Here is a 57671-nt window from a genome sequence, read left to right on the forward strand (position 1 = left end):
CTTCTCCATCCGTCAGGGCGGAGCCCTGGTGGCCGAGCTTGACCCCTCCAAGCGCATTTACACGGCGCGCCAGATGCCAACAACGGAAGCCGGTATCTATACGACAGGGTTTTCGCAGGTCTATCTCTCGCTCGGTGAAGGGCGCGGCGATGGCGCTGTCGACGTGCGGGTCTATTTCAAGCCGCTGATCACCCTGATCTGGATTGGCTGTGTGATCATGTCCCTCGGTGCGGTGTTCTCCATTGCCGACAGGCGGCTGCGCGTGGGGGCTCCGAAACCGGCCCGCAAACGTCAGCAAAGTGTGGCAGCGGCGGAGTGACCGGATGATACAGCGTCTATTCCTTGCCCTGCTGCTCTGTGTGAGCCTGCTTGCCGCACCGGCTCTTGCCGTTGCGCCCGACGAAGTTCTGGACGATCCGGTACTGGAAGGCCGTGCCCGGGCACTGTCAGCAGGACTGCGCTGCATGGTCTGTCAGAACCAGTCCATCGATGACAGCGACGCGCCGCTGGCCAAGGATCTGCGCGTCCTGGTACGCGAGCGACTGGTCGCCGGCGACAGTGACGAGCAGGTGATCGATTACCTTGTGTCCCGCTATGGCGAATTCGTGCTGCTGAAGCCCCGCTTCGCCTGGCACACAATCGTTCTGTGGGCCGCGGGCCCCGTTGCCCTCATTGCGGGGCTGATTGCCATTGTTGCAGCCCTGCGCAAGCGTGCTCGCAATCGCGCTGCTGCCAACGATGTCTCCGCTCCCAAGCTGACCGCGGAAGAGGAGCGTAGGCTGCAGGCGCTGCTGGACAAGGCCGACTGACACTTCCGGCCGTTCGTGTTCGGCCTCACCAGCTGCATACCGTTCAAGATCTGCGGTCACTGTGTTCACACCAATGCGTGACTTGCATGACGGGCAGGTGTGCTTACCTGTGGCCGAGTGAACGCATGGAGGCAGAAGAATGGGACAGCATCCGCTGAAACTGGAATTTGACGGCGCGCACGACGCAAGTCTGGCGGCCCGTCTGGATCTGCCGTCTGGCAAGATCAGGGCTTTCGCCCTGTTCGCGCACTGCTTTACCTGCTCCAAGGATATCGCTGCCGCCCGCCACGTTGCCAGTGCGCTCTCACAAGAGGGGATTGCCGTGCTCCGGTTCGATTTCACCGGCCTCGGCGGCAGCGGCGGCGATTTCGCCTCAACCGGATTTTCCTCCAACGTCGAAGACCTGAAGCGGGCTGCAGATTATCTGCGCCGCAACTATCAGGCTCCACAGCTCCTGATCGGCCATTCGCTCGGCGGGGCCGCGGTTCTGTCCGTCGCTGCCGACATTCCCGAAGTGCGGGCCGTCGTGACGATCGGCGCCCCCTCCGACGCGGATCATGTGATCCGGAGCTTCAAGGGGGTGGAAGAGACGATCCGCGAGCAGGGCGAAGGAGAGGTTTCTCTCGAAGGGCGCAACTTTACCATTCGCAAGGAGTTCCTGGACGATCTGGAAGCCCAGTCGGTTCGTGACAAGGTCGCTGGTCTCGGCAAGGCGCTTCTCGTGATGCATGCCCCACTCGACGAGGTTGTCGGTATCGACAACGCTACCAGCATTTTCGTTGCCGCAAAGCATCCCAAGAGCTTCGTGTCGCTCGATACGGCCGACCATCTTCTTTCAAAGAGCCAGGACGCGGCCTATGCGGCACGTGTGATTGCCGGTTGGGTCGGGCGTTATCTCGATCCGGTAGCGGAACAGGCCGGCGACGAAGCAAAGGATGGTGTTGAAGTGGTGGAGACCGGCCAGGGCAAGTTTCAGGTCATGGTCACGAGCGGCGTACACCGGATGATTGCCGACGAACCCAAGGATGTCGGTGGGTTCGACAGCGGCCCGTCGCCCTATGGATATCTGTCCGCCGCACTCGGGGCCTGCACGGTTATGACGTTGCGCATGTATGCTGAACGCAAGGGGCTGGATATCGAACGGATCGGCACTCGTGTTCTGCACGGCAAGGTGCACGCGGCCGATTGTGAAGAGTGTTCGGAAAGCGTGAAGTCGCGGAACGGCAAGATCGACCGGTTCGAGCGCTTGATCACGCTGGAAGGCAACCTTGACGAAGCAACGCGAACCCGGCTTCTGGAGATCGCCGACAAATGTCCTGTTCATCGCACCCTGGAAGCGGGCGCTGCGGTGGTGACTCGGGAAGTGTCGCCCGACAAAGCAGAGGCGTGATCTGACTGGAAGCGGGGAGGCGGCCTCAGGCCGCTTGGCCTTCCAGGGTCTGCAGACGGATCTTCATGAAGGACAGCAGACGGCGCGCGTCACGGTCTGACAGCGACTGGTAGTCGTTCGCCCAGTTTTCCGCGGTCGACTGCGGCTGCTTGTTGTGCATCGCCCGGGCCTTGCACAGCGCATTGTAGTCCGCGTTTTCCACTCCCATGGCACGGCAAAGAACCGCCACACCGGTGGAATCGTAACGCACCATGACATTGGTGACGTATTTCTGCTCCAGCCCGGCCATTTCCGCCAGCAGGAAGCAGATGTCGAACAGGTTGTTGGACAGCGACAGCTGCGTGATCGCTTTGCTGAGCGAACGTTGCCCGGCCCGAATTTCCTTCAAGGTGACCTTCGCATTGATACGGGTCGCCTTGCGTTCCAGCTTCGAACTGGCAACAACCTTGCTTGCCTTGTGGAAGAGATCCTGGATCAGGGTTTCGTTTTCCTTGCGCAGCTGGCGGATCTTCGCCTGCTGAGCCTCAGGCATCTGGTTGATCAGTTTGTCGTAGTCCGACTCGGTAATGTCCGCGCGCTCCATCATGGCGTCGCGGATTTTCTCGTCCTTTTCCGCCAGCTTGATCAGCAGGCGAGAGCCCCATTCGGAAAACTCCGCGCCGGAGTTGGCCGCAACAGATTGCTTGACCGGGTTCTCGCCGCGTTCCAGCAGGACATCGGTGACATTGGCCTCAAGATGCTGGCGTTTCGAGATCGCCAGCAGGTGCCCCTGACCCATGGTCTTGGCCAGCCGCAGGATATCCTCGGTCTTCAGAGCGTTTGAGGACGTCAGCATCGGCCTGGCGATGTCGATCTCTTCTCGGGCAAGCTCATAGGCGACCTTGTTGGACGTGTCGTCTATCGGCGCCAGCTGTTCGGATATCGCTTTCTTCTGTTCAGGCTCCATGGTGGGAAGCATGCTTTCCAGCACCGTGTTGAACAGGGCGATTTCTTCTGTCTGGTAGCTGTTCGCGCCACGCACAAAAAGCTCGGTAACGTGTTCCACCAGTTGGTGGCGTTTTTCCGGGGTGCTTTCCTGAGCGAGATTGAGAAGGTCGTTGAGCATCTTTTAGCTGTCCGTTTTTCTTGCAACAGGACTACCGCAGAGACAGTTTACAACTGTCTAAAGCGCAGGATAAAAAAAGGATAAATCTATCGCGCCATCCGTATTAATTACAGGGTAAGGCTGACATTTTGCGCGCTTATGTGTGCCTCAAGCGTGTTTACTTTATTTGATAAAGTCTCTGGGAGACCCTGCACGGATTTGCATTAGGTAACTACTGGTTGAAGCAAGTGTCATTTTCCCGGTTCAACTTCCAAAGGCCCGGTGTCCAGAACGACCTTGTCCATTGGCACATCCCAGGGCATTGGAAAGATGGAGTTGAGACTGCAGAACGCGAACCCGATCCCGATGGTCAGCGGTTTGGCCGGCAGCGATGCCAGCGTGCGGTCGTAGTAGCCGCCACCATTGCCGAGGCGATAAAAGTGGGCGTCGACACCAACCAGGGGGGCGATCACGACCTCGGGCACCTGCGATGGGCCTTCTTCGGGAACGGGAATGTTCCAGAGGCCTCGCACCATCTTGCAGCCTGGCTGCCACGGGCGAAAGACCAGCGGTGTCTGCTTTTCGAGAACGACGGGTAGAAGAACTGTCCTGCCCGAGTTGCAAAGCTCCTGCATCAGGGGGCGAAGGTCCGGTTCTCCACGGATTGGCCAGTAGAGCGAGATCCTCTGATAGTCGACTGCTTCAAGGACGGGGCGAAGCTGATCGATCAGCGCAGCGGTCTTTACCGCCCGCTCCGTGCAGGTCAGTCCCTTCCGCTTTTCATAGAGACGGCTGCGCTCAGATTTGCGGAACCGGCTGACATCGCGAAAGGTTTCCTGATCTACGACAAATCCGCCCACCAGCATGTCGGCGTAGCAGACAGGGTCTCCCGGCAGCTCGTCATCTTGGCTCATTCAGGAAAATTCCCTTCGCGTCCCTGTGCTTTTACCGCGTCAGGCGGCCTTTCTGTCCGTTGCGGGCCAGACCAGGGCCTCAAGCAGGAGTGAACGGGTCAGAAAACCTTCGAACACTCCCTCCTGGCATACCGGAACATGATCCAGATTATCGCGAACCATCACATGCAGGGCATCACCAAGCGGCAGAGTGCCGTCGAAAGACGTCACCGGAGCATGCAGGAGGTCGCGAGCGAGGGGAGGGGCGAAGTTCGATCCGTCACCGAAGCCTTTGCTCAGGACGCGTAGCAGGTCGCGCTGGTTGATGAGACCGGCAAGATGGCCGTCAGCATTCACGACTGCGACTTTGGATGTTTCGGACTGCTGCAGTTTGCTGAGGATTTCCTGTAGAGACGCGTCTGGAGCAACATGAAGGTGTTCCAGGGCGATCGCATCTGCACAGGCTACCCCTTCGAAGGGAGGCTGTATCAACTCTGCCTCGACAGCGGCCACAAGCCGGGCAAGATCGACAGCACCGAGGTTGGTCGACTGGTGAAATTTCGACAGCAGATCCGACAGATTTTCCTCGGTCAGGCCAAGCCGTCGCATTGGTGGCGGCCCGCTTTGCGAAAGGCTTGTCCGGAACGGATATTTTCGACCGGAGAAACGATGAAACACCAGGCCGGACGCCACCAGTACACTGGTCATCACGGCTGTATTAAAGACGATCATCAGCGCGCCTGTTTCTGTCAGAAGCTCAGGCGACAAGCCAATCAGCAAGGCGACAGCTCCGCCAGGCGGATGCAGAGCCCGGCCGAGCATCATTGCGGCAAACGCAAGCGCGACAGCCAGAACCGGCGCGGTTTCCAACGGCAGCAAGGCAAGCGCCACCACACCACACACCGCCGACAAGGTGTTTCCCAGAATTGCGGACCAAGGCTGTGCAAGCGGGCTGTTTGGTACGGCAAACACCAGTACGGCAGACGCACCAAGAGGCGCCATCAGAAACAGCGGCAGGCCGCCATATGCATGCATCAACCACACCATCAGGGCGCATGCGCCGATACCGACAGCGCCGCCCGCCATGGCCAGAAACGCTTCGGTTGGTTGCGGCCAAGGCAACGCCGGGGCGAACGCGGTTCTGAAGGTCGGTTTGGGATCGATGTGCATGAAGTCGCCTGAAAAATATGCAATTGCACAAGTTCTAGGCGAAAAATCTGGAATTGACTTGGATTTTGAAACTCAATTTTCGCCCTGTCGCGAAACGGATTTTCGCACTTGGGTCGGGGCGATCAGGCAGCCTTCTCGTGTTTGGCTGCTTTCAGCCTGATTTTCATGAGCGCCAGAAGTCGGCGGGCATCGGTGTCATCGAGCATGTGGTAGTTCGTCAGCCACTTGCTGCCGGTGCTTTCGGGAAACTTCAGATGCTTGCATCGTTCCTTGCAAACGGCCTGGAATTCCATCGCGCCGATACCGGTGGCCCGGCAGACGGTGGCGATGCCGGTGGAATCGAACCGGACCATGAGATTGTGGACATATTTCATGTCGAGGCCGGAGAAGAACGAGAGCAAGGCGACTGCATCGAGAAGATTGTGTTCCTGGGCCAGCTGGTAGACCGCCTTGTTCAGGGTCGTCTTGCCGAGACGGATGCCCATCAGCCACGCCTTCGGGCTGATCTTGGATTGCTTTTTCAACAGTTCCGCGCCGGCAGCGACTTCACCGTCGTCACGAAACAGATCTTCCAGCAGCTCCTCGTTCGACTTGCGCAAGTGCCTGATGCGATCACCAAGCTGCTTGGGCATGTCCTTCACCAGGCTTTCGAACACCGGCATGGTGATCTCGGCGCCGAGGTTGGCGGCCAGCGTGTGTTTGACATCCCTGCTGCCGCGCTTGATCAGAATATTGCTGATATCGTTGCTGACGTGGTCGCGCTTGGCGAGAGCCAGAAGATAACCCTGGTCCTTGGTTTCCGCGATCTTGCGCAGATCTTCTTCGCGAAGCGACTTGGAGCGTTCCAGCACTGCCTGGGCCACAGGCAGGTCGTCGCCGGCCATTGCCGCGGCAAGCTTGGAGGACATTGACGGCACATCTGCAAGACGTTCGGACATCTTGCGCTTGGCGTCGTGAGCAAGGGAATCGTAGACGCCCTCGAGCATGTTGTTCAGAAGATGCGTCTCTTCGGAGCCGGGGTCGTCTGCGCGGGCAACAAGCAGGCCTGTCACGTGCTCGGCAAGCTCGTGTTTTTTCTCTGAAGAACTGTCCCTGGCAAGCTTAAGAAGCGAGTCGCTCATGTCCGTACCCTATCGGCATAAGTTTCGCCAAATTTCCTTTATAACCTGTGAAAACCACCAAGTGCTTTGTTGCAATAAGGTGATTTCGGCACTGTTGACCTGCAGGCACCGATGGGTCATTCCACGCGCATGAACGCAACCTTGATGCCGATCCTCTATTCTTTCCGCCGCTGCCCCTATGCCATCAGGGCAAGGCTCTCGATTGCCACAAGTGGCGAGCAGGTCGAATTGCGGGAAATCGTCCTGAGGGACAAGGCACCCGAATTTCTGGAAACTTCTCCCTCGGCAACGGTACCCTGCCTGAAAACCGGTGAAACGGTGATCGATGAAAGCCTCGACATCATGCTCTGGGCGCTTGACCGGTCCGACCCGGAAAACTGGCTGGAGCCGGAAAAAGGCGATCTCGATGCCATGCTGGAATTGATCGGCGTTTGCGACGGCCCGTTCAAAAGCCATCTGGATCGCTACAAGTACGATACGAGATATCCGGACACTGACAGGGAAACAGAGCAAGCCGGTGCTGCGGAGTTCCTATGGCATCTGGACAGCCGTCTCGCCGCTACGCCCTGGCTTTTCGGCGGCAAGGCCTCGCTGGCCGACTTTGCGATCCTGCCGTTCGTTCGTCAGTTCGCCAACTCGGACCGCAGCTGGTTCGACAGCCAGGAGTGGACGTCGCTGAAAGCCTGGCTGGAAGCCTTCGAAGTGTCGCCCCGGTTCCAATCCGTGATGCCGAAATGGAACCGATGGCAGCCGGGTGATACACCGGTCGTCTTCCCCTGACAGGCGAATCGAACCCCTCATAACGCGAAGCAGAAAACACTCTGCCTGGGTCGCTGGCCGGCTGTTTCCTGCTTCCTGCACTCGGTTTTCAGTTCTGTGCATGTTCGGGACGGAAAAAACCGTAGCCACTTGTGCCCCGGTCGTGGCGGTTTTCCTCACGTTTTCTGTCATTTCTTCCAACCTTACAAAACCGTAATGCCGCCGACAGGCGCCTGTAAGACTGGTTCACCTACTTTCACTTTCGAACCTGGAGCGCTTTCCCCGCAAGCAGTCCAGGAAATGGTTTTCAAACCTTATCTCGAAAGAGGAAGACAACATGCAAAACAGTCGCTCAGTTTCTCCCCTGCGCTCCCGTCGCGCCAAACTGCTGGCAGGCGTCGTCGCGCTCGGCGCAGCCGGACTTCTGACGGCACAGACCATTGTTCCGAGCCAGTTGGCTCTGGCTGATGCTGTCCGTGTCGATACCGCGGCTCCGCTGGACTTCTCCCACGTCGTCACTGCCGTCAGCCCGGCGGTTGTCAGCGTTCAGGTCAAGCAGGCCGCAGAACCGCGCATGATGAACTTCGGTGGTGGCAACGACAATTTCGAAGACTTCTTCAAGGGCCTGCCTGATGGCCATCCGTTCCAGCGCTTCTTCCGCGAGTTCGGCGGCAAGGGTGGCGGTGACCAGCAACAAAATCAGCGTCGTGCCCCGCGCCAGTATGGCATTTCCCAGGGCTCCGGCTTCTTCATCTCTGATGACGGTTACCTCGTCACCAACCATCACGTGATCGAAAACGGGACCGAGTTCACCGTGATCGACCGCGACGGCAAGGAATATGATGCCAAGCTCATCGGCGCCGACAAACGGACGGATCTGGCCCTTCTGAAAGTCGAAAGCGACGAAACGTTCACCTATGTAGATTTCGCAAAGGAAGCACCGCAGGTCGGCGAATGGACTGTCGCTATCGGTAACCCGTTCGGTCTCGGCGGCTCCGTCACGGCTGGTATCGTCTCGGCACGTGGCCGCGACATCGGCGCCGGCCCTTATGACGACTTCATCCAGATCGATGCCCCGGTCAACCGCGGCAACTCCGGTGGTCCGGCCTTCAACATGCATGGCGAAGTCATCGGTGTGAATGCGGCGATCTTCTCGCCGTCCGGTGGCAACGTCGGTATCGCCTTCGCAATTCCGGCTTCGACCGCGCAGGATGTCATCATGGAGCTGAAGGACGACGGCACCGTCGTTCGCGGCTGGTTGGGCGTTCAGATTCAGAACGTCACGGATGACATCGCGGAGAGCCTTGGCCTCGAAGAGGCCCGCGGCGCCATCGTCGCGGAAGCGCAGGAAAACAGCCCGGCACAGAAGGCTGGCCTGCGCTCGGGCGACACCATCCTTGCCGTTGACGGTACTGAAGTGAAGGGCCCGCGCGAGCTGTCCAAGATCATTGCGGCATACGAGCCCGACAGCCAGGTGGACATCACGGTCTGGCGCGACGGCCAGAAAGAGGACGTTACCGTGACACTGGGCCGCCTGCAGGATCAGGAACAGGTTGCAGCCGTTCAGCCGGAGGCCGGTGAAAGCAAGACCAGCCTGGATGATCTCGGCCTGGTCCTGACGACGAAAGCCGAAGCTGGCCTGGAAGGTGACGGCGTGGTTATTGCCGAAATCGACCCGGAAAGCCCGGCAGCCGAAAAGCGCCTCAACACCGGTGACGTGATCCTGGAAGTGGCCGGCATGAAGGTCAACAGCCCGTCCGATGTGCTGAAGGCGCTGGACAAGGCGGAAAAGGATGGCCGCAAGGCAGTTCTCTTCCGGGTTGAAAGCAACAACACGACACGGTTCGTGGCCCTGCCCATGAACCTCGCCTGATCAGGGGCCGGTTCTGCCCCGAACCGGACCTGTGAGGCAAGACCGGCCTGCCCTCTGCCCCCAAACCCCGACGGGCCGGTCATTGCCAAGGGTTTATCTGCTAAACCCTGACTGACTGGCGGCGGCGACTCTCACATCCATCGCCGCCGTCAGCCATTTTCTTTAGGGCCAACTCAAGCTAAAAGGATGAGATGTTGAGGATTCTTGTCATTGAAGACGACCCGGAAGCTGCAAGCTACCTCGTCAAGGGTTTGAGTGAACTGGGCCACACCGCCGACCAGGCTGCCGATGGGCGGACCGGGCTGGATATGGCCCTCGACAGGGACTACGACATCCTCATCGTTGACCGCATGCTGCCAAAGATGGACGGCCTTTCGGTCATTCAGGACCTGCGCCGGGAAGGCAATCACACACCGGTGCTGATCCTCTCGGCGCTCGGTCAGGTCGATGACCGCGTCAAGGGCCTGAAGGCCGGTGGCGACGACTACCTGCCCAAGCCTTATGCCTTTACCGAACTTCAAGCCCGCATAGAGGCACTGGCACGACGCCCCAAGTCAGCCAGCCAGATTGAGACCACCTATACCGTCGGCGACCTGACGCTGGACCGGATGGCGCATTCGTGCCGCCGCGGCGAAACGGAAATCCCGCTGCAGCCGCGTGAATTCCGCCTTCTGGAATATCTCATGCAGAACGCCGGTCAGGTGGTGACCCGTACGATGCTGCTCGAAAACGTCTGGGAATATCACTTCGATCCGCAGACCAACGTGATCGACGTTCATATCTCCCGTCTGCGCGGCAAGATCGACAAGGGCTTCGAAACACCACTTCTGCACACCATCCGGGGTGCCGGATATACGATCCGTGACGCGGCTCACTAGGTTTACCAGAACCACAGCCTTCAAGCTGTCGCTGCTCTACATTGCCGTCTTCACGGTGATGTCCGGTGTGCTGCTGTTCTATATTGCGGACAACACGGACAACCTGATGTCCGAGCAGGTGGTTCAATCCGTCGATTCAGAACTGAAAACCCTTGCCGACGTCTATGTGCGCGGCGGTGTTCGCGATCTTGTCGAAACCATCGACAGGCGCTCCCGCCACCCAGATGCCAGCCTTTATCTCCTGGTCGATTTCGCCGGCAATGCGCTTGTCGGGAATATTGCCCGCCTGCCGACCACCGTTCTCGAAGAGGCAGATGGTGGATTGCGCCGGGTTCGTTACACGCGCCTTGGCCAGGATGCAGAGGACGTAGAGCGGCAGGCCATGGTGCGCACGTTTGAGCTTCGCGGCGGCTTCCGTCTGCTGGTTGGGCGTGACCTGGGCGACCAGCTCAGGTTCTCCAACCTTCTGGCCAACGCCTTGCGCCTGTGGCTGGTCGTCGTGGTGGTCATGGCCGCGATCACCTGGCTGTTTGTCAGCCGCAGGGTGATGAAGCGCATCGACGAGATTTCCGCCACCAGCCGCACGATCATGCAGGGTGAGCTCTCCGGCCGTCTGCCCGTTGCGGGCAATGACGACGAATTCGATCGTCTGGCGATCAATCTCAACACGATGCTCGACCGGATCGAACTGCTGATGCAGTCGATGAAGGATGTGACAGACAACATCGCCCATGACCTGAAGACACCTCTGACGCGCCTGCAGACCCGGATCGAAAATGCCTTGCGTGAAGCCAAGGGGGAGGAGGGCTACCGCGGCGCCCTGGAAGCGACACTGGAGGAATCCGACCAGCTCCTGAGGATATTCAACGCGCTGCTGCGTATTGCGCGTGTTGAATCCATGGCACCGGCCTCCGTCATGGAGCCGACCGATCTCAACAAGCTGGTTGCCGAAGTTGCCGAACTTTACGAGCCGTTGGTTGAAGATGAGGGCGGCAAGCTTGAAACCGATTTGCCCGAAGGGCTGAAGGCAGACTGTAATCGCGACCTCATCAGCCAGGTACTGGTGAATCTCATTGAGAATGCACTGAAATACGGTCGTCCTGAAACGGGCGACCTGCTTATTCGCCTTGGCGGGCGGGAGGAGGACGGTCGCATCGTCCTCAGCGTCACCGACAATGGTCCCGGCATTCCGGAAAAGGATCAGGACCGGGTGAAGGAACGTTTCGTTCGGTTGGAGGAAAGCCGTTCCGAACCTGGAACAGGCCTTGGATTGAGTCTTGTCAAGGCGGTTGCCCGCTTGCATGGCGGAGACTTGCGCTTCATGAATGAGGACCCGGGGCTGAGCGCCCGGATCGATCTCAAGCCGGTGAAACCGGACAGCAGCAGGAGCGGGCATGAACAAGGCGGCACAGCCGGGCAAACGGGAGAAGGGAACTGACCAGGACGGTGGCGCGGGCGTTCTGGCCGACCGGATCGCGGTGGTCCCAACGGCACCGGATCCCGATCATGCAGCTCTGTTCCTGAAAGATCTTCTGGCTCATGCCGAAGCCGGCGAGGCCCTCAATGCTCTTCTGGACGAAAAACCGGACCTGGAAGGTTTCCTGATCGGGGTCATTGGAAACTCGCCCTATTTGCGCGATCTGATGCTCGCCGATCCACCGCGTCTCCTTCGCTTGCTGCAGGAAGCGCCGGAAAGCCGTCTTGAAAACCTGCTGTCTGCCGCCCGTGAAGCGCGGGCGGAGGACGAGGCCGGTATCATGCGGACCTTGCGCCACTTCAAACACGATCTCGCCTTGACGCTCGGTCTCGCCGATATCTCCGGTGCGATCGGTCTGAACCGCGTTACCGGTGCCCTGGCCGGATTTGCCGACGCCGCGCTGACAGCGGCAATCAGGTTCTGCCTCGGCGATCTGGTCCGTCTGAACAAGTTCGCACCTCATGACCTGGAGAAGCCGGAAGTCGATAGCGGCCTCATCGTCCTTGCCATGGGCAAGCACGGTGCAAATGAACTGAACTATTCGTCCGATATCGATCTGATCGTTCTTTACGACCCGGCCAAGGCGCCCATGGCGGGAACCGCGGAAGCTCCGGTGGAATTCGTTCGGCTGACGCGGCGCCTGGTCAAGATCATGCAAGACCGGACCGCGGACGGTTACGTCTTCCGTACGGATCTTCGCCTGCGCCCCGATCCCGGTGCGACCCCGCTTGCCATGTCGGTGCCCGCTGCGCTGGTCTATTACGAATCCCTGGGGCAGAACTGGGAACGGGCAGCGCTGATCAAGGCGCGGCCTTGCGCGGGCGACATTCCCGCCGGCGAATCCTTCCTGCATGAAATCGTGCCGTTCATCTGGCGCAAGTACCTGGACTTTGCAGCAATTGCTGACGTTCAGTCGATCAAGCGCCAGATCCATATGCACAAGGGCCACGGGGCCATTGCGGTTGCCGGACATAACGTCAAGCTCGGCCGTGGCGGCATCCGGGAGGTGGAGTTCTTCGTCCAGACCCAGCAGCTGATCGCGGGTGGCCGCAACCCGGCCCTTCGCGGGCGTCGCACACTCGACATGCTGGACGCTCTGGTGGATGCAGACTGGATCAAGGGCAAGACACGCGACGAAATGGCCGCCGCCTACCGGTTCCTGCGCAATGTCGAGCATCGTATCCAGATGCTGAACGACGAGCAGACCCAGCTTCTGCCGAAGGATGAAGACGGCATGAAGCGGGTTTCCGCGCTGATGGGTTACGACACGCTTGCAGCCTTTGAAACGGCACTGCTCGACCACTTGCGAACGGTTCAGCACCATTATGCCGAACTGTTCGAAGATGAACCGGCACTGTCGTCCGAGCTGGGCAATCTAGTCTTTACCGGCGATGACCACGATCCCGGGACCCTGGAGACGCTTGCCGGTCTTGGTTTCAAGCAGCCTGCGGAAGCTGCCGCGATCGTCAAGGCCTGGCATTTCGGCCGCTATCCGTGCACCCGTTCGACCAAGGCGCGCGAGCGGTTGACCGAAATGCATCCTGCGCTTCTCAGTGCGCTGGCGGCCACGGACAATGCGGACGCTGCCCTGCGGGCGTTCGACAACTTTCTGGCCAAGCTGCCGGCGGGCGTGCAGCTGTTCTCGCTGCTGAGGTCCAATCCACAGCTCCTGACGTTGCTGGCAACCACCATGGGCGCTGCGCCACGCATGGCCGAAACGGTCTCCAAGCGGGTTCATGTGTTGGATGCAGTCCTCGATCCGGCGTTTTTTGGCGCCATGCCGAGCGTCGAGGAGTTCCGCGCCGGGCTCGACAGAACCCTGTCTCAGGCCCGCTTTTATGAGGAAGCACTGGACAGGGCGCGGATATTTACCCAGGAGCAGCAGTTTCTGATCGGTCTGCGGATGATTTCAGATACCTTGTCCGCCGACCGGGTAGGGTTTGCACTGGCACGGCTGGCCGAAGTTGTCGTCGACCGAATCCTGAAGCAAGTGATCGTGCATGTCGGCGAAAGCAACGGCACAGTGCCGGGGGGCAATATCGCGGTCCTGGCCATGGGCAAGCTTGGGGGGCGCGAAATGACGGCAGCCTCCGATCTGGACCTGATCCTGCTTTATGAAGCGCCGGAAGACGTCAAGCAGTCTGATGGCAAGCGGCCTCTTGCGATCACCCAGTATTACACCCGTCTGACCCAGCGGCTGGTCACGGCCCTCAGCGCACCGACGGCCGAAGGCTCGCTTTACGAGGTTGATTTCCGGCTTCGTCCGTCCGGCAATGCAGGTCCGCTCGCGACCAATCTCGACGGCTTCATAGCCTACCAGCAGAAAGAGGCCTGGACCTGGGAGCATATGGCTCTGACGCGTGGACGGGTGATTGCCTCCACGACGCCTGAGTTCAAGCAGAAGATTGTCGACAGCATCTGCGGCACGTTGGTGCAGACGCGTGATCTGACGAAGCTGGCCGACGATGTCCGCACCATGCGTGCCCGGATCGAGAAGGAAAAAGGCACCAAGGATGTCTGGGATCTGAAACAGGTGGCCGGCGGTCTGGTCGATATCGAGTTTCTTGCCCAGTTTCTGCAGCTTGCACACGCTCAGGAAAATCCGGAAATCCTGGCACAAAGCACGGAACAGGCTTTGGAACTGGCCCGCGACGCAGGCTTTCTGACCCTGGGCGATGCCGGGCTGTTGTTGGAAGCTCTCAGGCTTTACCACCGTCTGACCCAGGTGTTGCGGCTGGCTCTTTCCGGCAAGTTCGTGCCGGCAGAAGCACCCCGCGGGGTGCTGGATCTCCTGGTTCAGGCCTCCGGCAGTCCGACCTTCACTCGGTTGGAAGCAGAGCTCGCAGACCTTCAGGTGAAGGTGCGCGAGACGTTTGTGCGGCTGATTGGCGAGGTTGAAACGGTCAACACTTGACCCCGATTGCCAAGCTGTTTCCATTGGGATAGGGAAGGGCCGCGCCGGCGGCCGATTTCAAATCATTCGCGCTCTCTTGAGCGAACCCTTTCCCATACTCTGAGAAACCTCATGACTTATTCATTCGACGAAACGGTCCGTCGTCCGGACCGGAGCGACCGTATTGCGCTGGCCGGCAACCGTGTGTTTGCCTGGTCTGAATGGGGTCCGGTCACAGGCACTCCGGTTCTGTTTCTGACAGGCGCCGGCATGGCCGGCACACTTGGCTTTGGCCAGGAACATCTCGAAAAGCTAAACCTTCGATTGATTGCACCGGACAGGCCGGGCCTCGGCGCTTCATCGCCCGATCCTGACAAGTCACTGGCAAGTGTCGCGCGTGACGTTGGCGAACTTGTTGCGAAGCTTGGCCTTGTCGGCATCCCAGTGGTCGCCTTTTCGCAAGGAGCGCCTTTCGCTTTCGCCGCTGCAGCGTCGGGAACTGCAAGCTCCCTGGCGATCGTCTCCGGTCAGGATGAACTCTACCGTCCGGAATTCGCTGATGGTTTGCCGGATCAGGTGAGGGACATGACCCGGCATGCACAGGAAGATCCCGCAGGGTTTTCTGCCATGCTTGAAGGCTTCGCCGAGCCGGATGGCTTCTACGACCTGGTACTGTCGATGAGCTCACCGGAAGACAGGTCGGTATATGGCGTCGAACCTTTCGCCGCAGCCTACAGGCACGCCCTTCGGGAAGGCTTCAGGCAGGGACCGAAAGGATACGTCCTTGATACGCTCGCAGCGCTCAGGCCCTGGTGTATCGACCTTGGCATGATCGACTGCCCGGTCTCGCTCTGGTACGGCGGCAAGGATGGCAGCCCGGTTCATTCACCGGACTTCGGTCTTTCGCTCGCAGGCAGATTGCCCAATGCAAGCCGCCGGTTTTTTCCGGAGGAAGGCGGCGCATTGCTGTGGAGCCGTTCGCTCGACATCCTGAGCGAACTGGCAACAACAAGCGGCAACGACTGATCTGCTGTGCTTTAGGGCTACGGACAACCTGGCTCGCCTGGAGGGTAAAGCCCTTCAGGCGGCTTCCTTGTCGGCAAGCGGCAAGGTGAAGCTGACAGTGGTGCCTTTCTTGACTTCCGACTTGATTACCAGCGCTCCGCCATGAAGTTCAACCAGCGAGCGGGCGATGGCTAGTCCGAGGCCGGAGCCCTGGTGGGTCTTGGTGAACTGGTTTTCCACCTGCACGAAGGGTTGGGCGAGACGTTCTATATCGCGCTCTGAAATTCCGATGCCTGTGTCGATCACTTCGAAATGCAGCTTGTCTCCGCGTGGCCGCGCCCTGAGCGTGACGGTGCCATTGTCCGGCGTGAACTTCACCGCATTGGCCAGCAGGTTAAGCAGGATCTGTTTGAGCGCCCGCTTGTCTGCGTGCACCGAGACGTTTTCAACGACATCGGTGGTGACGGTGATGTTCTTCTCGGTCGCAGCTCCCGTGACGATCCGGCTGGCATCTTCGGCCGATTCCGACGCATTGACCGTTTCGGTCTCGATACTCATGCGACCGGCTTCGATCTTGGACATGTCGAGGATGTCGTTGATCACGTTCAGCAGGTATGTGCCGGAAGAATAGATATCCTTGCAGTAGTCGGAATACCTGTCGGTGCCGACGGGGCCGAACATTTCCTGCGTCATGATGTCGGAGAAGCCGATGATGGCGTTGAGCGGCGTTCTCAGTTCATGAGAAATATTGGCCAGGAATTCGGACTTGGCCTTGTTGGCGGCTTCCGCCCGGGTTTTCTCTTCCTGGTACTTTTCTGCCATTTCCACCAGCTGCCGGGCCTGAACCTCAAGGGTCTGGCGGGACTTCTGGAGATCGGAAACGGTTGCCCTCAACCGCTTTTCGGAGTCGATCAGTTTTTCTTCGTGTTTCTTGAGCGGCGTAATGTCGGTCCCGACAGACACGAAGCCGCCGTCCTTGGTGCGCCGCTCGGAAATCTGCAGCCAGCGACCGTCTTCCAGTTGCGCTTCGTAGGAGCCATCAGGAGCGCCGCCACGCTGGCGAAGAGTGACCGGTTGCGGTGCTACTTCGGCATTGGAGGCAGCTGCCATCACGTCCTTGTAGGGCGTGCCCGGCTTGATCACGGCGTTCGGCAGGCTGTGCAGCGACTGATAGTTGGAATTGCAGATCACAAGCTCGTTTCGGGCATTCCACAGAACGAAAGCTTCCGAGATTGTCTCGATCGCATCACGCAGGCGAAGATCTGCCATACGGCTCTGTTCGGCAAGCTCGTGCTGCTCGGTAATGTCGATGCAGATACCGATGAGGTGCGGCTCGGCACGGCCGGGTTCCGACTGGATTTCACCGCGGGCGCGAAGCCAGATCCAGCTTCCGTCGGCGTGGCGCATGCGGAAGGTCTCATCGACCAGGGTTTCACCGCTTTCCAGCAGGTGCTCGGCAAGGCCCAGAAGGTCGATGTCATCGGGATGGGTGATGTCGGCGACATCGGCAAAGCTGAGAATATCGTCCTTGGGTTCGCGTCCGAGCAGCTCGTACAGCGAAGAGGACCAGAACATTCTGCCGCGCGACAGATCCCAGTCGAACAGTCCGCAACGACCGTGGGTGAGGGCAGTGTCGATGCGGGCACGGGTTGCCGCATACATGTCGTCGGCCGCTTCCGCGCGGGTTGCCTGGCTGAAGAAGCCGTAGATGACCGCAAGCAGCACCAGCGAAGTTCCGACGAAGAGCGTCACATTGGCCGAAAGGTCATCCCGCCACTGGCTGAAGATCTCGTTTTCCGGCTGCAGCACCGCCACCATTCCGAGGCGGCCGTCGAGGTGATGAACCGTTGCGAGAACCTGTTCTTGGCCCCGGCCTGTACCAAGGTTGGTGGCAACCGGCATCACGCCGGCACGGGCGCCAAACACCATGAGTGGCTGTGATGGGCCAAGGAGGTCGCTGATCGGCCGGCTTTCAAGCGATGGCTGGAGCGGTGCCGAGGCAACGATGGTGCCGGATTGGTCCGCAACGAGATAAATGCGGCCCTTGCTGGTCGCCCCTGTGGGCAGACTGTCGGCAAGGATGCGTTTCAACGTCGTCCGGTAGCCCGTTTCAGGCAGATCGTTTTCCGACGACATCAGGCCGCTGGCGACGACAGTTGCCATCAGGCTGAGCGTAACCTGGGCGTTTTCCTGGGTCCGGGTGTAATCGCTGACAAGGTCGCCGGTGCGGAACAGGGCGAGTATGACGATGAAGATGATGGCGAGGCCGGGAATGAGGCGTCGCATCAGGCTATCGGAGCGGGCCAGGCTTTCGGCCAGAGCGCCGAGGAGGGTGCGCAGAGGCAGGCGTTTTGTGCCTGCGTCTGTCTCCCACTCAGACTCCTTCTCGCCGCGCCGCGCAGATGCGTCGCCAGCTAATGCTCTCGCCATAGGAAGTGTGCCTCAAAAACCGCCGCGTCGGGGGTGCCCCGAATCACTTCCATTTGAATCAAATCGTCTGTTTTTGTCCAGACCCGTCAAAGAATAAAATGGTTAACGCAAATCCGGATTTTCCGTTCTTTCGTTAACCTTTTTCAGTATTGCAGACTACTGCAAGGTTCTGTCGACGATGTCACGGCTGTCTCTCGACAGATTTTCGCATGCTGAAATCCTCAAGAGGGCAGATTCAGCAAGGGCACTTCTTTGTGGGTCAAGTGCGCGCCACGAGCGGAAGCTCGTCAGAAGTCTCGATGCCACTTGTGGATTTCGCTTGTCGATCTCCAGAACTGATTCGGCGATCAGTTCGAATCCGGCACCATCCATCCGGGCAAATTGTGTCGGGTTGCCGGTGGCAAAGGATTGCAGCAGCGAGCGGACACGGTTCGGGTTGCCGGCATCGTAGGATGGGTCCGACATCAATGCCTTGACCCGGTCCAGCGTTTCGTTGCCGGGCGCGGTGGCCTGGGTCATGAACCACTTGTCCATGGCCAGAGAGCTGTCCGTGTGCCGCTCGCGGTAAGCTGCAAGCGCTTCCTCTTCACGTGGCATATGGTCGTGTACCAGAAGGGTGAGGGCCGCGAGGCGGTCAGTCATGTTGTCGGCAGAGGCAAACCGCGACCAGACAAGGTCAGTCGCATCGGCTGCGCCGGAGACTGCGTAATAATGCAGGCAACGGTTTGCGAGCGCTCGTTTTCCGGCTGCCTGCGCATCCGGCGAAAAGGTCCCACCTGCGGACTGGACGGTAATGAACGGGACGAGGGAAGATGCGATGCGGGCGGCAACTGCGCGCCGCAGCATCTGACGGGCCGTATGAATGGCGTCCGGGTTGACGTCCTTGCCGATTTCCTGTGCGACGTCCGCTTCGCTGGGCAACGTGAGTGCCTGCGCACGCAGGGCTTCATCCAGCTGGGTTTCACTCAGAACAGACGCGAACACACCGATGACGTCTTCGGACGGCGTGCCTTCCGAGCCGTCACGGACCAGACCGGCAAGCCTCACAAGGTCCTGCATCGCCAGCGTCTGCACCGCCTGCCATCGATTGAACGGGTCCCGATCCTGTGCTGCCTGAAACAGGAGTTCCTCGGAATGCAGGGGCTGGTTCAGACGAACGGGTGCGGAGAAACCGCGCAGGAGAGACAGAACGGGAGCGGCGGCGACATTGTGGAAGACGACGTCCTGGTGAGCCTTGTCGAGCACAAGCACATCGCCGGCGACGTTGGCACCCTCCACGGAGCCTGTTTCCATGTCCTCGCCATTGGGGCCGATCAACCCGAAACGAAGCGGGATGACTGCCGGTTTGCTGGACTTCTGGCCGGCAATGGGCGGGATTTCCTGGGACAATGAAACGGTGAAGGACTTGCGGTCGGGATCATATTCCGTTTCCACCGACACGACTGGCGTTCCTGCCTGCTCGTACCAGAGCGAAAACTGTTCAAGATCGGTGGACGATGCTTCCTCGAAGCAGGACAGGAATGCCTCGATTGTGGTTGCTTCGCCGTCATGGCGGTCGAAATAGAGGTCCAGTCCGGCCCGGAACTTCTGTTCGCCCAGAAGCGTCTGCAGCATGCGAACAACCTCGGCGCCTTTTTCATAGACAGTCGCCGTATAGAAGTTATTGATTTCATGATAGGTTCGCGGACGCACAGGGTGTGCGAGCGGGCCTGCATCCTCCGGAAACTGATGCGACTTCAGCAAGCGTACATCGGCAATGCGCTTGACCGCGCGCGAGCGCATGTCGGACGAAAACTCCTGGTCGCGGAACACCGTCAGGCCTTCCTTCAGGCACAGCTGGAACCAGTCCCGGCAGGTGATGCGGTTTCCGGTCCAGTTGTGGAAGTATTCGTGTGCGATCACGGCTTCAATATTGGCATAATCCTGGTCGGTTGCCGTTTCCGGGTCGGCCAGAACGTACTTGTCGTTGAAGATATTGAGGCCCTTGTTTTCCATCGCGCCCATGTTGAAGTCCGACACGGCGACGATGTTGAACACCTCCAGATCGTATTCTCGGCCAAACACTTCCTCGTCCCAGCGCATGGACCTCTTCAGCGAATCCATGGCCCAGTCACACAGGCTCTCCTTGCCATGCTCGACGTAGATGTTGAGTGCGACCTCCTTGCCGGACATGGTGGTGAACGTGTCCGGAACTTCGGCGAGATCGCCTGCAACCAGTGCGAACAGATAGGCCGGTTTCGGGTGCGGGTCGTGCCACACGGCATAATGCCTGCCGGTGCCGTCGATATCTCCTGTCTCCGTCAGATTGCCGTTGGCCAGGAGAACGGGGCAGTCTTTCTTCGAGGCCTCCAGACGTGTCGTGTAAACGGCAAGGACATCCGGTCGGTCCAGAAAATAGGTAATCCTGCGAAAGCCCTCGGCCTCGCATTGGGTGCAATAGGTTGCCGAAGAGCGGTAGAGCCCCATCAGCTTCGTGTTCGCGTCCGGATCGAGTTCGGTCACGAGTGTCAGCTCGAACGGATCGGCAGGCGGTGAGGCAAGTTCGAGACGATCGGCTGTCGCTGCATAGGCAGTCTCGGCAAGCGCTTCGCCGTTCAGCTTGATGCCCGCAAGTGACAATTCGTCACCATCCAGCACAAGCGGGGCGCCGGCCTCTGTTCCCGGTTGCCTGCTGACCTCAAGAGTCGCGGTAACGCGGGTTGCGCCGGGGGCGAGTTCAACGTTCAGGGCGACCTTGTCGATGCGATAAAGTGGCGGTTGATAGTCTTCCAGCCGTATGGCCGGCGCCGTTTCTGAACGCATCGAATTCTCCTGCTGATGTTAGGCGCAATTGCCTGCCTGTGCCTGGCCGAAAGGCCCTTTTTGGAGGCCGCAACCGCACCCTCATGAAAATGTGAGGATGACCTAAGGCGTTAGCATGATCGCAGATTACGGCAAAGTCCTGTTTGACCTTCCGCAAGGGCTGGTATTCCGTCAGCCTTTGATAACACCTAAATACGGACGGGAGGTTTTGACGGCAGCCGGGGCATTGTCTATGTCAGGAGCGTCGTAAGTTGCAGGGAATTTTTTAATGAGCCGTTTGGACAGTTTTATTCGTCGAATGACATCCCAGAAAACATTGCTTGAATTTCTGGTCGACAAGGTCAACGAAGTCGACGGACCTATCCTGGAACTCGGGTTGGGCAATGGCAGAACCTATGACCACTTGCGCGAGATTTATCCGAACAAGGAAATTTTCGTATTCGATTTCGCCATGGACTGCCACCCGAGCTGCGCTCCGGACGCGCATCACATGATCCTCGGCAACATTCGCGACACGCTTGTTTTCTGCGGGCCGCGGATCGGGGCGAAGGCGTCGTTCGCCCATATCGACATCGGTTCGGCTGATCCTACAAATGACCTTGCGACAGCTTCCTGGCTGGCTCCTTCAATAGATGCCCACATGGCCGTTGGCGGAATTATCCTGTGCGCGCTCGAACTCAACCTGCCGAATTACGAGACCCTGAAAAAGCCGGATGGCATTCACCGGGGTCGCTATCATATCTATCGCAAGACATCAGAAGCCTGACCGTCGGCACTATTCAGGAAGAGACACATGACCGCGCCGCTCAAAGGCATCAAGGTTGTCGAACTGGCCCGCATTCTGGCCGGGCCCTGGACGGGCCAGACCCTCGCGGACCTCGGGGCAGACGTCATCAAGGTGGAAAGCCCGCAAGGCGATGATACCCGGGGCTGGGGACCGCCATTCGTCAAGGACGAGGCGGGCGCGGACCGGGATGCCGCCTATTTTCATGCCTGTAACCGCGGCAAGCGTTCCATTGCGGTCGACTTTCGCACACAGGAAGGTCAGGACCTTGTCCGCCGCCTGGTGGCGGACGCCGACATTCTGGTCGAGAACTTCAAGGTCGGTGGGCTCGCCAAATACGGCCTCGACTACGACAGCCTTTCCAAGGTCAATCCGAAGCTGATCTATTGTTCGATCACCGGGTTCGGCCAGGACGGGCCCTATGCACATCGGGCCGGCTACGATTTCATGATCCAGGGCATGGGCGGCATCATGGATCTGACCGGGGACCCGGAAGGCGACCCGCAGAAGATCGGGGTGGCGTTCGCGGATATCTTTACCGGGCTTTACGGTGTCGTCGGCGTTCTTGCCGCCTTGCGCCGCCGCGACGAAACCGGCGAAGGCGAATGGGTCGACATGGCATTGCTCGATGCGCAGGTCGGAGTGCTGGCCAACCAGGCGCTCAATTACTTTGTTTCGGGCAAGGCGCCGAAACGTCTGGGCAATGCGCATCCCAACATCGTTCCCTACCAGGTCTTTCCGGCCAGCGACGGGCATCTGATCATCGCGGTCGGCAATGATGGCCAGTTCAGGCGCCTTTGTGCTGTTCTTGGCCTGCCGGAACTTGCCGACAATCCCCGCTACGCCACCAACGCAGCGCGGGTTGCCGCCCGCTCGGACCTTGTACCGATCCTGACGGCGGAAACGTCCACGAGAGCCCGCGACGACCTCCTGGCCGCGCTTGAGGGCGAGGGTGTTCCGGCTGGACCGATCAATTCCGTGGAAGATGTCTTCAACGACAAGCAGGTGTTGCACCGGGATATGAAGGTCGACCTGCCAGCGACCGGTGTCGAAGGAGGCTCCGTTGCCTCCGTCCGCACGCCCATCAGGTTTCGGAACGGGACACTCGTGCTGGACCGCGCCGCGCCGGCACTTGGCGAGCACACGGAAGAAATCCTGAAGGAACTGGGCATCACGTCTGACCCGAACTCCTGAGCGAAGAAAGCACTGCCATGAGCACCCCGGATTACCTCAAGGTCTCCGATAGCGAAGTTCTGTCCAATTCCTGGGGAACGCTGACCCGCCACCGGATCGAGTACAGGCGCCGGGACGGCGACTGGCAGGCGCAGGTGCGTGAAGTTTACGAAAAGGGACATGGAGCAACCTGCCTGCTCTACGATCCGGAACGCAATTGCGTGCTGCTGACGCGCCAGTTCCGGCTGCCTATCTGGGCTGCCGGCCGTGACCCGATGCTGATCGAAGCACCCGCCGGTCTTCTGGAAGGTGCGCATCCAGAGGATCGAATGCGCGCTGAACTTATCGAGGAAACAGGATTTGAGGTTTCGGATCTGGAACATCTCTTCGATGCCTTCACCAGTCCGGGATCCGTAACCGAATATGTGGCATTCTTCCGCGGGACATACCACCTGAAGGACAAGGTCGCTGAAGGTGGGGGGAAGAAAGCCGAGGGCGAAGATATCGAGGTGATGCACGTTCCGCTCGACGAGGCGCTCGAGATGATCCGCTCCGGTGAAATCATGGACGCAAAAACCATTATCTTGCTGCAGGAACTGGCCCTGCGTCGATTGACCGGCTAAAGGCAAAAGACATCGCGGTGGCAGTCCTTTGCGGTGGAAAGTCGAAAGCTTGCCTTAATTTGACGGAAACCGTCATGCAGGTAAGCTGCCTGTTCGCAAGAAGGGTCACCGCCCAATGAAAATATCGAAACGCACCGGCCGGCGCATAATGCTGCCCCTGACGACTATCGTCGGGCTGGGGTTCGGTGCGTTCGTTGCGATTGCGATCGGTCTTGTGCTGGGCCTGTCTGTCTCGGCAAACTTTCGCAACACGTTTTCCCTGCTGAATGACAAGACGATCCTGAGCACCCAGGCGCTCGAGACGCAGCTGCGGACGCATTTCGTGTCTGTCGAAAACGCGATCATCGGCCTGAAGCCCTATTTCGACGACGGCACGCTCGGCTTTGACGATACGGAAAGGACGCTGCAGGATCTCTCGATCGCGCTGAAATCCAATCACGATATCACCACACTGGTCGTGACTTCGACCGACAGAAGCAAGCTGGGGATCTATCGGGCACCGACCGGCAAACTGTGGCGGATTGAAACCGACGCGCCACCACCCGGCATGAACATGCAGGAAATGCCGCAGTTGAGCGCCGACAGTCCGCCGACCTGGGGCCCGCTCGTCAAACACGAGGTCGGTCTTTTCGCGAATGTTTCGGTGCCGTTGGTGCGGGACGGCAAGGTTGCCGGCATGCTGACGGCTGCGACGTCCATGGAAGAACTTGCCCACATCGTTTCTGCTCAGGACGAAGGCGGCGACAACACCGTCTTCATCATCGCGGACGGAGATCAGGTGATCCTGCATTCGGACGCTCCCTGGCTCCAGACCGGCGGCAGCATTCAGGACAAGTTGCCGGGCTCCTGGCAGACGATCGGCGACCCCGTTCTGGCTGCCATGGTAAATGAAGAAAAGCTGGACGAATTCAAGAAAGCTGCGGAACTTGGCATCGACGTCTCCACCGTTGATGCAAACAACGAAGAATATATCGTCATGAAGGCCCGACTGGATGGTTTCAGCGACCGGCCCTGGACTGTCGGGCAGTATTACCTCAGCGCGACGGTCTCCCGGGAGCTGCGGCGTCTTGCGGGCTCCATGTTCGTCGGCTTCGGTGCGCTCGTGGTGTCGGTGCTGATCGCATTCTGGATGGGGCGGCGCGTCGCCCGCCCGTTGCGGTACCTTGCAGTTCAGTCCAAGCGTATCGGCAGCCTGTCGCTCAACGAGGTTGAGCCCTTGCCGCGCAGCCGCGTCGCGGAGATCGATCAGGTGGCGCTGGCCTTCAATTCCATGGTTGAAGGCCTCAAGGCCATGAACACCTATGTGCCGCGCTCGCTCTTCATCAAGCTGATGCGATTGGGAGGCGGGAATGCTGCACAGGCGCGTGGTGCCGAACTCACGATCCTCTTTACCGACATTGTCGGGTTCACGGCCTTGTCTGAGCACCTGAGTGCGGAAGAGACCGCCAGCCTGCTGAATGACCATTTCGCCATCCTGGTCGAGGCGGTCGAAGGCGAGGGCGGCACGGTCGACAAGTTCCTGGGGGATGGCATGCTGGCCTTCTGGGGCGCGCCCGATGCCCGTCCGGACCATGCGGAGGCTGCTGTCAGAACCGCACGCCGGATTGCAGCCGCTCTGCATCAGTCGAATCTGAACGCGGTTACCCAGGGGCGTCCGCAGATGGCGCTTCGGATCGGTATTCACACCGGCCCGGCGGTTGTCGGCAATGTCGGCGCGCTTGATCGCTGGAACTATACCGTTGTCGGCGACACCGTGAATGCGGCCGAACGCCTGCAGACGCTTGGCAAGGAAGTTCCCGAAAACCCGGAAGTCGTCATCCTGGCGAGTGCGGACACCGTTGCGCATCTGCCTGGTGAGCGGCACCAGCGGCCGGTCGGCGCGCATCACCTGCGCGGCCGAAGCGGGCAGATGGAAGTCTATTGGCTCGATCCCTTTCCGCAGTCAAAGCCGGTACACAGGCCCGTGGAGCGGCCGGTGTCTGCCGCGGAGTGATTCCTTCCGGACCGTTGGATCGCCGGCCAGGCTTCCAGCTAGTCTGTTTCGTGTTCAGATGAACGCAGAAAAAATGATTTCAGGTTCGTTCGACAATTGCAGTTTAACGTTCGGTTGCACCCGTTAATCGAGTGGCGGAACGGGTCTGCTCTTGCAAACTGTGACGAACATCACAGTTTGTTTTCATGAATCCTGCATTGCTATCCACTGGCGAATTTGGTTGTCTTTCAAATGCAATGAGGGCTTAGTAAGCCTCTGTCAGACAATCCTTGCCTGGGAGGAAATGCGCGGTGAATGTTCTCTCGATTGAGGGACTGACGGTTGATTTTAATACGGCGGAAGGTCAGGTCCGGGCGGTCGACAATGTGTCATTTGTCGTACCCGAGAACCGGACTGTCGCGCTGGTGGGCGAATCCGGGTCGGGCAAGACGGTCATATCGCAGACGATCATGGGTCTTCTGCCCCAGGCTGCATCCATTACATCCGGGAAAGTGATCCTGGCGGATCCGACCGGCGCGGAGCCGCCTGTCGATATTGCAGCGCTTGAGCGCAAGGGACCGCAGATGCGGCACCTGCGCGGCAACCGGGTTGCGATCATTTTCCAGGAACCGATGACGTCGCTGTCGCCGCTGCATACCATCGGCGACCAGATCGGCGAAGCCGCACTTCTTCACCGCAACGTTTCCAGCGCCGAGGCACGCGAACTGACCAAGACCATGCTGAGCCTGGTCCAGTTCCCCGATCCCGAGCGCGCTCTCGACACCTATCCGTTCGAACTCTCAGGCGGCCTGCGCCAGCGCGCGATGATCGCGATGGCCATGATCTGCCGCCCCGCGCTGCTGATCGCGGACGAGCCTACCACCGCGCTCGACGTCACAATTCAGGCGGAAATCCTGAAACTCATTCGCGAAGTTCAGGCCGAACTGCGCATGTCCGTCCTGATGATCACCCACGACTTTGGCGTGGTCGCCAATATGGCCGATGAAATCGCGGTGATCTATCATGGCCGCATCATGGAAAAGGGCACTGCGCAGCAGCTCTTCTCCAATCCCAAGCACGACTATCTGAAGGCTCTGCTCAACGCGGTCCCGAGCTTCCACATGGACCGGGACGAGCGGCTGGTGCCGATCCGGCCCATCAAGGTCCGCTCGGAGGAACTGACGGCCAATCGCCCGCATTGCGACGTCAAGCCGGGCGAGCCACTGGTCGAAATGCGCGATGTCACCAAACGGTTCACCCTGCGCAAGGGGTCTTTCCTCGGTGGCAAGGTCAAGACCATGACCGCGCTCGACAGCATCAACCTGACGATCCGCCGCGGCGAGTGTCTCGGCCTCGTTGGGGAATCGGGTTCCGGCAAGACCACCGCGGCAAAGGCCATCCTTAGGGCAATCGGTATCGAGGGCGGCAATGTCCTCTACAATCGCGGCAAGGGGCTGGAAGACATCTCCAAGCTCAAGGGCGCGGAACTGATGGACTATCGCCGCCGCGTGCAGCTTATTTTCCAGGACCCGTTCTCCTCGCTCAACCCGCGCATGACCATCAACGACACACTGATGGAACCCCTTGAGGTGCACGGCATCGGCACCCCTCAGGAGCGGGCCGAGCGCGCACGCAATCTGATGAACCTGGTGGGGCTCGACCCGCGTTTCCTGCGCCGCTATCCGCATTCGTTCTCCGGCGGTCAGCGCCAGCGCATCGGGATCGCTCGAGCTCTCGCGCTCAACCCGGAATTCCTGTTGTGCGACGAACCGACCTCGGCGCTCGACGTCTCGGTACAGGCGCAGATCCTGAACCTTCTGCAGGATCTCAAGCGCGACCTGAACCTGACCTATCTCTTTGTCAGCCATAACCTGGCCGTGGTCGACTATGTTGCCGACCGGATCGCGGTCATGTGCCGTGGACGACTGGTTGAGATGGGGGAAACACGAACTGTCGTCGGCAATCCGCTGCACCCGTACACGAAAGCACTGCTTTCGGCCGTGCCCGAGCCGGACCTGTCGGCACCACTGGATTTTGCCGCCCTAGATGCCAACAGAGCATCGGAGCCGCAATCTTGGCCGGAACCTTTCCGATTGACCGACGGCCAGGCGCCGTCGCTGGTGGAAATGGAACCGGATCACTTTGTCTGCGCACCTGGCCTGAAGAATGCCGAGGCGCTTGAGGGGACTGCAGCATGAAGTTTTTGAATTCCGTAAGGGCCGGTCTTTTCCTGACCGTCGCTCTGATGGCGGGGCCACTGGCCGCGTTGGAGCTGAAGGAAACACCGGGCCTTGATCCGTCTCTGCCACCTGTGGCGGAACGGGTTCCCTCCGACCCTCTGATCGTTGATCTTGAAGCCAAGGGTCGAACCGTCGGCAAGCCGGGAGGCAAGATCGACACCCTGATCGGCCGGGCAAAGGATGTCCGACTGATCAACGTTTGGGGCTATGCCCGCCTCGTTGGCTACAACGAGCAACTGGAACTGGTTCCCGATATCCTGGCGAACGTCGATGTTGAAGATGGCCGCATTTTCACGCTTCACACGCGTGCCGGCCACAAGTGGTCTGATGGCCATCCCTTCGGTGCCGAGGACTTCCGCTACTTTTTCGAAGACATTGTCAGCAACGAAAGCCTGACTCCGTCAGGTCTGCCGCCGTACCTGCTGGCCAACGGCAAAGGCCCCAAGTTCGAGGTCCTGGACGAAACCACCGTCCGCTTTACCTGGGATACGCCGAACCCGCTGTTCCTGCCGGAACTGGCAAAGTCCCGTCCGCCGTTCATCTATCGGCCAGCCCACTATCTGAAGCAGTTCCACGAGAAATACGGCGATCCTGATGTGATCGCCAAGGAAGCTGCAAAGGTGAAGGCGCGGGACTGGGCACCGCTCCATAACAAAAAAGACGACATGTACAACGCGCAGAACGTCGACATGCCGTCGTTGCAGCCTTGGGTGCGCAACCGCGATGACAGCGACCTGCGCTTCGTTCTGGAACGTAATCCATACTATCACCGGGTCGACAGCACCGGTCAGCAGCTTCCTTATGTCGACGAAATCATCATGACGGTTGCCGACGGCAAGCTGATCCCTGCCAAGGCCCAGGCTGGCGAAAGCAACTTGCAGGCACGTAACCTCAACTTCGCCGACATTACCGTTCTGAAGAAGGGCGAAAAGGACAATGACTATGTCACCGCGCTCTGGTCCAACACCAAGGGTGCGGAGATCTCGATCCTGCCGAACCTGACGGTCAAGGATCCGGTCTGGCGTGAACTGATGCGCAACACGAAGTTCCGTCATGCCCTGTCGCTCGGGATTGATCGCAACCTGCTCAACCGGGTCCTGTTCTTCGGGCTGGGAACACCGGGCAACGACACGGTTCTGGCGTCCAGCCCGCTTTACAAGGCCGAGTTCACCACCAAGTGGGCGGAATACGATCCGGAACAGGCGAACGCGCTTCTGGACGAAATCGGCCTCACCAAGCGCAACGGAAACGGCATTCGTCTGATGTCCGATGGCCGTCCGCTGGAAATCATCGTGGAGACAGCTGGCGAGGAACAGGTCCAGGATGATGCCCTGGAGCTGGTCAAGGAAATGTGGAAAGAGATCGGCGTCGCTCTGTTTGCCAAGCCGAGCCAGCGTGACAACATGCGCGAGCGCGCCATCACCGGTGACCTGCTGATGTCTGTCTGGTCCGGCTTCGAGAACGGCATTCCGACGTCCGAAATGCCGCCGGAAGATTTTGCCCCTGTGCGTGGCGACGCGTTTTCGTGGCACAAGTGGGGTGACTATTTCGAAACCCAGGGTGAGGGCGGCGAAAAACCCGACTGGGCCCCGGCTGAGCGTCTGATGGAACTCTATACCGCATGGTTGAGCTCCAGAACGCCGGAAGAGCGCACCGAGATCTGGGAAGAAATGCTCCAGATCCATGCCGACGAAACCATTCATATCGGTCTGGTTTCCGGCGTTCGTCAGCCGGTTGTGATCAAGAACGTCGAAAACGTTCCGCTTGAAGGTATCTACGGCTGGGATCCCGGCGCCCATTTCGGAATTCACCGCATGGATGAATTCTACATGGCCAAGTAAGCCGCAGTTCCGCTTGTTTTCCGGTCCGGCTGGTTCTGACACCAACCGGCCGGGGAAACTGCCAGAGATATCGTTCGGTTCGGAAGATTATCCGAACCGAACGCTTTAAAGGCGACTGGCTGACTTGATCCGGCCCGTTCCGCCAGACGTTTTTCCGGGGACTGACTCTTGGTTGAAAAACGTCATACTATCGAAACCGAATTTGACTTTAAGTGCAGAAATCAGAGCCTGATTTGCGCAAAGTGCCGGGGCTGAGGGGAGTTTAGGTGCTCTATTACATTGTCCGACGTATTTTGATGATGGGTCCCACCTTGCTGGTGATCAGTCTGCTGACTTTCTTCATCATCGAGTTGCCGTCCGGTGATTACATTTCCAACCAGATTGCTGCCCTGAAGTCCTCCGGTGAAAGTTCCTCGGTTGCCAAGCTCGAGTTCCTGCGAAAGGAATTCTCTCTCGATCGTCCCTTCATGGAGCGCTATCTCATCTGGGTCGGCCTCTGGCCGGGGCCTCACGGTTTCGACGGGTTGATCCAAGGCAACTGGGGCTGGTCGTTCGAATTCGACAAGCCGGTGGAGCAGGTCATAGGACCGACACTTCCCTTGACCGTGGTCCTGAACTTCGCGACGATCCTGTTCGTCTACGTGGTGTCGTTCCCCATCGGTATTTTTTCTGCAACGCGTCAGTATTCCTGGGGGGACTACGGGTTCACTTTCCTGGGCTATATCGGTCTTGCCACCCCCAATTTTCTGCTTGCGCTCATTCTGCTCTATTTCTTCAATCGCTGGTTCGGCCTGTCCGTCGGTGGCCTGATGGATCCTCAGTACATCGATCAGCCCTGGAGCTTCGACAAGGCGATGTCGGTGCTGGCGCATCTGATCGTCCCGACCATCGTGATCGGGACCTCCGGCACGGCGGCCATGATCCGGCGCCTGCGCGCCAACCTGCTTGACGAGCTTCACAAGCAATATGTCACCACGGGCCGGGCGAAGGGGCTGAAGGAAAACCACCTGCTGGTCAAATATCCCCTGCGCATGGCCATCAACCCGTTCATCGCCGACATCGGCAACCTGATCCCGTCGCTTGTTTCTGGCTCGGTGATCGTTTCGGTGGTGATGAGCCTTCCGACAGTCGGTCCGGTTCTTGTGTCCGCGTTACAATCGCAGGATCAGTTCCTGTCAGGGTTCATTTTGCTGTTCGTTGCCATGTTGACGCTGATCGGCATGCTGATCTCCGATCTGCTGCTGGCAGTTCTCGATCCGCGCATTCGTCTTGGCGGGAGGGCCTCGTCATGACCATGGACGTGAAGAATACGCCCACGCGCGAAGTCGAGCATTACGTCGATCCGACGCCGTTCAACCCGGCCGTCACCGAGGAGATGACCGCCGAGCAGGAGCGCTTCTACCAGGCTTCCCAATGGAAGATCATGTGGTGGAAATTCAAGCGCCACAAAATAGCGGTCTGGTCAGGCGTGGTCCTGATCCTGTTCTATCTTTGCGTTCCCTTTGCCGAAGTAATTGCACCCTATGGCGCCAACAGCCGCGACAGCATGCATCTTTATGCTCCGCCGCAACCGATCCACTTGTTTCACGAAGGCAAGCTCGTCGGCCCGTTCGTCTACGGCATGACCTCGGAAATCGACATGGAAACCCTGCAATGGGTGTTCAAGGACGATCCGAACAATGTCCAGCCGCTCCGCTTCTTCTGCAGCGGCGCAAAATACAAGTTCTGGGGGCTTTGGGACGCGTCCTTCCACCTTGTGTGCCCGGCGGAAGGCGGCACGATGTTCCTGTTCGGGACGGACCGGCTTGGCCGCGATCAGTTCTCGGGACTGGTCTACGGCGCCCGGTTGTCACTCACTGTCGGTCTGATCGGCGTCGTGATTTCAATCGTTCTAGGGCTCTTCTTCGGTGGGATCGCCGGCTATTTCGGCGGCTGGATCGACAGTCTGATCCAGCGGGCGATCGAGATCCTGCGCTCTCTTCCCGAACTGCCTCTGTGGATGGCACTCTCTGCGGCGCTGCCTGTCACCTGGAGCCCCGTCTGGATCTATTTCGGCCTGACGATCATCCTTGGTCTGCTGGATTGGCCCGGGCTAGCGCGTGCCGTCAGGTCGAAGCTGCTGTCCCTGCGTGAAGAGGAATACGCCAAGGCGGCGGTCCTGATGGGGGCCAAGCCGAAGCGCGTGATCACGCGGCATCTGCTGCCGGGTTTCACCAGCCACATCATCGCGTCGGCGACGCTGTCGATCCCGTCCATGATCCTGGGTGAGACTGCGCTGTCCTATCTTAACCTCGGCCTGCGTCGGCCGGCGGTTTCCTGGGGTGTTCTCTTGAACGAAGCGCAGAACATTTCGGTGGTGACCGTCTATCCCTGGCTGATGGCTCCGGTGTTGCCGATCATCATTGTCGTCCTGGCGTTCAATTTCCTTGGCGATGGTTTGCGCGACGCGGCAGATCCCTATAAGTGATGCATCTGAAATCTGAAGAACCGGCGGGCCGTTCTGGCCCGTCTTGCTGTTAGGAAGTCACAATGTCGAAGAATGCCACCACCGCCGCTGGCTGGGACGAGGAATATGAAGCCGGTCGCTGGGCCTTCCTGCGCTCGCTGCCTGAAAGCGGCCGATACGGCATTATCGGCATGTGGCTGAGCCTGACCGGCTCCATGGATGACGTTCTCGATATCGGCTGCGGCGAAGGCCTGCTCTACGAGCGTTTGCAGCCCATGGGCGTCAAGCGCTATGTCGGCATGGATCTTTCCCCGGCTTCCCTGCAGATCGCGAATGTCGACCCGGCCATCGCCAGCCTCCGGGCAGGCGACATGCACACGTTCGAAGCGCAGGAAGGTGAAACGTTCTCCGCCATTGTCTTCAACGAGGTTCTTCACTTCGCGGATGACCCGGCTGCCGTCGTTGCCCGCTACGTCCCGTTCCTGAAGGAAAACGGTGTTATCGCGCTGTCGATGTATTCACCGAAAAAGCCGGAGTCAGGTGCAAACAAGCTGATCAACAAGCTCTGGGAAGCAACCGACGATACCAGCAAGTGGGAAGTGCTTGATGACTATCGTCTCGTCTCCGACAAGAAAGGCGTCACCTGGCGCATGCGCCTGGTGAAGCCGGTGCGATAAGCACCGGAGAGCCCGAAAATCAGCATTGAATATGGCGAACACAGTCCTGCTTCTTCGGTCTGAGGAAGCAGGACTGTTTTGATTCCAGGGGGGGCGGCGTGCTCAGGCAGCGGCTCCCCCGTTCCTGGAGTGCACTTGGTGATCCTCCTCGGGAGGACGATTTGCCCAGTGACAGGTGATCAACCCGGAAGCACGACAATCGTGGACTTGCCGCCCTTGTTCCGAAGGGCGTGCACATCGGCAAGGTCCGGGTCGCGATGCCAGGCCTTGGCGGCATCGGGAGTGGGGAAGGACAGCAGGGCAACCATGTTCGGCGCATCGATAGCCGCTTCCAGGACCAGAGGTTCGGGATCCGCTGCAATGACGCTGCCGCCATGGCGGGCGAGAGCGTCTGCAGCTTTTTCACGATAGGCGCCGAGCGCTTCGCGATCCGTCACCGTGATCATGGCAATCGCTTGAATGGACATCTCTTAGTCTCCTTTGTTTGAGATGCCAGAATCGTATCGCAGAGGCGGTTTGCGAAAAATTCTTCAAATTCGTAACCGAACTGTGCAAAAATGCACATGCCATGTATAGCTGGGATGATCTGAAATTCGTGCTCGCCATTGCCAATGCCGGCAGCCTGACCAAGGCCGCCCGCAGCCTTGGTGTGACGCATTCTACGGTGTCGCGGCGGCTGTCTGCGCTGGAAGAGGAAATCGGCGCACGTCTGTTCGACCGTCTTCCGGAAGGGTTCACGCCGACCACCGCCGGCGAAGAGGCGGTTGAAGCCGCCCGCCGGATGGAATTGGAAGTGCTTGCGCTGGACATGCGCATTGCCGCCAAGGATGCCGAACTCGAAGGCCCGCTGCGTGTCACGGCAGCACAGCTAATTTTCCAGGTGCAACTGGCCGAGATTGTCGCGCGCTTCAAGGAGCGGCACCCGGGCATCGACGTCACCATGAATGCGGCCAACGAAATTCTGAGTCTGCACCGGCGCGAGGCCGATATCGCGGTGCGTGTCACCGACAAGCCCGATGAAAGCCTGTTTGGCCGTCTTGCCACAGGCCAGAACCGCTGTTTTTACGTGTCGCGAGACTTTGCCCGCCGATACCGGGACGCGGCGCTCGAAACGGTCACATCGCAGGCAGTGCCTTTCATCGCTTTCAAATGGTGGGGCAACAAGGTGCCGAAGGAAATGCGCGATCGGTACCCCAATGGCGAGGTGGCAACGGTCACCGACGACATGATCACGATGCATGCGGCCGTACGGGCCGGCATGGGCATCGGCCGTTTGCCCTGCTTTCTGGGGGATCCTGATCCCGACTTGATCCGCCTGCCGGGCGTCGAACCGAGCCGTTACTTCGATATCTGGATCCTGACCCATCCGGACCTGAAGAACGTCACCAGGGTCCGAACCTTTCTTCGCTTTGCGGCCGACGCCTTCAAGGAAAAGAGCAGTCTCTACCTCGGGAATTGAGTGACGTTGCCAGCTGTCAGAGCCAGCGGCGAACGCGCGCGCAATAGTCGAGATACTCCTGACCGAACAGGCGCTTCAGATGCTCTTCTTCAGGCCTGATCTGGAATTCGGTCAGGTACCAGACAAAAGCCGGAACGACGGCGAAAACCGTCGCTGTGCCGAGGTAGATGCCGAATGCCAGCAGCAGCAAAACGTCGGCGACATACATCGGGTTGCGCGACACCCTGTAGAAACCTCGGGTCACCAGAGTTCTGGCTTTATCCGGCGTTATGGGGTTGAAGGTCGTTCCCGCCATGACAAAGCGAAAAAGCGCGTGTCCGCCAATTGCCAGTCCGGCGATGAGGAACACCGCGGCGATCGAAGTCTGACCTGAAAAGGTGAGGTTCAGCGCCGGGAACAGCCTGGCGCCTGCATACAGCAGAAGCAGTCCGATGCCGACGACGACCGGAGGGGGAAGCAACAGGCGCATGGTCGTCCTCAGGACCTCTGAAGAACGATTGGTGCGCCGTGCGGCGTGGCCCTGGCCGCGTTGTCCCAGGCCTTGCGCAGGTCTGCAAGTTGTCCGGCTGCGGCAATGTTCTTGGCTGTGAGCAGACCTTCGAAGGCCGCCAGCCAACGGTCGTAATAGCCTTCGGTCTCGCCGCTTCCGTCGCCATCCTTGGCAAGCTCGGCGCCCAGAGCCTCAGCCCATTCGCCCCAGGTAAACACTCCGGCTTCATGGGCTTTCACGGTCATGGCGAAAACCCTGGCTTCCCACGGAGCTCCGAACACCGGCCCGCCGTCTTCATCCAGCGGCAGACGCGGCGTTTCGAGAAACTTATCGGGCAAGGTCAAGATAAGGCTCCCAGAGATCGATACGCAGGGAAAGCTTGGGATCGCTGTCAGGACCCCAGATGTCGGTCCCCTTGAAGAGGACACCATAAAGCCAGGCCGGCTGTTCGCCTTCGCCGTGCGCGTTGGTATCCGGAAACACATGAACGCCGTGAATGGCCTCGATCGTGCCGACAGCATCGCGGGCATAGCGGGGAAGGCGGGTGTGGTGTTCGGGGTTCATGCGCCGCGTATGGACCTTGTCACCGACACGAAAACGGGCGGGCTGATGTTCCTCTCGGTCGACCGGTGCGCCCTTGGCCAGAACTCCGGCAACAGCGTCTGCCGAGAGCACGCGCTTGACCGGCTTCGCGGCTTCAAGTTTCCGGCCTTGTTTCAGTTCCTCTTCCGTAACGAGGCCATTGGACAGCACAAGTTTTTCAAGGCCCCTGGTCCAGATCTCGTAATAGCTGGAGGTCAGGTAGGTAACTTGCGGCAAGGATTCGCGGGCAAAGCGCGAGGCATCAAGCGTCCAGGAGCCGGTTGCGCCCATGGCCAGCGTTACCGCAAACGCGCGTTCTTCCCATTTGGCATGGAAGTTGGGTTCGTTTTCTTCCAGTTCGATGGGGCCAAAGCCCATCTGTCCGCCAAGATCCTGGGCGCCGTTCATGCCGCATCCTCCAGTTCGGAAGGATCGAGCGCCAGGCCGGTACCGATCATGCTGTTGCGGGTGACGAGATCCGCCAGACGTTCCTCGCTCCACCCGTCTGTTCCCGCAGGGCGTTTGGGGATCACCAGATAGCGGATTTCAGCAGTCGAATCCCAGACGCGAACTTCGGTATCATCTGGCAGCTTTACGCCAAATTCATCCAGAACACCTCGCGGGTCGCGCACGGCGCGGGACCGATAGGGAGCGGACTTGTACCAGACAGGCGGCAAGCCCAGCACTGTCCAAGGATAACAGGAGCACAGTGTACAAACGACCATGTTGTGGGTCTGGTCGGTATTCTCGACCGCCACCATGTGTTCACCCTGACGGCCAGTGAAACCGAACTCGGCAATCGCTGAGGTCGCGTCTTGCAGGAGCCGGTTCCGGTAGTCCGCATCCGCCCAGGCCCGCGCAACAACGCGAGCGCCGTTCTTGGGGCCGATCTTGGTTTCGTAAGTCTCGATCAACTCGTCCAGGGCAGGGGGATCGATATATCCCTTTTCCGTCAGCAGCGTTTCCAAAGCGCGTACACGCAGCTCTATTTCGCTCAATTCGGAATGGTCGTGATCGTGGGAATGATCGTGCTCGTGAGCGGACATGGAAAGCTCCTCGCTGGCAGGTACCTCATATGAGAACGCAGGTCCTGGCCTGTCAATTCCAACACGAGGTTGATCGCCTGATTTTGAGGAGGGTTTGTCATCCCGGATCGGTGCTCGACTTGGTCGCATTTGTCCGGGGTGACGGTGTTGCGTGGATTGGCCTTCAGATTAGTTACGAATGTAACCAATTTGACTTAGATCAAGGCGGGTAGGCTGTGGAGCTATATGGTTACATATGTAACTAATTTGGAGGAGCGGTCCCATGAAGATCGAGCAGATGCATCACGTCGCCTATCGTTGCAAGGACGCCAAGGAAACCGTGGAATGGTACGGCAAGATGCTGAACATGGATTTTGTTCTGGCGATCGCCGAAGATCATGTGCCCTCTACCCACGATCCCGATCCCTACATGCACGTCTTCCTGGATGCTGGAAACGGCAATGTCCTGGCGTTCTTCGAACTGCCGACCAAACCCGAGATGGGGTTTGACCCGAATACGCCGCGCTGGGTGCAGCATATCGCCTTCAAGGTGAAGGATCGGGACGAGCTGATTGCGTTCAAGGACCACCTGGAAAAGAACGGTGTCGAGGTTCTGGGCGTGACCGACCACTCAATCTTCCACTCCATCTATTTCTTCGACCCCAACGGTCACCGTGTCGAACTGGCTTGCCCGGATCCCGAAGAAGACCAACTTCTGGCTCGCCTGGACGAGGTCAAGTGGCAGATGCTGGAAGAATGGTCGAAGACCAAAAGGGCCCCGAAACACGCTGAATGGCTGCACGCCAAAGAGCTGGCCGATGTGTGAGCAAGACACATGCCGCCAGTGCGGCAAATGCCGTTCGATTGATGCCGCCTTGGCGGATCTGGGAGGAGAGCCCGATGTTTCAGACCTATCAATATCCGCAATACAGTTATCGTCAGTCGGAGGAGCAGCAGACAGGTACGGTCAAGCGCCACAAGGTGGTGGTGATCGGAGCTGGGCCGATCGGACTGACGGCTGCGCTTGATTTCGCCCAGCGGGGCATCCCCACCGTCGTTCTGGACGACAACAACACCGTTTCCATCGGCTCGCGCGCAGTCTGTTACGCCAAGCGACCGCTGGAGATCTGGGACAGGCTCGGCTGCGCCACACGCATGATCGACAAGGGTATCGAATGGAAGATCGGTAAGGTCTTCTTCCGCGACGACCTTGCCTACACATTCGACCTTCTGCCGGAAGACGGCCACAAGATCCCGGCCTTCATCAACCTCCAGCAATATTATCTGGAGGAATACATGGTCGACGAGGCTCAGAAATCGAACCTCATCGACCTGCGTTGGAAGCACAAGCTCCTGAACCTGCAGCAGGGGGACGATCATGTCGTGCTGACCGTCGAAACGCCTGACGGCGTCTTCAAGATGGAAGCAGACTGGGTGGTTGCCTGCGATGGCGCCAACTCCGACACACGCAAGATGGTCGGGGCAGGCTTTTCCGGCCAGTTCTTCCAGGATCGTTTCCTGATCGCCGACATCATCATGAAAGCCGATTTTCCGACCGAGCGCTGGTTCTGGTTCGACCCGCCGTTCCACCGGGGGCAGTCTGCTCTTCTGCACAAGCAGTGCGACGATGTCTGGCGGCTGGATTTTCAGCTTGGCTGGGAGGCCGATCCGGAAGAAGAGAAAAAGCCGGAAAACATCATTCCGCGCGTCAAGGCGATGCTGGGAGAGGACAAGGAGTTCGAGCTGGAATGGGCCTCCGTCTACCAGTTCGCCTGCCGGCGGATCGATAACTTCCGCTATGGCCGGGTACTGTTCGCGGGCGATGCTGCCCATCAGGTTTCACCCTTCGGCGCACGCGGCGCCAACACCGGCGTGCAGGACATCGACAATCTGGGCTGGAAGCTGAAACTGGTGCTGGACGGAGACGCCCCGGAAAGCCTCATCGACAGCTACCACACGGAGCGAGCCTTCGCGGCGGACGACAACCTGCTGAACTCGACCAGGTCCACCGATTTCATCACACCGAAAAACGAGGCCTCTCGCCGGTTCCGGGACGCGGTTCTGGATCTTTCCGAGGTGACCGACTTTGCCAAGCCGCTGGTCAACTCCGGACGTCTGTCGGCGCCCACACCTTATGTCGAAAGCACGCTCAACACGGCCGACGAATCCAGTTTCGCAGGCAAGATGTCCCCGGGCACGTGCTGTGCGGACGCACCTGTGAACGTGAACGGCGAGGCGGCCTGGTTCCTGAACCAGATCGGCGACGGGTTCACCTTGCTTGTCTTTGGCGATGAAGCCGCAACAGATGTGTCAGCCGGCAACGTCAAGGCCCGGGTCCTGCGTGTGGGCAAGGACCTGCAGGACAAGGACGGAACACTTGCAGCCCGTTACGACGCGGCTCCCGGAACGGTCTACCTGATCCGCCCGGACCAGCATGTTGCCGCTCGCTGGCGCTATTTCAACGACAACAAGGTGGAAGCCGCCTTGAAAACCGCGATGGGAGGCGCATGAACCATGCCCCTGAATCTGAAGCTGAACCTGACACGAAACCTTCCCGATCCGGACGGCTTCTATGAGTATCTGGTCTCCAGTCAGCGCCATATGAGTGACGAGGAAGCAAACTGCATGAATGCCAGGCTGATCCTCATCCTCGCCAACCAGATCGGCGATCCGGATGTCCTCAAAGCCGCTATCGATTTTGCGGCCAATCCGAAGGCGGCGGAGAAAAGGGAAGCGGCCTGAGCAGAAGGGGCTGGAGCACGTGTGGTTCGCGTTGCCGTGGCTGTTGTCCGGATGGCTTCAAAACCCTTTATTTTCTGCAATGTCCAGCATGAGGAACCTGTCATTCCAGCGAAGGCCGGGATCCAGTAATCTGCTGACCCCGCCGTGGTTTTCGGCCGGGTCTCGCGGATACTGGGTCCCGGTCTTGCCGCTTGTGCGGCAAACCGGGACGACAAGGAAAAAGATCGGAAGCAGGTGCCTTTCACTCACACCCTCAGCCGCGCCATCGCATAGGCGTCGATAAACGACCCGGAGCGGAAGGCAAAGTCCTTGTGGGTGCCTTCTATTTCGAAGCCAAGTGTCTGATAGAGCCTGACGGCGGCTTCATTGTCGGTGAAGACGGTCAGTTCCAAGCGGCGGATGTTCATCCAGTTGTCCGCTATTTCGATCAGCTCTGTCAGCATCGCCCGGCCGATCCCGCGTCCGGTGTAATCGTCGTGTACGCCCATGCCCAGACTGGCCGCATGTCCGCGCCGTCCGGCGGAACGGGCAAAACCGGCGGCGGCGACCAGCGTCCCGCCCAAAATGCCGACAAGGGACACCTTGTCCGGAGAGGACTGGTTCACACGGGCCTCGACGTCCTTGCGCCTGGGATAGGGCAGGCGCAAGGTACCTGCCCGGAACTTCGGCAGACCTTGCAGGACGGTCAAACCGTCCACGTCGTCCGGTGTTTCGGCGCGTATACTCAGGCCTTCGGGCCAGCTACCTGGCCTGGAGACCGGTGCAAATTCCGCGGGGATGTCTGAAATGCTCATTTTGCTCTCATTCGTTGGATCGAGAGAGCAGGCATCTGACAAACCCTGCTCTTCGAAGCAGGGTTGCGATGCGATCCGGCTAGATGTCTTCAGCCAACAGTGATCCCCTCGCGTCCCCTGCGGGAACGACGTTATGCACCACGGTTAGATGAAGGGTCGCGCGATTGATCATGCCTCACAATCTTATGTTGTGCGCTGTCTGTCAATTGACGGCATAAGATCTCGTCTGGGGGAATCTCCGCCAAGCCGTTTTGCAAACGAAATGCCTGACGTCACACTGGGAGCATCGATCATGACATTGGAGGCCGGGGTGAAAATCGGGCTGGGCGGCGGGTGCCATTGGTGCACGGAGGCCGTCTTTCAGGCAATTGCTGGCATTTCGAAGGTGGAACAGGGCTTCATCCGCTCCGATCCGCCAGAAAATGGCTGGTCAGAAGCGGTGGTGGTGACCTTCGATCCAGTCGTGCTGCCGCTGGAGGTCCTGCTCGAGATCCATCTGCGTACCCACTCCAGCACCTCCCACCACAAGATGCGCGGCAAGTATCGCAGTGCCGTCTACGTTTATGACGCCGGTACAGGTGTGAAGGTCGGAAGGCTGATGCGCGCCTTGCAGCAGCGCTTTGACGAACCGCTAGTGACGCGGGTAATGACGCTTGCCGAGTTCAAGGCCTCGGACGAACAGTTCCGGAACTACTATGCCAAGGGACCGGAACGCCCGTTCTGCAAGACCTATATCGACCCGAAGCTCGCCCTCCTGCGCAAACAATTTGCTGCTGCTCTGAAGCCGGAACGACTGGAAGCCGCGGAATAGACGAAGACTTTAAACAGGTCTGATTTTTGTCTCTCAGGGATGAGGATGCGGAAAGCCGTGGCGCTCGGTGAGGGCGGCGAGGATCGCGTCCTTGTCATTGATGAAGCCGCCTTCGGAGAGCACCAGCACAGGCAGGGACTGATTGTCTTCCCCCAGAAGTTCGGCCACTTCCCTGCGCGGTTTCGGCCAGGCAATGCGGCGAACGTCAAGCCGGTCCGCAAGCTCCGGAAACGAGGCGAGCACGCCTTCCATGAGCGCGCAATGCCAGCAATAGAAGGTCTTGCCGGGATAGGCGGGGTCTTCGAATCCAGGGGCGAGTATGTAGAGCGTGTCTTTCATGCCTTGGGCCTTTGCGTCGACTCACCGGATTTGGATCTGGCGCAGCTATGCGGCAGACCAGCCCAAGCTGCAAGCTCCTGATCCATTCTGGTAAGGCAGACCATCTGGCAGGAGTAGGTCACCCCTAAAAGGCCACCCAGGGCGACCGCAGAGAGTAGACCCCGGATCTGCGCGGTGCTTGGCCGGGGAGACGCATAACTTTTGCTCGTCTGGCGCCTCTCGCCTCAGACAGAGGCTCTCACCCGAACGGCCAGGAACCGTTCTCGCCAAAGAGGCTTTTCACGTCCGGCCATTCCGCGCCTTCATGATGAGCGGTGATCTCCAGAAAGATCTCCAGAAACTCGAAGCAGCCGTCGTCATGCACCAGATGGTGCGTCAGGAGGCCGACAGGCTCGGCGCCGGTGTTGCGCCGGCGGGTAAGCTGCAGGTCGAAGCGCAGCCGCGCGCTTTCCCAGCCGATGAAGCGCACCTGCTTTTTCCATTTCAGGATGTCGATGTGTGACTGGAGCTGATGCGGACGCGGAAAGTTGTGCCAGGTGAAGGTCGAAAGACCCGACAGGCCGATACCGGGCAGGCGGCGGGAGATTTCAGGATCGATCCGGTTCCAGGGCGGCACCATGGCCTTCACGAACTTGTCGCCAAAGAGTTCCCACAGGCGGTCATGACCTGCCTTGAGCTCGGCCATCAGGTCGTCCGGATCCTGCCGGGAACCAAGCTCGGCTGCTTTTTCGCCGAGGTCCTTCCGCTGGAAATTCTTGTGCTGCCAGCCGTGTTGCAGAACCAGCGCATGTGGTTCATCGGCGAACCGTTCCGCAAGGGCTTTCGTCGCCATCTTGGGGATGACCGCGAAAGCCAGATCGACCGTGTGGGTGTTGGCAAGCGACAACATGCGTTCAAGAGCTGGTGTCGGTTCGATAGCGTCGTCATCGCGCCACCAGAAGCGGACCTTGCGGCCGCGTTCGGCAAACCAGTCGAGATGATCGGTAAGCTCCTGCCGGAAGCGCTGCGGGTCAGTGGTCATGACATCCGGTCTTTCAGGTCTTGAAGCAGGACACGGGCACTTTCCTCCGCACCACCCAGGCGGACGGTGTGCTTGCTGCGCGGAAGAGCCAGAGCATCGTCTATGGCAGCGGCAAGCCGCTCTGGTGTGAGGTCTGCTTCCGGCGTAACGACCGCCCGTCCATGGCTGGCAAGCGCTTCCGCGCGTTGTGTCTGTTCGGTCTCGTTGATTTGGGCAAAGGGCACGAAGACAGCCGGAACACCGGCCTGAAGAATGTCGAGCACGGTGTTGTAGCCCGCCTGGCTGACGGAAAGGCGCGCCCGTTTCAAAAGGTCCGGAAAGTCGCGCCGGGCGCGCTCGACAATGACGCCATCCACCGCGCTTTGCCGGTAAATGGCAAAGGCGTCGTCGGAAATGTCGTGTCCGATCAGCACCCGCCACGGCGTGTCCTCCGCGCGGCGCGACAGTGGTCTGGCTTCCAGTGCCGCCGACAGCAGGCTTTCGGCAACGGCGCCGCCACCGCAGGAAATGATCACCTCGTCCTCGCCGTCCGGTCCTTCCACAGCAGGCCGTGGATCACCGCCGACATAACCGGTGTAGCGAACCAGATGGTCGACCTCTTCGGCAAAGGGGAAACTGTCTGCAAGGCGGATGAAGTCCGGATCGGAATGGATCAGGATCCGGTCGTAGAATTTCAGCGCCTGGTCCGCCATCCAGCGTTCTTTCCAGAGCTGCTTCTTGCGCACCAGAATGTCGCGAATGGAAGTGGCAATCAGCGGGACCTTGCTGCTCGCCTTGGCGGTTTCCAGAAGAGGGGCCAGTTCGAAGTCAAGCTGGCGACGACCGAAGGGGTAGGTCTCGGTCAGGAGCAGGTCGAAGTCGTCGGCCTCAAGAACTTGAATCGATGCTTTAACGCGGGCGATTTTCCAAGCATCGTCAATATCTTCATTGTCCAAAGTCACAAGACGCTTGAAGGTCGCATCCGGACTTCTGCAGGCTGGCAGTTCGACGATCTTCAGTGATCCGGTGTCGAGTGTCGGCGGTATTGTGTTGCCGCTGGCAAGTGTCACCTCAACGCCTTCGGCGGCCAGTGCCTTGCCGATGGCCGCGGCGCGCACGACATGGCCTGTCCCGAGCAGATGCTGAACATGTATGAGGGCCTTGAAGCTCATGCGTCTTTCGTCTCCCGGCGGCTCAAGTGGTTCCGCATGGCCTTTTCGGCAAGTGCTTCCAGCCGGGCAGCGCCTGCCGAAAGCGTATGGAAATGAAGGATGTGGTGGCGGGCTGCCAGGCCAAGCCTGTCCACAAGCGCCGGTTCCCGCATGGCTCGGCTGAGGTTGGCGGCAAGCGCGGATACATCGCCCTCGGGTGACAGCAAACCGGTTTCGCCATCACGGACAATGTCGGGAACACCGAAGGTGTCACCGGCAATCACGCCGACGCCTGCTGCCTGCGCTTCCAGAAACACGAGACCAAATGCTTCCCGGATTGCGGGCCAGACGAAAAGGTCGTGCCGCGCGTATTGAGCTGGCAGGTCTTCACCGGCAAGGGCGCCGAGCCAGGTAATCCGTTCGGGTGGAAACAGGCCAAGGACCTGATCGCGCATCGGGCCGTCGCCGATGAGCGTCAGATGCCAGGGCAGGTCCCGAAGTTCGACCAGTGCCGCGGCAAGCACTTCGTAAGAGCGCTGCTTGTCACCTTCGCGCATCATGCCCACGGAGAGCAGTTTCAAAGGACTTGCCGCAAGCGGCTTGGCATTGGTCGATGCGGCGAGAAAGGGATCGGCATCCAGAAACGGCAGAAGGACCGACAGGCAACGATGCGGCACGACCGCCGCAAGGCATTCGGCATCAGCGTTGTGGATGGCGGCAACGGCATCAGCGCGCTTCAAGGCTTCATCCGCGGCAGCAAACCCGAAGGTCCAGTCGCCCTGCTGCCGTTTCGGGGCGCGACTGGCTTCAACGATCGCATAGGGAAGGTCGAACCGGTCGGCAAGCGCCGGGCCGATCCAGTCCGGCGCCTTGTGATAGAGATGATAGGTCAGGAAGAGATCCGGCCGATAGCCTGACTGTTGCCAGTCGGCGCTTATCCGGTCTGCCTCTGCCAGCGCCTCACTCCGTACCTCTGACTGAATGCCGTCGCTGCCATCTTTGCGCCAGGACCTGAAACGGCTGGCAATCGTCACTTCGTGCCCCAGACTTTCCAGAGCCTTCACGATCAACCGTCCCATGGTCCGGTCACCGGACGGGACCGGATGATCCAGGGGTTTCATCGGGGCAGTGAAGGCAATTTTCATGGTTTTCCTGGCGTTCTGCCTAAAGGACTTTGCGGAACTTGTCGGCAAGGCGGTCGAGGCCGGGGTCTGTCGAGAACGTTGTTCTGACCCTCTTGGCCGCGGCAAGACCGAGACCGTGACGGGTCTCGGGGGCGGTAATAAGGCGCTGCATGGCCTCGGCTAGTTCCTTTGGTGTGCCAGGAGCAACAAGCACACCGGTTTCACCGTCGAGGATCAGTTCGGGTATCGCCGAAACCTTGGTGGACAGGCAGCAGATGCCCATGGACTGGGCTTCCATCAGGACATTGGGCAGGCCGTCGCGGTCACCGGATTTCGCGAGCTTCGATGGCAGGACGAAGAGATCCGCTTCGCGGCAGGTGGCGATCACCTCCTCGCGCGGCTGCGCCCCCCGCCAGGTGATCCTGTCCGACAGTCCGAGCGCATCCGCCTGTGCCTTCAGGTGCTCGGAAAGGTCTCCGCCGCCGATATGGGTGAAGTGCCAGTTGAGAGCCGCAGGCAGTTTTGCAAGAGCATCAAGAAGGTCGTCATAGCCTTTCTTTTCCACGGCCCGGCCAACGGAAACCAGGCGCACGGGCTCACCACTGCCATCACGCGTCGTGGCTTTGGTCTTGGGCTCCGGAAAGCCGGAAAAGTCGAGGCCGTGATAAAGCAGCTCGATCTTGTCCGGATCCTCGGCAAGGCCTTTCAGGTGTTCGGCATTGACCGCGGTACAGGTCACGCCCCAGGCCGCATCGTTGATCTTGGTTTTCAGGTCCCAGTCGGGGCTGGTCCAGATGTCCTTGGCGTGTGCGGAGAAAGACCATTTGCGGCCGGATAGATGCGCCGCATAACGCGAGGCGGAGCAGGGGGTGTGCAGATAGTGGGTGTAGATCCAGGTCACGTCTTCCGGCAGTTCATGGGCGAAGACGCAACCCTGGGCCCACCGGCGTCGCCGGTCGGCGTTGGGTTGATGCGCGAAATCGGCATCGAACAGAGCCTTGGCAGCCGCAAAGGTCGGCTGTTTCTCCGCCCAGCGTTTGGCGCGGGCAACCCGGGCCGGGTCGTCTTTCACGTATTCCGGAAGATACATGACTTCGGCTGAAATCTGCCGGTGCAGATCGTGAATGTACGGGTCGTACGGCTTGCGCAGGGCGACGATCAGGATCTCGATACCTCGCCGCTCCAGACCAAGCATTTCCTGGGCGATAAAGGTTTCGGACAGGCGAGGATAGCCTTTGACCACAACGGCGATACGGGACATCGGTCAGCCCTTGAAAGAATGCGATTTGCGGGTGGCGATGGTCAGAAGTTGACCAGCTTCCGGCTGGCTGCCTGCTGTTCGTCGAAGATTTCTCCAACGCGGTTGGAGATGATATCCAGACCGCCAAGCAGGTTGTCGACGCCGGCTGCGGAAGGCGAAGCCATGCCCGGAAGTTCGGACAAGGCCGCAGCCATCAGGTCGGGATCCGGATACTGGTCGATCGGCAACACCTTCAAGAGGCCGCTTTGTTCGGCCCGTTCAGCCCGGATGGCCTGTTCCCGGCGCGGAATGACACGCGGTACCATCAGGGTTGGCTTGTCGAAGGACAGGATCTCGCAGAACGTATTGTAACCCCCCATGCCGACAATGGCTGTAGCATTGGCAAGATAGGGTTCGATCTGCGGTGTGAAGCGGATGATCTCGACGTCGCGCAGGTGTTCGGCACGCTCGCTGAACTGGGTTGCGGCGGCCGCCGGCATGAAGGGGCCAAGCACGATCAGGGCCGGGAAAAGCGGACGCTGCCGGGCTTCGTAGGCGCGCATCACCCAGTCGACCATTTCAACGCCATCACCGCCGCCGCCTGGCGTCACCAGGATATAGGGTTCTTCGTCAAACGGCGCGGGTGCAGGATTTTCGAGCGCCGATTTCGGCAGCTCACGGCGCAGGTAACCGGTATAGCGCAGCTTGTCGCGCACCGATTGCGGCAGGTCGATGCCTTCCAGCGGATCACAGATATCTTCCGGTCCGTAGATCCAGATTTCATCGTAAAGGTCGCGCAGGGCCGGATAGACGTTCTTGCGGTCCCACTCTTCCTTCAGCACCTTCGGGTCGTCCATGACATCGCGCAGGCCAAGTACGAGCTGGGTGTCGGTATCCTTCAGGGCTTCCAGCGTCCGCAGCACTTCCCCGCGCAGGCCAAGCGGTTCCTTGTCGACGATGAAGATGTCCGGATCGAACACCTTGGCAGTGTGTTCGATGATCGATGACCTGATCGCCAGCGTCTGGTCGATGTTGATATGCAGCGATAACGGAGTGTACTCGCCGTTGCGCAACTTGATCACGCCGGGAATGCGAACGAAATCGACACGGGAGCGAAACTCGAAACTGCCGATGATCGGGGAGCCGGACAGGATCAGGACAGACAGCGTATCGAAGTCCCCGACCAGGGATTGCGCAATGGCCCGGCAGCGTCTGAGATGGCCCAACCCGAAGGAATCGTGGCTGTAAATGAGGATCTTCGGCGTCTTGGAACTCATACTGCCCCTAAATTTGTAAAACTGCCCCGAAAGGCTTATGTCTCAATTGATTGGCCCTTGTCACGTGCGGATATTTCTTGACAGGGGACTTTCGACAAGGAACGGTCTGCGGACCCTTTTAAAGCGGTTGTGGCAAATGTTAATCCCGGCTGGCGCAACTAACTCGGATCGCTAATATACCAAATATGATCTGCTTGCACATATTTGATCCTTGTCTGTTTGGATGAGCTTATGGAAAAGAGCCTTTTCGGTTTTATTTGGAAATACAGCGCCAGACAGCAAATCTTCATTCTCATGGTCACCGTACTCACATACCCGGTGGTCTATGTCCTTCTCGAGCTGCCAAAACTGATTGTCAATGATGCCGTCCAGGGAGACAATTTTCCTCGGACGATCCTTGGCGTCGATTTCGATCAAGTTCCATATCTTCTTCTTCTGTGTTTTGCCTTCCTGTTTCTGGTCGTCGTTTCGAACGGGCTGAAATTCTACCTCAACGTCTACAAGGGGCGTCTCGGCGAACGCATGCTCCGGCGCCTGCGGTTCGAGCTGTTCCAGCGGGTGCTTCGCTTCCGCTTGCCGCATTTCAGAAAGGTCAGTTCAGGCGAAATCATTCCGATGATCACATCGGAAGTGGAGGATGTCGGCGGTTACATTGGTGAAGCCTTTGCGCTGCCGGCCTACCAGGGCGGCATGCTGATCGTTCAGATCGGCTTCATCTTCATGCAGGACCCGCTACTGGGGCTTGCTGCCATCAGTTCCTATCCCATCCAGGGCTATGTGATCCCGCTTTTGCAGCGCAAGGTGGTGCTGTTGTCCCGACAGCGGGTGCGCAACATCCGCGTCATTGCCGACAAGGTTGGCGAGAGCATCACGGGCGTTGCCGAAATCCATGCCAACGACGCGGCGGCCTGGCATTCGGCGGATATCTCCGACCGCCTCTACGAGAACTTCAAGATCCGGTATGACATCTTCAACCGGAAATTCCTGATCAAGTTCCTGAACAACTTCATGAACCAGCTGACGCCGTTCTTCTTCTACCTGATCGGCGGGTATCTGGTCATTCAGGGCAATCTGAGCATCGGTGCCCTGCTGGCGGTCATCGCGGCCTACAAGGATCTGGCTGGCCCCTGGAAAGAGCTACTTTCCTTCTACCAGATGACTGCGGACGTCAGCGTCAAGTATCAGACTGTTGTCGAAAACTTCGACCCGTCGGATATTTATGACAAGGAGCGCCTGACCTCGGACGATACGGTCGACCTTTCCGGCGACGTCAAGCTCGAGAATGTCAATTTCTCCGGCGGTGCGGCCGGGCAGGAGGTCGTCGACGTCTCGCTGACCGTTCCCTCCGGCAGTGCTTGCGCGATTGTCGGTCCGGACGGATCCGGAAGGTCGGAGGTCCTGCAGCTTGCCGCCGGGCTCGTTGCGGCCGTCTCCGGCAAGGTCTGCATCGGCAGCCACGATCTCGACAAACTGACGGACGCCACTCTCGGCCGGCAAATCGCTTATGTCGGCGGGGCAGTGCATGTCTGGACGGGAACGATCCGGGACAACCTCTATTACGGTTTGCGCCACCGACCGCTCGTTCCGCCCCAGCGGGAAGGGGAAAGCCTGAAGAACTACAAGCGGCGGCTTGCCGAAGCCAAGGAAACACGCAACCCAACGTATGACCTTGCGGCCGATTGGGACGATTTCGCTGCCGCGGGTGTCAGCAACGAGAAAGAACTCGACACTAGGGCGCTTGAACTGCTCGAGACCGTCAAGATCGACAAGGACATCTATCGGCTCGGTCTGCAGTCGCGGTTCGACCCGACCATGGACGATGGCTTTGCCGACAAGATCCTGAACGTGCGCAAGGCACTCGCCGAGCGCATTGCCCACGAACCCGAACTTGGTGGCCTGGTCGAGCTGTGGCATCGCGATCGCTTCAATGCGAGTGCCAGCTTGGCGGACAATCTGTTCTTTGCAGTGCCGGCCGATCCGGAAATCACCATGGACCAGGTGCCGGATCTCGATGAGGTCAAGGCCTTCCTGGCGGAAACGGGCTTCGATCAGAAGCTTCAGCAAATCGGCCTCAAGATTGCCGAAACCATGCTGGAACTGTTCTCCAATGTTTCCGGCGACAGCGGTCTGCTCGGGGCTTACTCCTTCATCACGCTGGATGAGATTCCGGATTTCGAGCGCATCGTCCGCATCGCCAAGTCCGATCAGCCACGCCCGGGACTGACAGACGCCGATCGGTCACGTCTAACCGGGCTGGCCTTCAAGCTGGTCCCCGCCCGGCATCGTCTGGGTGTCATGACCGACGAATTGAAACGCGATATCATCAGCGCCCGCCAGACGTTCCTGGAAGAGGTCGTCAAGAACAGCGACAACTTCGTTGCCTTCGATCCGGATGTCTATCTGCCGCCGCTGACCATTGAGGACAATCTCCTGTTCGGGCGTGCACGCGTCGATCGCCGGGATGCCCGGCGGCGTATCGACGATGTTATCCGCACCATTGTCGAGGAAACCGGTTTGCGGCGCCCGATCATCTATGCGGGCTTCGGATACCATGTCGGTGTGTCCGGTTCGCGCTTGTCTGCCGGCCAGCGCCGCAAGATCGCACTGGTCCGCGGTCTTCTGAAAAACGCAAAAATCACCATATTGGACGATATCGCCACCGGTATGACGGACGAGGACAAGACGCTTCGCGAAGGCTTGAGGCAAATCCTGTCCGGCAAAACATTCCTGTTCGGCACGTCCAATGCCGAAATAGCAGCTGAATTCGATCAGCGCTTCATTCTGGATCAAGGACGGCTTTCAGAAAAAGGGTAAGACGGTGGGTGTGACAATAGGTGGGCAACCGGTCTGCGGAGACCGGCCGGGCGATTCGGTTCGGTCGGAACGAAAAAACAACGGGCGCGGGAGAAGAAGATGACACTTGAAACCGAAGTCGAGGCACTCCGTAAGGTGCCATTGTTCCGCGGGATCGACGAGACCAAGTTGAGGCTTCTGGCCTTCATCAGTGATCGGACCGAGTACCCCTCCGGCGAACGTCTTTGCTCCCAGGGAGAAGAAGGTGATTGCGCCTTCATCATCTTGTCCGGCGATGCGGATGTTCTGGTCGACACGCCTGAGGGCGAAAAAAAAGTAGCGCAGGTTTCGGAAAATTCAATTGTTGGCGAAATCGCTATTCTGTGCGACGTACCAAGAACCGCGACACTGGTCGCAGCGAATGACATGGATGTTCTCACTGTTTCGAAAGACGATTTCTTGAAACTATTGAAAGAATTTCCGGATATCTCGCTGGAGGTGATGCGGACACTGGCGCTGCGGCTTGAACGGACGACCCGGGATCTTGCCGACGCACGTCGAGGGGCTGCCAGCGGTTAGGGAGTAACACGTGGCTGAGGAATTTTCGCTTCGTTGCTGGGGCGTCAGAGGGTCCACCCCGACGCCGGGGTCGAGCACACTCCGCTATGGCGGCGAAACGTCGTGTTTCGAGATCCGTGCCGGCGACGCACTGGTTCTGGTCGATTGCGGTTCCGGCGCTCGAAACCTGGGCGTGGAAATCTGCGGGTGCAAGACACGAACCTTCGATTTGCTCTTCACCCACACCCATCTCGACCACATCTGCGGTCTTCCCTTTTTCAAACCTGCCTATGATCCGAGCTTCTCCGTCACTGCCTGGGCCGGACACTTTCAGGACGAAACCAGCCTCGTTGACATCGTCAGCCGGATCATGTCGCCGCCGATCTTTCCAGTGGCGGCCAAGACGTTGAAGGCGGTCGAGTTCAAGTCCTTTAATGCCGGAGACCTGATCCCGCGTACCGATGATCTCGTCATCCGCACCACGCGGCTTAACCACCCCGGCGGAGCGTGTGGTTACCGCTTCGAATTTAAGGGCAAATCGATTTGCATCATCACGGATCACGAACATGGCGATCCGGAAATTGATGCAGCTCTACCTGATTTCGTGCGCAATTCCGACGTCATGATCTATGACGCCATGTTCACTGACGACGAATACGACACCTACAAGGGTTGGGGACACTCCACCTGGCAGAAGGCTGTCGAGCTGGCAAAGGCCGGCAACGTAAAGACCCCCGTTCTCTTCCATCATGATCCGCGCAGGTCCGACGACGAGCTCGATGAAATCGGTCTCGCCGCTCAAAACGCTTATCCCGGAACACTGGTCGCCAGCGAAGGCATGACCTTGAAGCCGTAAGCAACGCCCTGCCAGACAAGCCTCGTTTCAATAATAAAAAAAGGGCGGCTCAAATAGCCGCCCAAAAAATCAATAAGGCTTAAAAATAGATCGATCGCCGGTTGCTGGAATGCGGGAATCCCGAGATTGCCGCCGGAAAACAAACGCTTGTGACTTGAAATGCCGTCACTCGTGCCTGCCGGATACGATCAATAGTTGTTTACAGGGTGTAGGAAATACTTGCATGGTCCATTTGGACTATAAATATGTATTTTCCGCAGCTGGGGAAGGGCGGATGGTTGGCCAGTATTTGGAAATTTGCCGGCCTCTGCAGACTGGCGTGATGACGAAATGGTCGGAACTTGATCAATGTTAAAGCGCTGCCTCCGGTTTTTGCATATGTATTGAGGTGGAGCTTCGCGAGGCGGAGCGCGCTTATCGGCAGCTGAAGCGTCAATCTGGTCTGCCCGATTTCGTTTACTGGCCTGATGCCGCAAGAACTCCCGGGGGGAAGGGTTGGCTGTCGCAGCAGAAGAATTGATTAGGCTGTCGAACCTTGCTGTATCGGCGGCACTGGATCCTGGGCGGTGGCAGGTTTTTCTCGACACGCTGAGCTGCAGCCTTGGTACGCGCGTATGCACGCAGCTGATCGGCTACGACGACCTGACCAAAGCCACACCGCTCACCTTTTCGTCAGGATACGACCCGTACATTCTGGAACTCTACGACGAGCACTACGCGGACAAGAACCCGTTTGCTGCCAACTTTGCCACCTGCAAGGTGGGAGACGTCGTATCAACCCATCAGCTGTGCCGACCCGAAACGCTGAAAAAGACCCAGTTCTACGCCGACCTTTTGTTGCCGCTTGAAGATATTACCGGTGGCGGTGGTTCGATGCTGGCGCTGGATGGCGATCGCATGTTTCTGCTCGGTGGCAACATGCGCTCGAAAGATCGCGACAAATACGAGGACGACTGGCTTCGCCTGTGCGCGCAACTCGCCCCGGTCATCCGTCAGTCCCTGGAAATCAATCGGACCATCTCCGGACTAACCTTCGAGAAATGGGCTGCAGAACAGCATCTCATGGGATCTGGAACGGCGATTTTAGTGATCGATACCGCGATGCGGATCCACTATGCCTGCGCGGAGGCGCAAAAGCTCCTGGCCTCAGGCTCTCTTGTCGGTTGTGGTTTCGACAGGCGTCTGCATTTCCGGTCCGAAGAGGATCAAGGCAGGTTCGCTGGCTTCGTGCAGCTTCAGTCCATGAGTGGTTACGATGTGTTTCGGAACTGGCAGGCAACGGATGGCAGAGGCAGGAACTGGACCTGTCGCTCAATAGGTTTGCAACTGGGGGACCTGGACAAGACGCCCTTCGGTGTTTTCATGAACAAGGCGGTCTCTGCAGTACTGCTGGCGGTCAGGCCCGAAGCCGGCAGCGATACGTTCCTGGCTCAAATGCAGAAGAAGCTTGGTCTCAGCCCGGCAGAAGCAGCAACGGTTCTGAAGCTCGCAGATGGCCGGACACCGGCGGAAATAGCCCAGGACCGTGAGATCAGCATTTATACCGTGCGCAACCAGATCAAGGCAGCGCTTTCCAAGACCGGGTCGCGACGTCAAGCCGAACTTGTGCGCAGTATTGAGCAATTGCGTTTGCAAGGCAGCCGGTAAGGGCCTGCTCACGTCCACTCACTTTACCGCGGGGTCGCTTGCGCAATTCGCGGTGCCGGTGGAAAATCCGCGCACGAGCAACGTCTTAACGGCGGCGAGATGACCACCATATCCCAGACACTGCGTTACATCCTGCAAGGCGGACCTCCGGATACCGGCATTCCGGAACGGGTCAGGGCCGAAATCCGTGCCCGAGAAGCGTCCTCCGAGCGCCTGATAGGCTGGGTCCAGCTTGGGCTCGTGCTGTTTTTCTCACTGCTTTACGCCATTGCACCAAGGGCTGAGGGATCGGCCGGTTTCAACTTCGTGCCTATTGCCCTTGCAGCCTACTTTCTGTTCACCGTCCTTCGGCTTGTGCTGTCGTACAGGTTTGAATTGCCGCGTTGGTATCTATTTGTGTCGATCGGTGTCGACATGGCCCTCCTGGTCGGGTTGATCTTTTCGTTTCACATTCAATACGGCCAGCATCCGACGTTCTATCTGAAGACCCCAACCTTGATGTATGTCTTCCTCTTCATCGGGCTAAGGGCTTTGCGGTTCGATCCTCGCTTCGTATTGACCACAGGCCTTGTGGCGGTCACCGGCTGGCTCGGACTGGTGTTTTATGCCGTGTTCGCAGACATGGACCACATGCGCGTGACCCGTAACTATGTCGACTACCTGACGGGCAACACCATCCTGATTGGTGCCGAACTGGACAAGACCATGGTTATCCTGGCCGTGACGGTCATTCTGTCCGTTGCCCTCTACAGGGGACGGTCGATGCTGTTCGAGGCTTCGAAAGATCACGCGGCTGCAATGGATCTGAGCCGCTTCTTCTCGCCGGAAGTTGCGGCCTCAATCACCGGAGCGGACACGGAGTTGCAGGCCGGCGAAGGAAGCTTGCGCGATGCCGCCATTCTTTATGCCGACATCCGTTCCTTTACTTCCACCTCCGCCACTCTGCCACCGGAAACTGTGCTGGCGGTCCTGGCCGAGTACCAGAACCTGGCGGTTGATGTGATCGTTGAGGAAGGAGGACGGGTAGACAAGTTTCTGGGTGACGGCATCCTGGCAACCTTCGGCGCTGTCTATCCCTCCACGACCTACGCCGCCGATGCGCTTCGGGCTGCAAGACGTCTGGTGGAAACCGTGGAGCGGGAACAGCAGCGTTTTCGGGACGCCGGCTGGCCGGGACAATTGCGGATTGGAACAGCGGCTGCCGCCGGGCCGGTCACGGTCGGTGTGATAGGTTCCAGGGAACGCCTGGAATTCACCGTGATTGGTGATGCCGTCAACTGCGCTGCCAAGCTGGAAGACGCCAACAAGAGCCAGGGAACCAGGGCGCTGACAGACAAGGCGACATTTGATCTGGCCGTTGCACAGGGGCACGACCTGCCCTTGATCGAAGCAAGGTCGGATGCGTCTGTCCAAGGTATCAAGCGTCCTGTCGACCTGGTGGTTCTGGCCAGATAGTCCGTCGGAGGCCCGCCGAACTGCCTTTTTGGTCAATACCGAAACACTTGACCGAACCGTCAATCTGGGCCAATTTGCCTTCAAAATTGACCTAATCGTCAATTGAGTAGATTAAATTCATTGATTTCAATGAATTGCATCCGTTTGGAGGTTTCTGTGAAACTGGACTCAACACTTTCAGCCATCGTGACAGGCGGTGCATCCGGGCTCGGAGCCGCCACCGCGCGCATGCTCGCGGCCGAAGGCGTCAAGGTGACGCTGTTCGATCGCAATGCCGGTCAGGGGGAACAGGTCGCCGCAGAAATTGGCGGCGTCTTTGCCGATGTCGATGTGACTGACCAGGCGAGCGTCGAAGCCGGTTTCGAAAAGGCGCGCGCAGCCCACGGTCAGGAGCGGATCCTGGTCAATTGCGCCGGTATTGCACCTGTGGCGAAGACGACGTCTCGCGGCGAACCTCACCCGATGGACATGTTCGAGAAGGTGATTTCCGTCAACCTGATCGGATCTTTCCGGTGCCTGTCGATTGCAGCAACGGGCATGGCCGCGCTGGAGCCCGTCACGGCGGACGGTGGACGTGGTGTGATCGTTTCCACGGCTTCGGTTGCTGCCTTCGATGGCCAGATCGGTCAGGTGGCCTATGCAGCCTCCAAGGCAGGGGTCGCAGGAATGACGTTGCCTGTCGCCCGTGACCTTTCCAAGTCAGGCATTCGTGTCATGACGATCGCACCGGGCATCTTCGAGACGCCCATGCTGTTGGGTCTGTCACAGGAGGTCCAGGATTCGCTTGGCCAGCAGGTTCCGTTCCCTTCGCGCCTCGGCAAGGCGACTGAATATGCGAAGCTGGTCAAATCCATCTGCGAAAACGACATGCTGAACGGCGAAACCATTCGTCTTGACGGCGCAATCCGCATGGCACCCCGCTAACACCGCTGTTTGCGGGGGCTGTCGGAGCGGCATGAAGAACAGATCTATCCGGTTGGTGGCTGAAAGGCTGTGGCCGGATAGGTTGTGTCAAAGTCCTCCAAAGTCATACTTTTTCATACGCATGATCGGAAATCCCTTTTAAGGTTACGCGACTGTTTCTGCCACATCAGGCGGAACAAGGGCTTAAGGGGGAATTCCGATGGCGGAAAATATGCACGAGCTTGCTCCGCATCATCTGCCGCCTTTCATACCGGCTGCGGACGGTGGTGATTGGCTTTTTACTGTGATGCTGGTCGTGCTGATTTTCGGCGGGATCCTTGTCGGGGTGTTCTATCTGCACCTGCATTCGATCCCCGAACGGCTAGCCCACAAACATGGGCGCATGCAGTTCGAGCTTGTTGCGGTCCTCGGCCTTCTGGCTCTTTTCACACATAACAACATCTTCTGGGTCGCAGCGCTGCTGCTTGCCTTCATTCAGCTTCCCGATTTCTGGACACCGCTGGAATCGATGGCCCATTCCCTGAGCCGTCTGGCTGGAACGGGTGGTGTTTCGTCCGAAACCTTGGTCGAGCATGACCTCGAGCAGGAAGAGCAGGAGCTGGAACCCGGCATGAGTGCGTCGGACCAACCACCGCCAACTCCAACCGGGCATTCCACTGCATCGACAGCCGAACAGGAGAACAAACATGTTTGAGCTCCTGTTCTGTTCCCTTCTCACCATATTGCCCGACTATCTGATCCGCAGATATGTGCAGGGCAAGCGCATCGGCCGGGAAATAACGCTCTATTCGGTCTGGTTCGAGCTGCGCTACGGCATCGTGCTGTGCCTGATGCTGACCGTGTCCCTGATAACGCTGATTTTCTATTTTCATCCAACGGCAACCACGGCGGTTTCGACATTCCGGACAATTCCGATACTGCCGGAAAGTTCCGGCAGGGTCGTCGAAACCTTCGTGCCGCGTGAGCTTGAGGTGGACATCAAGGCAGGTGACCCGATTTTCAAGCTCGACAGCACGCGTCAGGAAGCGGATGTCGTGACTGCGCAGCAGCAATTGGTCGAAATCCAGGGAGAGCTCGCACTGGCGCAGAGCGAACTGGCTGTTGCCAATGCCCAGACCGAGCAGGCGCAGGCAGCACTGAAGCAGGCGCAGGACGAGCTGGACACGAGGCAGGAGCTTTTCACCCGCAATGCCAATGTCGTGAGTGAACGGGACATCGAAAAGCTGCAGAACGCAGTGGATGCGCGAACCGGCGCACTGCGCGCGGCGCAGTCCAACCAGGAACTCATCCAGACCAAGATCACGGTATATCTGCCCGCCCGCCTGAAAAGCGCGGAGGCCAGATTGCACGAGGCGCAAGTGGAGCTGGAGAAGATGACTGTCTACGCCGGTGTGGACGGCACCATGAGCCAGTTCATTCTGCGTCCAGGTGACATCGTCAACCCGATGATGAGGCCTGCAGGCGTGCTAATTCCCACGGATGCACAGCGAGAGCGAATCGTTGCGGGTTTCGGCCAGATCGAGGCCCAGGTCCTCAAGGAAGGAATGGTGGCGGAAGCGTTCTGCGGAGCCGTACCTTTCACCATTATTCCGCTGGTCGTGACAGAAGTGCAGTCGCAGATCGCTTCCGGGCAGATAACAACCTCAGGCCAGCTTTTTGATGCCGCTCAAAGTGTGAAACCGGCAACGATCACCACCATGCTGGAACCGCTTTACGAAGACGGTCTGGCTGACTTGCCGCCGGGCGCAATTTGCACGGTCAACGCCTACACCAGCAATCATGACCGTCTGTCGTCGGGCGAACCGATTGGAACCGGTGAGTTCATCTTCCTGCACGTGGTCGACACGGTCGGTCTCGTCCATGCGATGATCATTCGGCTTCAGGCGCTGCTGTTCCCGATCCAGACGCTGGTGCTGACGGGCCACTAGAACAAAAACATCCCGGCGGGACGGTGGGAAACCGTCCTGACGGGGGGCGTATCATTCACTTCGTGTAGCTGACCACTTCAAACTCGATGCCATCGTCATCGTCGAAATAGAATCTGCGGCCCGGCTCGTAGTCGCCGTGATTGTGCGTGTGATAGCCATCGGCCTTGATCACTGCTTCGGTTGCGTCGATGTCGTCGACGACGACTGCGATGTGGTTGAGGCCTCCGTGGTGGCTGTAGCTGTCTCCGGAAACCTTGCTGGTTGTACCAGGCGGTGAATAGGCTGCTACGTAGCTGGTTTCGTTGCCGATGTGATACGTCGTGCCGCCGCCAAGGCTTGCACCTTTCCAGCGAACCTTCCAGCCGAACCAGCTTTCCAGACGTTTGGCGGTCGCTTCCGGGTCACTGACCGTGACGTTCACATGTTCCAGGAATGCACTGCTCATCTCGGTGTCCTTTCAGGGTTTGACCTTTTGTGGACACCAGACATAATTCCTCAACCTTAGTTGAGGTCAAGAGAGGCGAGGCGATATTTTGACGAAGGTTATGAAAGGCACCGATCTTCTAACCATCGGGGATCTGTCCGAGCGGACAGGGCTGTCCGTTTCGGCGATCCGGTTTTACGAAGAGAAGGGACTGGTGCACCCAAGCCGGAACGCTGGCGGTCAGCGGCGATTTTTAAGGGCTGACATCAGGCGCCTGTCCTTTGTACTGGTCGCGCAGGAATTCGGGTTCTCGATTGCGGAGATCGCGGCGCAGCTCCAAAGGTTGCCGGAGGGGCGGGCACCGACCAAGGCGGACTGGACAAGGATCAGCAGAGATTTCCGATCTCACCTTGATCGGAAAATCGAACGGATGACCGCCTTGCGCAACAAGCTCGATGGCTGCATCGGCTGCGGATGCCTGTCTATGAAAACTTGCCAGCTCTACAACGCAGGAGACGCGGCAGCCAGCAAGGGACGTGGGCCCCGCTTTCTCCTTGGCGATCGTCCGGATTTCGCCAGGGACTGACTCACAAGTGGCTTTGGGAAAGTTGCCGGGACGCCAACAGGCTGTCCCGGCTCCTGACTTCACCTGTTGTCCAGTTGAGCCCTCACACGTTTCAGACCCAGCGGTGTGATCCGATACGGGCCGCTG

The 57671-nt window shown here is 59.1% G+C and carries 52 protein-coding genes (2 of these 52 cut by a window edge); 32 read left to right on the forward strand and 20 right to left on the reverse strand.

Going from position 1 to position 57671, the window contains the following annotated elements:
• From J7447_RS03710 to J7447_RS03720, 3 genes are all read left to right on the forward strand, one after another.
• A protein-coding gene (locus tag J7447_RS03710) for a heme lyase CcmF/NrfE family subunit (RefSeq protein ID WP_209168769.1) crosses the window boundary here: on the forward strand, nt 1-319 show its 3' portion. 1667 nt of this gene lie to the left of the window's left edge; only the last 319 of its 1986 coding nucleotides appear in the window; its start codon lies off the left edge, out of view; it ends in the stop codon at nt 317-319.
• A gap of 4 nt (nt 320-323) precedes the next feature.
• Complete coding sequence (locus J7447_RS03715) at nt 324-809, forward strand: cytochrome c-type biogenesis protein (RefSeq protein WP_077290392.1); 486 nt, start codon at nt 324-326, stop codon at nt 807-809.
• Between the two features lie 139 nt (nt 810-948).
• Entirely contained in the window at nt 949-2199 is a 1251-nt protein-coding gene (locus J7447_RS03720; RefSeq protein WP_209168770.1) for a bifunctional alpha/beta hydrolase/OsmC family protein, read from the forward strand.
• Nucleotides 2200-2224: 25 nt separating this feature from the next.
• Here J7447_RS03720 and J7447_RS03725 read toward each other — a convergent pair whose 3' ends face one another.
• The 4 genes from J7447_RS03725 to J7447_RS03740 all read right to left on the reverse strand — a co-directional run bounded on the left by J7447_RS03725 (nt 2225) and on the right by J7447_RS03740 (nt 6467).
• Complete coding sequence (locus tag J7447_RS03725) at nt 2225-3304, reverse strand: DUF2336 domain-containing protein (RefSeq protein ID WP_022997826.1); 1080 nt, start codon at nt 3302-3304, stop codon at nt 2225-2227.
• A 230-nt stretch (nt 3305-3534) separates the two neighbouring features.
• Complete coding sequence (locus J7447_RS03730; RefSeq protein ID WP_209168771.1) at nt 3535-4197, reverse strand: 5-formyltetrahydrofolate cyclo-ligase; 663 nt, start codon at nt 4195-4197, stop codon at nt 3535-3537.
• Nucleotides 4198-4236: 39 nt separating this feature from the next.
• Complete coding sequence (locus J7447_RS03735) at nt 4237-5346, reverse strand: HPP family protein (RefSeq protein WP_209168772.1); 1110 nt, start codon at nt 5344-5346, stop codon at nt 4237-4239.
• A 122-nt stretch (nt 5347-5468) separates the two neighbouring features.
• On the reverse strand, nt 5469-6467 hold the full coding sequence (locus tag J7447_RS03740; RefSeq protein ID WP_209168773.1) for a DUF2336 domain-containing protein: 999 nt from the start codon (nt 6465-6467) through the stop codon (nt 5469-5471).
• Between the two features lie 111 nt (nt 6468-6578).
• On the opposite strand from J7447_RS03740, the gene J7447_RS03745 reads away from it, so the two are divergent.
• The 6 genes from J7447_RS03745 (at nt 6579) to J7447_RS03770 (ending at nt 15373) form a co-directional block, all read left to right on the forward strand.
• The gene (locus tag J7447_RS03745) at nt 6579-7247 is read left to right on the forward strand and encodes a glutathione S-transferase (RefSeq protein ID WP_209168774.1); all 669 of its coding nucleotides are present in this window, start codon (nt 6579-6581) and stop codon (nt 7245-7247) included.
• 316 nt (nt 7248-7563) lie between these two features.
• Nucleotides 7564-9099, forward strand: coding sequence for a Do family serine endopeptidase (locus J7447_RS03750; RefSeq protein ID WP_022997820.1), 1536 nt, complete (start codon nt 7564-7566; stop codon nt 9097-9099).
• A gap of 191 nt (nt 9100-9290) precedes the next feature.
• Nucleotides 9291-9977 carry a response regulator transcription factor gene (locus tag J7447_RS03755; protein ID WP_022997819.1) on the forward strand — a complete coding sequence of 229 codons (687 nt, stop codon included), beginning with the start codon at nt 9291-9293 and terminating at the stop codon, nt 9975-9977.
• On the forward strand, nt 9961-11415 hold the full coding sequence (locus J7447_RS03760) for a HAMP domain-containing sensor histidine kinase (RefSeq protein WP_055658714.1): 1455 nt from the start codon (nt 9961-9963) through the stop codon (nt 11413-11415). The genes J7447_RS03755 and J7447_RS03760 overlap by 17 nt, the downstream gene beginning before the upstream one ends.
• Complete coding sequence (locus J7447_RS03765; protein WP_209168775.1) at nt 11372-14368, forward strand: bifunctional [glutamine synthetase] adenylyltransferase/[glutamine synthetase]-adenylyl-L-tyrosine phosphorylase; 2997 nt, start codon at nt 11372-11374, stop codon at nt 14366-14368. Before J7447_RS03760 ends, J7447_RS03765 begins: the two co-directional genes overlap by 44 nt.
• 111 nt (nt 14369-14479) lie before the next feature.
• Nucleotides 14480-15373, forward strand: a complete 894-nt coding sequence (locus J7447_RS03770; protein WP_209168776.1) for an alpha/beta hydrolase — start codon at nt 14480-14482, stop codon at nt 15371-15373.
• 54 nt (nt 15374-15427) lie between these two features.
• Here the strand turns inward: J7447_RS03770 and J7447_RS03775 are convergent, their stop codons facing one another.
• Both J7447_RS03775 and pepN read right to left on the reverse strand, forming a co-directional pair.
• Nucleotides 15428-17782 (reverse strand): PAS domain-containing sensor histidine kinase, encoded by a 2355-nt coding sequence (locus J7447_RS03775; protein WP_075282046.1) that lies wholly within the window; start codon nt 17780-17782, stop codon nt 15428-15430.
• Nucleotides 17783-17938: 156 nt separating this feature from the next.
• Nucleotides 17939-20584, reverse strand: a complete 2646-nt coding sequence (gene pepN / locus J7447_RS03780) for an aminopeptidase N (protein WP_209168778.1) — start codon at nt 20582-20584, stop codon at nt 17939-17941.
• Between the two features lie 268 nt (nt 20585-20852).
• Between pepN and J7447_RS03785 the strand changes: the two genes are divergently transcribed.
• The 9 genes from J7447_RS03785 (at nt 20853) to J7447_RS03825 (ending at nt 32340) form a co-directional block, all read left to right on the forward strand.
• Nucleotides 20853-21350 (forward strand): class I SAM-dependent methyltransferase, encoded by a 498-nt coding sequence (locus J7447_RS03785; protein WP_031268106.1) that lies wholly within the window; start codon nt 20853-20855, stop codon nt 21348-21350.
• Between the two features lie 27 nt (nt 21351-21377).
• A complete protein-coding gene (locus J7447_RS03790) occupies nt 21378-22562 on the forward strand; it encodes a CaiB/BaiF CoA-transferase family protein (RefSeq protein WP_055658728.1) in 1185 nt (394 codons plus the stop codon).
• A 17-nt stretch (nt 22563-22579) separates the two neighbouring features.
• Entirely contained in the window at nt 22580-23164 is a 585-nt protein-coding gene (locus J7447_RS03795; RefSeq protein ID WP_062489429.1) for an NUDIX domain-containing protein, read from the forward strand.
• 115 nt (nt 23165-23279) lie between these two features.
• Nucleotides 23280-25157: an adenylate/guanylate cyclase domain-containing protein gene (locus J7447_RS03800; RefSeq protein WP_209168780.1), complete on the forward strand. Its 1878-nt coding sequence runs from the start codon at nt 23280-23282 to the stop codon at nt 25155-25157.
• Between the two features lie 290 nt (nt 25158-25447).
• On the forward strand, nt 25448-27334 hold the full coding sequence (locus J7447_RS03805) for an ABC transporter ATP-binding protein (RefSeq protein ID WP_209168782.1): 1887 nt from the start codon (nt 25448-25450) through the stop codon (nt 27332-27334).
• Entirely contained in the window at nt 27331-29217 is a 1887-nt protein-coding gene (locus J7447_RS03810) for an ABC transporter substrate-binding protein (RefSeq protein WP_209168784.1), read from the forward strand. Before J7447_RS03805 ends, J7447_RS03810 begins: the two co-directional genes overlap by 4 nt.
• A gap of 266 nt (nt 29218-29483) precedes the next feature.
• Nucleotides 29484-30509 carry an ABC transporter permease gene (locus J7447_RS03815; RefSeq protein WP_031268102.1) on the forward strand — a complete coding sequence of 342 codons (1026 nt, stop codon included), beginning with the start codon at nt 29484-29486 and terminating at the stop codon, nt 30507-30509.
• Entirely contained in the window at nt 30506-31684 is a 1179-nt protein-coding gene (locus J7447_RS03820) for an ABC transporter permease (protein WP_022997806.1), read from the forward strand. The genes J7447_RS03815 and J7447_RS03820 overlap by 4 nt, the downstream gene beginning before the upstream one ends.
• A gap of 62 nt (nt 31685-31746) precedes the next feature.
• Nucleotides 31747-32340, forward strand: a complete 594-nt coding sequence (locus J7447_RS03825) for a class I SAM-dependent methyltransferase (RefSeq protein ID WP_022997805.1) — start codon at nt 31747-31749, stop codon at nt 32338-32340.
• A gap of 179 nt (nt 32341-32519) precedes the next feature.
• Here J7447_RS03825 and J7447_RS03830 read toward each other — a convergent pair whose 3' ends face one another.
• Complete coding sequence (locus J7447_RS03830; protein ID WP_055658736.1) at nt 32520-32807, reverse strand: DUF1330 domain-containing protein; 288 nt, start codon at nt 32805-32807, stop codon at nt 32520-32522.
• Nucleotides 32808-32908: 101 nt separating this feature from the next.
• On the opposite strand from J7447_RS03830, the gene J7447_RS03835 reads away from it, so the two are divergent.
• Nucleotides 32909-33799 (forward strand): LysR family transcriptional regulator, encoded by an 891-nt coding sequence (locus J7447_RS03835; RefSeq protein WP_209168786.1) that lies wholly within the window; start codon nt 32909-32911, stop codon nt 33797-33799.
• 16 nt (nt 33800-33815) lie between these two features.
• Here the strand turns inward: J7447_RS03835 and J7447_RS03840 are convergent, their stop codons facing one another.
• The 4 genes from J7447_RS03840 to nthA are packed head-to-tail and all read right to left on the reverse strand — an operon-like array spanning nt 33816 to nt 35917.
• Entirely contained in the window at nt 33816-34268 is a 453-nt protein-coding gene (locus tag J7447_RS03840; RefSeq protein ID WP_022997802.1) for an isoprenylcysteine carboxylmethyltransferase family protein, read from the reverse strand.
• An 8-nt stretch (nt 34269-34276) separates the two neighbouring features.
• On the reverse strand, nt 34277-34627 hold the full coding sequence (locus J7447_RS03845; RefSeq protein WP_286185543.1) for a nitrile hydratase accessory protein: 351 nt from the start codon (nt 34625-34627) through the stop codon (nt 34277-34279).
• Nucleotides 34617-35279 carry a nitrile hydratase subunit beta gene (gene nthB / locus J7447_RS03850; RefSeq protein WP_168687963.1) on the reverse strand — a complete coding sequence of 221 codons (663 nt, stop codon included), beginning with the start codon at nt 35277-35279 and terminating at the stop codon, nt 34617-34619. Before nthB ends, J7447_RS03845 begins: the two co-directional genes overlap by 11 nt.
• Nucleotides 35276-35917, reverse strand: a complete 642-nt coding sequence (nthA, locus tag J7447_RS03855; protein WP_209168788.1) for a nitrile hydratase subunit alpha — start codon at nt 35915-35917, stop codon at nt 35276-35278. The genes nthB and nthA overlap by 4 nt, the downstream gene beginning before the upstream one ends.
• Before the next feature lie 262 nt (nt 35918-36179).
• Between nthA and J7447_RS03860 the strand changes: the two genes are divergently transcribed.
• The 3 genes from J7447_RS03860 to J7447_RS03870 all read left to right on the forward strand — a co-directional run bounded on the left by J7447_RS03860 (nt 36180) and on the right by J7447_RS03870 (nt 38638).
• On the forward strand, nt 36180-36722 hold the full coding sequence (locus J7447_RS03860) for a VOC family protein (protein WP_022997798.1): 543 nt from the start codon (nt 36180-36182) through the stop codon (nt 36720-36722).
• 74 nt (nt 36723-36796) lie between these two features.
• On the forward strand, nt 36797-38407 hold the full coding sequence (locus tag J7447_RS03865) for an FAD-dependent oxidoreductase (RefSeq protein ID WP_055659540.1): 1611 nt from the start codon (nt 36797-36799) through the stop codon (nt 38405-38407).
• A 3-nt stretch (nt 38408-38410) separates the two neighbouring features.
• Nucleotides 38411-38638, forward strand: a complete 228-nt coding sequence (locus tag J7447_RS03870) for a DUF2783 domain-containing protein (RefSeq protein ID WP_286188910.1) — start codon at nt 38411-38413, stop codon at nt 38636-38638.
• A gap of 245 nt (nt 38639-38883) precedes the next feature.
• On the opposite strand, the gene J7447_RS03875 is transcribed toward J7447_RS03870, so the two are convergent.
• The gene (locus J7447_RS03875) at nt 38884-39432 is read right to left on the reverse strand and encodes a GNAT family N-acetyltransferase (RefSeq protein ID WP_209168790.1); all 549 of its coding nucleotides are present in this window, start codon (nt 39430-39432) and stop codon (nt 38884-38886) included.
• 292 nt (nt 39433-39724) lie between these two features.
• On the opposite strand from J7447_RS03875, the gene J7447_RS03880 reads away from it, so the two are divergent.
• Entirely contained in the window at nt 39725-40243 is a 519-nt protein-coding gene (locus tag J7447_RS03880) for a peptide-methionine (S)-S-oxide reductase (protein ID WP_209168792.1), read from the forward strand.
• A gap of 33 nt (nt 40244-40276) precedes the next feature.
• Here the strand turns inward: J7447_RS03880 and J7447_RS03885 are convergent, their stop codons facing one another.
• The 6 genes from J7447_RS03885 to J7447_RS03910 form a co-directional block, all read right to left on the reverse strand.
• On the reverse strand, nt 40277-40582 hold the full coding sequence (locus tag J7447_RS03885; RefSeq protein WP_152507130.1) for a DUF3088 domain-containing protein: 306 nt from the start codon (nt 40580-40582) through the stop codon (nt 40277-40279).
• Between the two features lie 238 nt (nt 40583-40820).
• On the reverse strand, nt 40821-41603 hold the full coding sequence (locus J7447_RS03890) for a polysaccharide deacetylase family protein (RefSeq protein ID WP_209168794.1): 783 nt from the start codon (nt 41601-41603) through the stop codon (nt 40821-40823).
• Complete coding sequence (locus J7447_RS03895) at nt 41600-42754, reverse strand: glycosyltransferase (protein ID WP_209168796.1); 1155 nt, start codon at nt 42752-42754, stop codon at nt 41600-41602. The genes J7447_RS03890 and J7447_RS03895 overlap by 4 nt, the downstream gene beginning before the upstream one ends.
• Nucleotides 42751-43878: a glycosyltransferase family 4 protein gene (locus J7447_RS03900; protein WP_209168798.1), complete on the reverse strand. Its 1128-nt coding sequence runs from the start codon at nt 43876-43878 to the stop codon at nt 42751-42753. The genes J7447_RS03895 and J7447_RS03900 overlap by 4 nt, the downstream gene beginning before the upstream one ends.
• 19 nt (nt 43879-43897) lie before the next feature.
• Nucleotides 43898-45118: a glycosyltransferase family 4 protein gene (locus tag J7447_RS03905; RefSeq protein WP_209168800.1), complete on the reverse strand. Its 1221-nt coding sequence runs from the start codon at nt 45116-45118 to the stop codon at nt 43898-43900.
• Between the two features lie 41 nt (nt 45119-45159).
• Nucleotides 45160-46374 carry a glycosyltransferase gene (locus J7447_RS03910; RefSeq protein WP_022997787.1) on the reverse strand — a complete coding sequence of 405 codons (1215 nt, stop codon included), beginning with the start codon at nt 46372-46374 and terminating at the stop codon, nt 45160-45162.
• Nucleotides 46375-46605: 231 nt separating this feature from the next.
• Here J7447_RS03910 and J7447_RS03915 point away from each other — a divergent pair, with 231 nt between their 5' ends.
• From J7447_RS03915 to J7447_RS03950, 8 genes are all read left to right on the forward strand, one after another.
• Nucleotides 46606-49188, forward strand: coding sequence for an ABC transporter transmembrane domain-containing protein (locus tag J7447_RS03915; RefSeq protein WP_209168801.1), 2583 nt, complete (start codon nt 46606-46608; stop codon nt 49186-49188).
• A 99-nt stretch (nt 49189-49287) separates the two neighbouring features.
• A complete protein-coding gene (locus J7447_RS03920; protein ID WP_006931293.1) occupies nt 49288-49746 on the forward strand; it encodes a Crp/Fnr family transcriptional regulator in 459 nt (152 codons plus the stop codon).
• A gap of 10 nt (nt 49747-49756) precedes the next feature.
• Nucleotides 49757-50581: an MBL fold metallo-hydrolase gene (locus J7447_RS03925; RefSeq protein ID WP_022997784.1), complete on the forward strand. Its 825-nt coding sequence runs from the start codon at nt 49757-49759 to the stop codon at nt 50579-50581.
• A gap of 495 nt (nt 50582-51076) precedes the next feature.
• A complete protein-coding gene (locus tag J7447_RS03930; protein ID WP_022997783.1) occupies nt 51077-52228 on the forward strand; it encodes a helix-turn-helix transcriptional regulator in 1152 nt (383 codons plus the stop codon).
• Nucleotides 52229-52327: 99 nt separating this feature from the next.
• Nucleotides 52328-53683, forward strand: a complete 1356-nt coding sequence (locus tag J7447_RS03935) for an adenylate/guanylate cyclase domain-containing protein (RefSeq protein ID WP_209168804.1) — start codon at nt 52328-52330, stop codon at nt 53681-53683.
• Nucleotides 53684-53839: 156 nt separating this feature from the next.
• Nucleotides 53840-54607 (forward strand): SDR family NAD(P)-dependent oxidoreductase, encoded by a 768-nt coding sequence (locus J7447_RS03940; protein ID WP_031268094.1) that lies wholly within the window; start codon nt 53840-53842, stop codon nt 54605-54607.
• Nucleotides 54608-54806: 199 nt separating this feature from the next.
• A complete protein-coding gene (locus J7447_RS03945) occupies nt 54807-55301 on the forward strand; it encodes a hypothetical protein (RefSeq protein ID WP_209168806.1) in 495 nt (164 codons plus the stop codon).
• Nucleotides 55294-56535: an HlyD family secretion protein gene (locus J7447_RS03950; protein ID WP_209168808.1), complete on the forward strand. Its 1242-nt coding sequence runs from the start codon at nt 55294-55296 to the stop codon at nt 56533-56535. The genes J7447_RS03945 and J7447_RS03950 overlap by 8 nt, the downstream gene beginning before the upstream one ends.
• Before the next feature lie 55 nt (nt 56536-56590).
• On the opposite strand, the gene J7447_RS03955 is transcribed toward J7447_RS03950, so the two are convergent.
• Nucleotides 56591-56980, reverse strand: coding sequence for a VOC family protein (locus tag J7447_RS03955; RefSeq protein WP_152507120.1), 390 nt, complete (start codon nt 56978-56980; stop codon nt 56591-56593).
• Between the two features lie 100 nt (nt 56981-57080).
• Here J7447_RS03955 and soxR point away from each other — a divergent pair, with 100 nt between their 5' ends.
• Nucleotides 57081-57545: a redox-sensitive transcriptional activator SoxR gene (gene soxR / locus J7447_RS03960; protein ID WP_055658778.1), complete on the forward strand. Its 465-nt coding sequence runs from the start codon at nt 57081-57083 to the stop codon at nt 57543-57545.
• A 59-nt stretch (nt 57546-57604) separates the two neighbouring features.
• Here the strand turns inward: soxR and J7447_RS03965 are convergent, their stop codons facing one another.
• A protein-coding gene (locus tag J7447_RS03965) for a YjhX family toxin (protein ID WP_022997776.1) crosses the window boundary here: on the reverse strand, nt 57605-57671 show its final stretch. Its footprint extends 191 nt past the window's final position; the window shows 67 of its 258 coding nt (coding positions 192-258); its start codon lies beyond the right edge, outside the window — the gene reads right to left on this strand; it ends in the stop codon at nt 57605-57607.

It is taken from the genome of Labrenzia sp. R5_0, from assembly GCF_017743835.1.
Classification (GTDB): Bacteria; Pseudomonadota; Alphaproteobacteria; order Rhizobiales; family Stappiaceae; genus Roseibium; species Roseibium algicola.

What these genes read in the sequence shown, in the direction of transcription:
- J7447_RS03715 (WP_077290392.1), top strand. Translation starts at nt 324, where the DNA reads ATGATACAGCGTCTATTCCTTGCCCTGCTGCTCTGTGTGAGCCTGCTT.
- J7447_RS03720 (WP_209168770.1), top strand. Translation starts at nt 949, where the DNA reads ATGGGACAGCATCCGCTGAAACTGGAATTTGACGGCGCGCACGACGCA.
- J7447_RS03725 (WP_022997826.1), bottom strand. Translation starts at nt 3,304, where the DNA reads ATGCTCAACGACCTTCTCAATCTCGCTCAGGAAAGCACCCCGGAAAAA.
- J7447_RS03730 (WP_209168771.1), bottom strand. Translation starts at nt 4,197, where the DNA reads ATGAGCCAAGATGACGAGCTGCCGGGAGACCCTGTCTGCTACGCCGAC.
- J7447_RS03735 (WP_209168772.1), bottom strand. Translation starts at nt 5,346, where the DNA reads ATGCACATCGATCCCAAACCGACCTTCAGAACCGCGTTCGCCCCGGCG.
- J7447_RS03740 (WP_209168773.1), bottom strand. Translation starts at nt 6,467, where the DNA reads ATGAGCGACTCGCTTCTTAAGCTTGCCAGGGACAGTTCTTCAGAGAAA.
- J7447_RS03745 (WP_209168774.1), top strand. Translation starts at nt 6,579, where the DNA reads ATGGGTCATTCCACGCGCATGAACGCAACCTTGATGCCGATCCTCTAT.
- J7447_RS03750 (WP_022997820.1), top strand. Translation starts at nt 7,564, where the DNA reads ATGCAAAACAGTCGCTCAGTTTCTCCCCTGCGCTCCCGTCGCGCCAAA.
- J7447_RS03755 (WP_022997819.1), top strand. Translation starts at nt 9,291, where the DNA reads ATGTTGAGGATTCTTGTCATTGAAGACGACCCGGAAGCTGCAAGCTAC.
- J7447_RS03765 (WP_209168775.1), top strand. Translation starts at nt 11,372, where the DNA reads ATGAACAAGGCGGCACAGCCGGGCAAACGGGAGAAGGGAACTGACCAG.
- J7447_RS03770 (WP_209168776.1), top strand. Translation starts at nt 14,480, where the DNA reads ATGACTTATTCATTCGACGAAACGGTCCGTCGTCCGGACCGGAGCGAC.
- J7447_RS03775 (WP_075282046.1), bottom strand. Translation starts at nt 17,782, where the DNA reads ATGGCGAGAGCATTAGCTGGCGACGCATCTGCGCGGCGCGGCGAGAAG.
- pepN (WP_209168778.1), bottom strand. Translation starts at nt 20,584, where the DNA reads ATGCGTTCAGAAACGGCGCCGGCCATACGGCTGGAAGACTATCAACCG.
- J7447_RS03785 (WP_031268106.1), top strand. Translation starts at nt 20,853, where the DNA reads ATGAGCCGTTTGGACAGTTTTATTCGTCGAATGACATCCCAGAAAACA.
- J7447_RS03790 (WP_055658728.1), top strand. Translation starts at nt 21,378, where the DNA reads ATGACCGCGCCGCTCAAAGGCATCAAGGTTGTCGAACTGGCCCGCATT.
- J7447_RS03795 (WP_062489429.1), top strand. Translation starts at nt 22,580, where the DNA reads ATGAGCACCCCGGATTACCTCAAGGTCTCCGATAGCGAAGTTCTGTCC.
- J7447_RS03800 (WP_209168780.1), top strand. Translation starts at nt 23,280, where the DNA reads ATGAAAATATCGAAACGCACCGGCCGGCGCATAATGCTGCCCCTGACG.
- J7447_RS03810 (WP_209168784.1), top strand. Translation starts at nt 27,331, where the DNA reads ATGAAGTTTTTGAATTCCGTAAGGGCCGGTCTTTTCCTGACCGTCGCT.
- J7447_RS03820 (WP_022997806.1), top strand. Translation starts at nt 30,506, where the DNA reads ATGACCATGGACGTGAAGAATACGCCCACGCGCGAAGTCGAGCATTAC.
- J7447_RS03825 (WP_022997805.1), top strand. Translation starts at nt 31,747, where the DNA reads ATGTCGAAGAATGCCACCACCGCCGCTGGCTGGGACGAGGAATATGAA.
- J7447_RS03830 (WP_055658736.1), bottom strand. Translation starts at nt 32,807, where the DNA reads ATGTCCATTCAAGCGATTGCCATGATCACGGTGACGGATCGCGAAGCG.
- J7447_RS03835 (WP_209168786.1), top strand. Translation starts at nt 32,909, where the DNA reads ATGTATAGCTGGGATGATCTGAAATTCGTGCTCGCCATTGCCAATGCC.
- J7447_RS03840 (WP_022997802.1), bottom strand. Translation starts at nt 34,268, where the DNA reads ATGCGCCTGTTGCTTCCCCCTCCGGTCGTCGTCGGCATCGGACTGCTT.
- nthB (WP_168687963.1), bottom strand. Translation starts at nt 35,279, where the DNA reads ATGAACGGCGCCCAGGATCTTGGCGGACAGATGGGCTTTGGCCCCATC.
- nthA (WP_209168788.1), bottom strand. Translation starts at nt 35,917, where the DNA reads ATGTCCGCTCACGAGCACGATCATTCCCACGATCACGACCATTCCGAA.
- J7447_RS03860 (WP_022997798.1), top strand. Translation starts at nt 36,180, where the DNA reads ATGAAGATCGAGCAGATGCATCACGTCGCCTATCGTTGCAAGGACGCC.
- J7447_RS03865 (WP_055659540.1), top strand. Translation starts at nt 36,797, where the DNA reads ATGTTTCAGACCTATCAATATCCGCAATACAGTTATCGTCAGTCGGAG.
- J7447_RS03870 (WP_286188910.1), top strand. Translation starts at nt 38,411, where the DNA reads ATGCCCCTGAATCTGAAGCTGAACCTGACACGAAACCTTCCCGATCCG.
- J7447_RS03875 (WP_209168790.1), bottom strand. Translation starts at nt 39,432, where the DNA reads ATGAGCATTTCAGACATCCCCGCGGAATTTGCACCGGTCTCCAGGCCA.
- J7447_RS03880 (WP_209168792.1), top strand. Translation starts at nt 39,725, where the DNA reads ATGACATTGGAGGCCGGGGTGAAAATCGGGCTGGGCGGCGGGTGCCAT.
- J7447_RS03885 (WP_152507130.1), bottom strand. Translation starts at nt 40,582, where the DNA reads ATGAAAGACACGCTCTACATACTCGCCCCTGGATTCGAAGACCCCGCC.
- J7447_RS03890 (WP_209168794.1), bottom strand. Translation starts at nt 41,603, where the DNA reads ATGACCACTGACCCGCAGCGCTTCCGGCAGGAGCTTACCGATCATCTC.
- J7447_RS03895 (WP_209168796.1), bottom strand. Translation starts at nt 42,754, where the DNA reads ATGAGCTTCAAGGCCCTCATACATGTTCAGCATCTGCTCGGGACAGGC.
- J7447_RS03900 (WP_209168798.1), bottom strand. Translation starts at nt 43,878, where the DNA reads ATGAAAATTGCCTTCACTGCCCCGATGAAACCCCTGGATCATCCGGTC.
- J7447_RS03905 (WP_209168800.1), bottom strand. Translation starts at nt 45,118, where the DNA reads ATGTCCCGTATCGCCGTTGTGGTCAAAGGCTATCCTCGCCTGTCCGAA.
- J7447_RS03910 (WP_022997787.1), bottom strand. Translation starts at nt 46,374, where the DNA reads ATGAGTTCCAAGACGCCGAAGATCCTCATTTACAGCCACGATTCCTTC.
- J7447_RS03915 (WP_209168801.1), top strand. Translation starts at nt 46,606, where the DNA reads ATGGAAAAGAGCCTTTTCGGTTTTATTTGGAAATACAGCGCCAGACAG.
- J7447_RS03920 (WP_006931293.1), top strand. Translation starts at nt 49,288, where the DNA reads ATGACACTTGAAACCGAAGTCGAGGCACTCCGTAAGGTGCCATTGTTC.
- J7447_RS03935 (WP_209168804.1), top strand. Translation starts at nt 52,328, where the DNA reads ATGACCACCATATCCCAGACACTGCGTTACATCCTGCAAGGCGGACCT.
- J7447_RS03945 (WP_209168806.1), top strand. Translation starts at nt 54,807, where the DNA reads ATGGCGGAAAATATGCACGAGCTTGCTCCGCATCATCTGCCGCCTTTC.
- J7447_RS03950 (WP_209168808.1), top strand. Translation starts at nt 55,294, where the DNA reads ATGTTTGAGCTCCTGTTCTGTTCCCTTCTCACCATATTGCCCGACTAT.
- J7447_RS03955 (WP_152507120.1), bottom strand. Translation starts at nt 56,980, where the DNA reads ATGAGCAGTGCATTCCTGGAACATGTGAACGTCACGGTCAGTGACCCG.
- soxR (WP_055658778.1), top strand. Translation starts at nt 57,081, where the DNA reads ATGAAAGGCACCGATCTTCTAACCATCGGGGATCTGTCCGAGCGGACA.